This window comes from Paenibacillus sp. MER TA 81-3, from assembly GCF_023713585.1.
GTDB classification, from domain to species: Bacteria; Bacillota; Bacilli; order Paenibacillales; family Paenibacillaceae; genus Paenibacillus_B; species Paenibacillus_B profundus.
This window is the reverse complement of sequence record NZ_JAMAWB010000014.1, coordinates 1-57,671: the sequence shown is the minus strand read 5'-3', so window position 1 is coordinate 57,671 and position 57,671 is coordinate 1. Positions and strand designations below refer to the sequence as shown.

Below are 57,671 nucleotides of genomic sequence, written 5' to 3'. Positions count from 1 at the left end.
ACGGTCCACCTGCCCGAGATAACGGAACGGGAATTGCAGATACAGCTGCATGAAGATCGCCGCTGCCACATTATCGGCATCAACCCGAATAGTCTCATTACGACGCATCTCATTGAGGAAGTCGATACGGTGGACGGATGTTTCCACCCATCCGTGGATAGAGACCAACTGAAGATCGCCGTGTTAGAACGGCATCACCATACCGGATGCATAGGGCTCGGCATCGTCAAAGGCTTCGGCATCCAATCTGGTGCAATCGCTTCTACCGTGGCCCATGATTCCCATAATCTTGTCGTGGCCGGAAGCAATGATCAGGATATGCTTACCGCCGTTCAGGCGCTGCGCCATATGGAGGGCGGATTGGCCGTTGCGAGCGGGGGCATCGTGCTCGCGGCCATCGAGCTGCCCTTGGCCGGATTAATGTCCACCGGCGATTATGTCGAGGCGCTTCATCATATGGAACAACTAAATCAAGCACTATCCCAGATCGGCGCTTCAAGCGAGTTCAATCCGTTTGTCACGTTGTCCTTCCTGTGTCTGCCCGTTATACCCGAGCTGAAGCTGACGGATATGGGATTATTCGATTTCTCTACCTTTGCGCATATTCCGGTGTCGGCAGAGAGCACGCGCACCCCTGATTACGTGTCGGGCTGAGTCTGTTCCTCCGAAGCTGAAGCTGCAGCCGCCTTCGCCGCGCCTTTGCCTCGAATGGCGGCCACAGCCAGCAGCAGTGCCGGCAGCACCAGTCCTAACGTAATGGCATGCAGCGCCCAGGTCGGGTACATCTCGAACCAAAAGGACGTATTCGGGGAAATCAAGATCGAGTAAACGATGAGAATAATCCCCAATGGCATGGTGAGAAACCGGTACTCTTTCAGGTTCAAGCTCTGGGCGAAACCGATAACCGAAATATAGAACAACAGCGTCAGTTTGAAATAAATCGTGAAAAACCAAATGATGGCCATCAGCCCTTCAATACGTTCCAAGAAATTGCCGATGCTTATCTTTTTTGCAAGCATATAGCTCGGGTATATTAAGCGGGCTGTCGTCTCTGGGCCCATAACCAGCACTGACATCATTGTAATGATGAACAATACCGCGCCCCCAATCACAATTCCCCAGAACAAGGCGCGTCCCACCCTATCTGGGCGATTGGCATGCGGAAAAAGCATCAAAAATACGACAGTCTCCATAAACGGGAAGGCGGTGAACGGGATTCCCGCTCCGATGACCGGCTTAATGCCGCCTTCAAGCACCGGCAAAATGTTCTCCCACTTAATTTGCGGAAAAATGAAGATGACAAGGCCTGCAAATAGCAGAATGAACCAGGGAAAGATAATTTCCGCTGCCCGCATAATCGGTTCCAATCCCAGTCTCACTCCGATGATGACCACGATCAGGAATAAGATGTGAATGGCTTGAATCGGGGTATCGGGCATTATTTGCGTCGTCATGAAATCTCCGATATTTCTCAAGGAAAACGCAGCCATGGTAAATGGAAAGGCAGCCAAAAAGAAAAGAGACACCGCCTTTCCGAGCCACGTGCCGAGGATGTCTTCCATAAATTGAGCCAGCGTCTTGCAGGGATACTTATTGCCCAGTGCAATATATAAGGGCAATACCGCCAATCCCGTTGCTATCGAGAAAAGTGCCGAAATCCAAGCATCCTGGCTCGCATATGCCGCAAGATAAGACGGAATGATTAAGATGGAGCTTCCCACCATAAATAAGGCGACGATGATTGTCAATTGACGCGTGCTGATTTTTCCTTTGTCCAGCATAGATTCTCCCTCCTCCCTTCCCCAAGCGCTGCAGGCCGCTATTTTAGCACACTGGTATACCAATCGCTCAAAGGCTTATAGACTGCGTGCACCAAGCGCATCGGGTTCGGAAGTTCCACATGCATCAGCATGGCGATGCTCAAGATCGTTCCCGTCAAAAGAAGCAGGTAAAATACCCGCAGCTCTTTAGCCAGCCGTTTCCTCTTCAAGGAGGGGGCCTCCATCTTCATGATCGCCGCAGCAATCGCTATTATTGCCAAGCTTGACCACATATCCAGTTACTCCTTCAGCTGATTGAAAAACGGGCTTCCGACCGTCCCCATATGTCTGATTTTCACATCCACCTTGATGTGCACGGGCAAATCGACGAACTGGCGTCTCCAATCATTCTTGATCGTGTTCCAATAACGTGGATTGTTTCGGTGAATCGCTTCCCCGAACCCGAATATATCCGTTTCTAAAGACTTCGCTTTTTTAATTGCTTGCTCCGCATTTTGTTGAATGATCTTCTCGAATTCCTGTTCCAGTCTGTTGATCGTTTTTTCTTTCGTCAGGTCCAGCTTGCATTCAACTTCACCGATATTGGCCTCAGTGCGGATCTCAACCTCTGCTTCCGGTTTGCCGTTTCTGACCTTTCCTTTCATTTTCGATTTGGAGTGAATCACTTCAATTCCCACCCTTCCCCCATCGGGGCAAGGCGCATTAATAATCGTGCTTTTCAACGTGTCCGTAATGTTGCTGTATCCCTTGCTTTCTCTTTCATTTAACCAGCCAACCAGTTTATCCTCCTGAAATACGCCAATTCCTGAATATTTTAAAAATGCAGGCGAATCGATCATTTGCACATTCTTTCTCTCGGTGCCCTCTTCCGGATCCCCTAGAATGGTAATCCCCGTCAATACCGCCTCTTTCCCGTCGCTTACAAGATCCGTAATCAGCTCATCCAGCTTCATGGCTGCGGTCGGTCCCCAAGATTTATCCGACACGTCGAGTGAATTATGCATCTTGCTGGCCGGTATTTTCTCTAATGGGGTGTAGAACGACAATATTTTTTTCGCAGTCAAATCTCTGGCTACGGCAATGTAGAAGTCAGTGCGCAGCTCGTGATCCCGCGACAAGAAATCCAACCCTTCCCTGATTCCTTCTCTAGCTAGTTCGTCCCCGATAATGAACATCCGAAGCTGTGAAAAATAAACCTTTCTCGGAGTGACCGTCGTCATTCTCCGAATGGCCTCGAACACCGTCTTTCCTTTTGCATGATACAAGGTGACCGGAGAACGCTGACTGCCCGGCCTCTTAGTGGCCACTTCGCCCGGATCCACCACCTGGACCGACACCTCATATTGCTCCCCCGACCGATCGATGCCGAATCCCACCGCAATCGCAAGATCGTTCAATTCACGGCGGCTCCAGCATCCGGCGATGAATATCAACAGAACACACATTAACAAGGCTGCCTTGCGCTTCACGGCCCCAACTCCTTTTCTGCCGATGACTCTGAAGTGCTTCATTCTCTTGATTTGGGCTTCTGATTTTCGGGAATCTGCTTGCGAATCAAGTTCTTCTTGCTGATAAGACGTGGACGGGAGAACAGGGCCCACTGCGGCAGCCGGAATATCGCATCCTTCTGATCCGTCGGAATTAACGGCGCAAATGGACTCATATAGGGAACACCAAACGAACGCAAGCTGCTCAAATGAAGCACAATCGCGATAAGCCCGATGATGATGCCGAACAGCCCAAAGGAAGCGGCCAGCATCATGAGCGGAAATCGCAGCATTCGAATCGAGTTAGACATGCTGTAAGAAGGGAACACAAAGCTGCATATGGCCGTCGTCGAGACGACGATGACCATCGCTGCCGAAATAATTCCCGCCTCTACAGCCGCTTGTCCGATAACGAGCGTACCGACGATAGAGACCGCCGGTCCAATCATCCGCGGCATGCGAAGACCGGCTTCCCGCAAGATCTCGAAGGTTACCTCCATCATGACCGCCTCGATAAAGGCGGGAAACGGAACACCTTCCCGCTGCGCCGCCAGACTAATCAACAGCTGCGTCGGCAGCATTTCCTGGTGGAACGTCGTGATCGCGACGTACAAGGACGGACCGAGCAAAGCGATAAAGATGCCGATGTAGCGCAAAATACGGACAAGGCTGCTGATATCAGCGCGAAAATAATAATCCTCCGCTGAATGGAGGAAGCTGACGAACAAGGCTGGAACGACAAGAACGAATGGAGTGCCGTCTACCAGAATGGCTATCTTTCCCTCCAGCAGTTCCGCGGCAATCACGTCCGGACGTTCCGAGTTGTAAATGGTGGGGAATGGTGTGTACGTCTCATCTTGAATGAATTCTTCGATATATCCGCTCTCCAGAATGCCGTCCGTATCGATTCGGTCCAGACGCGCATGAACCTCCTTGACAACCTTGTCATTGACGATACCCTTGATGTACATGACGGCGACGTTCGTCTTCGTTACCTGCCCGATTTGCTTCGTTTCCAACCAGAGATTCGGACTCTTGATTTTGCGCCGCAGCAAGGCAGTGTTCGTACGCAGCGTTTCCGAGAAGGCTTCGCGCGGTCCGCGTACAACGGATTCACTCGACGGTTCACTCACTCCGCGGTCTTTCCATCCTTGAGTGCCGACAGCGAGCCCCGTCGCATAACCGTCCAGCAAAATAAAGGTGTCTCCCGACAATATCGAATTGAACAACGACTCAAAATCTGCGACTTCTTTGATTTCACCTACCGTGATCACATAATCTTTCAAAATTTGAACGATATTCGGTGCCGAAATTGCCGTTTCGCTCATATCCAGCTGCTTTACGTCCAGCATTAACGTCTCCATAATGAAGTCGATAACAACTTTACTGTCCGCCAAGCCATCTGTATAAATAACCGCAATTTTTTGTTCACCGGTCTTGCCGATGGGCACTTCCCTTATAATGATGTCGGTGCTATTCCCGACTGTCTCTTGAATATGCTGCAAATTTGCTTGCAGGCTGGTCTGTAGCGGATGTGTTGTGGCCTCAAGCGCCTGATCCGGGGCAAGCGCTGCCTCATCGAAGTTGATTTCCATTGCTTCTCCCTTATTTAAAAAGCATTTTTGGATACATTATTTCCTTGCGGCGTCATAGATAAACTAGGTGCCCTTCGTTCAGACAGAAGGTGCTTCGATCCATCCGCCCTTTTGCTTCATTCTCCCCTTCCATCAGGAGGCAGCAAATCTGATAACGACTCTGGACCCCGTTAGGCTAACTACCGTCATAATCGGCCGCTTCAAATCATGGTGAACAAAATCTTCCTTATCCTCGGTATTATCTTTTCCAACTGTATGGAAGAGTTGTAAACAACGTGAAACAACCAAGAGAGCGGCTTGCTGCTGTTCTGAATAGCGGGGAGAGTGAGGCAAAGAATCGAACGGACATACCTTCTTCAGGAAGATAGAAGACATCTTCCACCCCGAATTGTACAAAAAAAGAACCGATAGCATATTGCTACCGGTTCACAACTGTTATTTGAGTTGATCAATCAATTTCTCGGCCAGACGTTTATAGATGTTAGCATGATGAGTCAGGGCAAGAACCGTCAGCAGCATTCGTTCCTGCTCATTATCTACACGCTCCAGCGCCGCAATCTGTTCGTTCATCTGCATTTCAATTTGTCTGGACTGCTCTCCTTTATGTTCCAAGAAATCACGGTACACCTGCCACAAGTCGACACCGTCTTGATGAAGCGTGCTTTGGAAGAGGGTCTTAATATCTCCGATAGAGAGCGATTGCTTCAAATGATAAATAAGAACCATCTGAATGATGTGCTCGGGCGAATACTTTTTGTTTCGAGCCGGCTGCAAAATCTTATCCTTCGTATAATTGTTAATCATCGTCTTGGTCAACAGCTTGTCATCAGCGTTCCGTTTCGTCTGCTCCAACGTGTTCTCGAATAACGTAATGACCTGGTCCATATATAAATCAAGCTTCGGAATGTCGGATACTTCAATCTCCGGTGTATTCACGAGTTCCCGTAATAAGTCTTGAATAGGTTCGTTCATCATTATCTCCTCTTATTTGATCCCGTTTACGTGATCTCCGTCTCTGTTTCCCATCATCATACTACGAACTAATATATTCAAACAACATTGCGCGTGTATAATATTTGATATTTACACATCTATATTTCATGATATAATACAGTTATTGCTTTACATGGTTTTGAATACTACATACCGATATGTTCATATTAATAGATGATTCATTTAATTGGAGGGGAGATGGAAGCATGCAATTTAAGGAGCACTACAACGTTGTCTTATATGGAGACTCGATTGCCAAAGGGATTGTGTATGATGATGAGAAGGGAAAGTACTCGATGTCTGGCAACAGCTTTGCCCAAATCGTTCAGCATCGTCTCAAAGGAATGCTGCACAATGCCGGAAGGTTCGGCTGTCTGATTACAAAAGGGGCGGAGAAGCTGCAGCATGATGTGCTGAACAAGCGGCCAGACATCGTACTGCTGGAATTCGGAGGAAACGATTGTGACTTCGATTGGGGTCAAATCGCGCAGCATCCGTCCGAACAACACGAGCCTCGCACGAACTTGGATCGGTACACGAACACGTTGCGAAGCATGATTGCCACCTTGAAAGACAACGGCATTGTTCCTGTGCTCATGTCTCTCCCACCGCTTGATGCGGATAAATATTTCCGCTGGATAAGCAACAATAACGAATCTTCCGCGGCCAACATTCTTTCTTGGCTGGGCAGCGTCAGCCGCATCTATTGGTGGCATGAGCGCTATAACGCCGCCATCATTCAAGTGGCGGAGGAAATGAACACGAAGTGGATTGATGTAAGGGGAGCCTTTCTACAGGCATACGATTTCCGCAAATTCATTTGTTCCGACGGTATTCATCCGAACGAGCTGGGTCACCGTTTGATCGCCGACAAAATTACCGATTATATGAAAGCCCACTACCGCTGTCTGCTCAAATCCGTGTAACCTCCAGCCTGATGGACCAAGTGAAACAAAAATAAATAAAAAGCGGAGACGCCCTGGGCGCCTCCGTTTGTATTTTCACCGTATGCTATTGAACGATCGTGGCATTGCATGCTACAATAAAGAGTGGCAGCGAAGTTCACGAAATATATTATTTTATCCCAATATTATATTATCACAAAAGGGCTCGCTTGTCAAACCTTTCTCTAAAATCGTAAGCAAAGGAGCGGTACCATGAGTACGACGAAGCAAACTTGGCGTGAAGAACAACAGCGGGTCGATTGGATTGTCGGCAAGATTCACAAGCGAATGGCTGTCCTTGAGCAGCAGGTCGGCGACATCAACAAGGATATTGTGGACTTCCGTAAAACTTTCTGGGACGATGTGACCGTGAATCTAGACGAACCGGATGATGCGGTGGAGACCTATGCGAGCATGAAGCAGCAGGCGGAAGTACTGTCTGAGCGGGAACGCATTCATCGTCATGCCCGCAACCAGTTAACCACGCTGCAGCGGCTTCAGGACACGCCCTATTTCGGGCGCATCGACTTCACGGAGGATGGAGACAAGAATGCAGAATGCGTCTACCTCGGCATCGGCTCCTTCCTCAATGAGAGCGGCGACCAATTTCTCATCTACGATTGGCGCGCCCCGGTGTCGAGCCTGTATTACGATTACCCGCCTGGACCGGCTCACTACGAGACGCCAGGGGGCACCATTTCGGGCACGATGGATCTGAAGCGCCAGTTCATCATTCGGGAAGCCCATATCCGCAGCCTGTTCGATACAGGCGTAACTATCGGCGACGAGCTGTTGAAGGAAGCGCTCGGCAGACAGGCAGATGCACAAATGAAGAGCATCGTCGCCACCATTCAGAAGGAGCAGAACCGAATCATTCGCAATGAACGCAGCAGACTGCTCGTCGTTCAGGGAGCGGCAGGCAGCGGCAAGACGTCCGCCGCCTTGCAGCGGGTCGCCTACTTGCTCTATCGCTACCGGGACACGCTGCGGGCAGAGCATATCGTGCTATTCTCTCCCAACCCGATGTTCAACAGCTACGTCTCCACCGTACTGCCCGAACTCGGAGAAGAAAACATGCAGCAGACGACATTCCAGGAATATTTGGAGCATCGGCTTGGCCAGACCTATCAACTCGAAGATCCGTCCGCGCAGATCGAATATGTGCTTACTGCGAGGAATGATGCCGAATATGGAGCACGTATTGAAGGAATTCGCTATAAAGCTTCCAGTAACTTTATGGAGGTTGTTGACCAGTATCTCACGTATCTGCAGCAGGAAAGCATGCAGTTCACAGATATAAAGTTCCGCGATGAAGTGCTGATTACTGGGGAATGCATTAAGGCGCGCTTCTACGCCATCGATGGCTCCTTGCCGATTCCGAACCGAATCGGACTGCTGGCCGAGTGGCTGCTTGGGGAGTTGAAGAATCTGGCTCGTCGTGAACGCAGCAAACCGTGGGTAGAAGAGGAAATGGAGCTGCTTGATAAAGAAGATTACTTGCGTGCTTTCCAGAAGCTGCAGCGGAACAAGCGCTATACCGAGGAATCGTTCGACGATTTCAGCCGCGAGCAGGAGCTGCTGGCCGCCATGATCGTGAAGGAGCAATTCCATCCGTTGCTGAAGCAGGTGAAGCGGCTGAAGTTCATTGACATTCCCGCTATTTACAAGCAGCTGTTTGCGGATCCGGAATTCGCCATCTCATTCGCTCCCAACGGCGCGCTGCCGCAGCAGTGGACATCCATCTGTATGCAGACAGCCAGTAAGCTGGAACGTTCGGAGCTGACGCATGAAGATGCAACGCCTTATTTATACTTGCAAGAGCGGATTGAAGGCTTCCGGACCAATACATCCGTCCGGCACGTATTCATCGATGAAGCGCAGGACTACTCCCCGTTCCAGTTCGCCTTCCTGAAGCGGATGTTCCCGCGCAGCAAGATGACTGCGCTTGGCGACTTGAATCAGGCGATATATGCCCATAGCACCGCCGGATCCGGTCTCGCACCGCTCGCTAAGTTGTTCGGGGCCGATGAGACCGAGATGTTCGTGCTGACGCGGAGCTATCGCTCTACGAGGCCGATCGTCGAATTTACACGCCGGTTGCTCGATACGGGAGAAGCGATAGAGCCATTCAACCGTGATGGCAGCATACCATCAGTAACAAAAGTCGCCGATATGTCGGAGCTAATCGACAGGATTGCACAGCGTATCCACGCGCTGCAGGAGGGCGGACATCGCACGATTGCGGTCATTTGCAAGACAGCCGAGGAGAGCCGCCAAGCGTATGAGACGCTGCAAGAGTTTACGCCGCTGCGCCTGATCGGGAAAGAAACGACCTCCTTCGCATCCGGGACGCTCGTCATTCCTTCCTATCTCGCCAAGGGTGTCGAGTTCGATGCAGTCATCATTTACAACGGTTCCCATGCACAGTACGGAGAAGAGGATGAACGCAAGCTGTTCTACACCGCCTGTACCCGGGCCATGCATGAGCTGCACATCTATTCCATCGGAGAGTTGAGTCCCTTTATTACCGATCCTGACACGTATGCTCTTGAGTCCTGAAGCCTTCTCTAATGAAAGACAACCTTGGTCCGGAGATGCGCCGGCTGAGGTTGTCTTTTTCCTTCATGAAATCGAACAAGACATACTCCCATTCTGTTGAGGATGGCTATGATAATCAACATAGCGCGATATATATTCTGGAAATGTCAGCATCTCGCTGCCAAGTGTATATTTTCGGTCTCCCAGCCTCACAAAGCGCAAATCGAGGTGCTTGATGACACTTGGGTATATCGGGTGTATCAAATCAATAAAATCAACATCATGAAGAACGTGAGCGACCTCTTGGCCTGAGATGCCCAGCCGCTCCAAAATGTTCATCGCCAAGTATCGGATGATGTGGTATCTGGGGTGACATACCGTGCAGAACAAATGGCTTTCCCGGTAATTGCGCTCGATGAAATCGGCAAGCGGGATGTCGATGCCGACTTCTCTGGTTCGCAGATCCGCCATGAAGTTCGCATACATCTGCTTTAAATCCTGAGAAGAGTAGAATTGTTCGTCTGACAATAGAGTAACGATTCGTTCTTTGCTCACTCCGCCCTGCAGTAATTGAATCACATTCTGATCTCCGTATCCGAACAACGGTTCTTTGTTGTCCGGGGTGAACTGAGGATAATAAGGCATGAAGTAAGCATTGCCAATGCTGATGCGCTTGCATCGTTCGGGAAGCCTGCTTAAAAGGTACTCGGTGGACAAGTAGGGGCCGAATGTACTGCTCGTTCTCTGATAGATGAACACATCGCACTGATTCAACAAGTGATCGCCTACACCGATTGCCTGATTGCATGCTTGGATTGGAGGAACATCAACCAACTGGTACGATTGCTGAAATGTTCTGGAGGACGCCAAATATCTGCGAATAGGAAATCCATGGCAGTTCCCAAATACAATACAGTTTTTCATTTTGCTACCTCTCCCATGACATGCCTGCAAGGGCAGAATGATAAATGAGCTCTCATTGCGGTTCAGTCCTTTCGGCAAACATGCCGAGATAGTCTTGCACCGGATTGAGAGGATAGTGACCGAAGGGTAGAAGATAGGTCTCCTGTCCCAAGACGCCTCCCCACTTCATTTCGTAGTAACGAAAATACAAAGGGAACGTAACTTGATGAATATGAGTGAGAAGCGGATCTGATTTTACCGTCGACGCCCCGTCGTTATGGTGTGTGACGCCAAGGCCGGTATACATGGTTTCATATCCTGCCAATCCCACTCTCCGGTACCAGTCTTGGTCGGAGAAGTACATCGGCAAATACATATCCCATGGGCCGGCTGCTCTAACGGCCTCCATATGATACGCCGCGAGCGTATCCAAATTTGTAAACGCAATGCCCCATCTTCTTCCTTCCCGCTGCCAAGCTGCCAAGGCGGCTAACAAGGCTTCCGGCGTCCCTTCATGCGCTTCCGCATCGTTATGCATATAGAGAACGGCGTCGCAATGGCGTTCCGCTCCCCATTTCTGCAACATATTTTGCGATTGGCTATGTGAAAGGGGAACAGGAGGTTCATACACCGATACAGTAGAAGATAAAGTATGATCCCGGCGCAAGTCCCGACCTTCTGAATTGTCGATGACCACCGTATGTGGCCAACAATGGCGAATGCTGTACACTGCCTGGTACAGTAAGTCCAGCCGATTAACGTAAAAGATACCAAGGATGTATTTCATGCGTTCCATCCCCTCCTCTATTCCAGAACACGGCGCTCCCCCTCTGGTGAATTCTCTACATTTAATGCAGAGCAGATGCCGCTTGTTAGGGACAAAATGCACCTTCCGTCGAAAATACCATCGAACCCTTGCTTCCGCTAGATGAGGCATAGCAATGAATGCTTGATCAGGCGGCAAGCGCCTTTTTACGATTACACGGACAATCCCCGAGTCTCTTTCCTATTCCGGTACATAGAATAATTCAGATTGTCTCTTCATGCGGTAATTCTATTAATGGGGGAATGATGAATGGCTATTGAGGATGAACATGTCCTACAGCAGAGCCTGCCTAAATTCAATGCTGGGCAGGAGGAGGAAGTGGAGGGGCTCAGCGCCGTCGGCAATCAAACGGATCGTACGAACATAACGGTGCATCCGGACCCGAATGTCAATCAGAATGCACTGTACGGGATTGTTGCAGATACTTCAACCAACCTGCCTATCAATAATGCAACGGTCGAGCTGTTCCAGGTGCAAGGCTGCGAATCGCTCAGTGAAGGGCTTGTCGTGACCAATGCCGAAGGGCAGTATTTATTTGCTGATTTACCAATTGGACAATATTATATCGTAGCAACGAAATCCGACTTTTTGCCAAACCAGAGCGATCAGATCCATCTAGCTGCACAGGAGTACGCCTCTGTAAACATCCACCTGAACGTCGATGAGAACGTAAATACTGGAACCGTCAGCGGGATGATAAAGGATAAGGTAAGCGGTGCACCGATTGCCGATGCGATTGTCGCTTTATATGAACTGACTGGTTCTATCGAAACGCTAACGTTAATTACGAGAACGAATGCGGCCGGATTATATATGTTCGGAAATCTTCCGCAAGGGCAATATAAAGTAAAGGCAACCGTTCACGCGGTGTCGGAGTGATTCCTATGACAATACGAGACCTTTACACACTGACGGCAAGTGCGCCTTTTTCATTAGAGTCAAGAGAAACAGAGGATATAAGTCTCCTGCTGACGAAAGTGCCGCCCAGCTTAAACACCCTCCTGTCCGGAAAAGTAGTCAAAGCAGCTGGCGGGGAGCCTATCGAAGGAGCCACTATTAAAGTATTCAGTTCGGATCTGGAACCGCTCTATCACACACTGACCGATGCAGAGGGAAATTATTCATTCGTAAACGTCATTCCCCCCGGAACGTACAAGGTTGCGGCCGTTGCGGAAAACTATTTACTCTCTGAAGTCAGAAGTTTCTCGATTCGAAAAAGAGTGCCTCTCACAGATAACTTTAAACTTGCATTCAATCCTTTGGCCTTTTATGGAATTATATATGGGAAAATAGTCGCTCAAGAAACAGGGGTCCCATTGTCTTATTGTACGATTGTACTATCACATCCCGATGAGACAGCTTATGCCGAAACGATAACCAATGAGAACGGAGAATACTTGTTCTACCATATACCGCCCGGCCATTATGACATCATTGCGAAGGCAACAGAACACCTCGATTCTGACACGTTCTCTGTCGAGCTTCATCCGAATGATCGGATCCAAGTCAATATGGGTCTTCGAACGGCAGCGATGGTCGAAACCGGGGCTGTCAGCGGAGTTATTCAAATCAATAATTCGCCTGCATCCAGTATCCCCGTCTTCTTATACCGGAAACAAGGGGAAGGCGAGGAAATCGTTCAAGTGCAAATGACCCAAGAAGATGGCCTGTATCTGTTCGGCGCAGTAGAGCGCGGAGAATATGTAGTGCGGGCAAAGCTGCAGGAAGGCGGCGTATATATCGAGGTTCTGTCGGTTACCTAAACCAACAAGTAGAACGGCTGAAATTGAATTCGCGTCATCCGTTCTACTTGTTCTTACATACGAGAAATGAGCACTTCATTGACAGGTCGTCTTAGACTCGGCAGCGCCTCCATCTTCGGGTAACCCATCCGGAATTGTATAACACTGTCCCAGCCGGGCTCGCCTATCATATCACGCAGCTTATCTCCGAAATGAGGAATCAGGTTCAAGGACAACTCCCGGTTCAATCCATAGAGAGATTGAAGGACGTCTTGCGGAATCGGCCTATGTTGATCATAGGGCCCCCGGTTCATGTGGCGATGGGGAATGGCTTGATACTGCTCGAAATGAACAGGCTCCGCAGGTACGCGATGTGGGCGCTGCGAGCGGCGTCATGTCGTTGCACCATTTGTTTACTTTGTCAGTTTCGATTGCATTCTTTCCATTTCTCTTCTGTCTTACTTCCGCCCCCATCATAACTGATTCGAATAGTTCCATTTTCCAGATTACGAATATTCATATTAAAAATACCCGTATCAATCGTGTTTTAGTTATAATTTTGAAAATATTGATTTATTATTGCTCTAAAAAAGAAATATATAGACAAAAACACGAATATTAATTATTATGTTAATCGTGTAAATCACAACGACTTACTAGAATCCGCTCAAGGGGTGTGCTTATGAAAAAAGTAGTAATGCTATTATCCATGTTGATGATGATCTGTATCGGATTGCCAAGTTACGGAGCGGCAGCGGCCAGCAGCGATGACCGGCCAATCGCCGTTCAAGGCGCTATGGATGTAGAAGTATCGGCGCTGCTCAAGCAAATGGGAAGCTATCGAACGGAAACCTACGGCTCTTATACCTATTATATTGGCTTCATCGACAGTGTTCCTGTCGTCGTATCGAGAACCGAAGTCGGCATGGTCAATGCCGCCGCATCGACAACGCTGCTTATCGAGAAATATCATCCGAAAGCGATTGTTAATCAAGGCACGGCGGGCGGACACGATCCGAACCTGCACGTCTTCGATACCGTCGTAGGCACGAAAGTGATGAATATCGGAAACTATCGAACCGAACGCTTTGCCGACGGTCAAGGAATTAAGCCGGAAACGTGGATTTTTCAGGAGACCTCGATACGCGAGCATGACCAAGAAACGTCCTATGAGACCTTCTCTAGTGATCCCGAGCTCGTCAAGGCCGTTCTAAGCGCCGCTCCTTCGTACAAGCATGGCAAAGTGACAGAAGGTTTTATCGGCAGCGCCGATGTGTGGAACCGGGAAGTCGACCGGATTCAGTGGTTCCATGATAAGCTCGGCACGAGCGCAGAAGAGATGGAAGCAGCAGCGGTAGCTCAAGTGGCGCAGGCGTTCCACGTTCCATACTTATCGCTCCGAACGATCTCGAACTCAGAAGTGTCGGGAGATACGATTGAAGATTTGACAACAGCAGGTCAATACGGGGCGGAATTCGCCGTTGAAGTCGTCAAAGCTATCGACCAACAAGTTCAATTCACTTCGCTGCCGTCGATCTATGTGAAGCAAGTCAAGCTGCGGAACCAACAGGCCGTATGGAACAGCAACGGCGAATGGTTAGTGCCAGTACGCAGCGTAACGGAATTTATGGGTGGTCAAGTGAAGTGGGACGATGCGAAGCAGCAATTCGCCATTCAACTAAATGAAGCAGAAGCTATCGTATCCCTTGCAGATGGCACGGTTGCCGTAGACGGCAAGCCGTATTCCCATACAGTGCTGAAGCAAGACGGAAGCGTCTGGGTCGATGCAGAGCTGTTTCATACCGCGTTAGGTTTAAGCGTCGATGTATTAGGCTCAGAGGTATATATTCAATAGGTTATTAATTGTTAATTACGCCATCCCTCTTACCCGGTCGTGACGGAGTGCCGCGGTCGACATCGGCTGCGTTCCGGTGATAGTATAAATACGTGTTCGAGAAACATAGGCACACAGCGACATACCGCCCGGAACGATGATGATCCGGCTGTACGAGGAGGAAATCATAATGGCAAACCGTTCAAAAGGATTGACGCTCGTCTATACGGGTGATGGGAAAGGGAAGACGACAGCCGCAATCGGCCTGTGCGTCCGGGCCGTTGGCCGAGGCTTTAAAGTGCTCATTCTTCAATTCATTAAAAGTCCGCAGCGCACATATGGAGAGCAGATTGCCCTCGAGAAGCTCGGAGTGGAGGTCAGACAGCTCGGCATCGGATTTACTTGGACCAAGACCCCGGAGGAACACCGGGAAGCTTTCGCGAAAGCTTGGGCGGAGGCGAAACGGGAAATCACGTCAGGAAGCTACGATATGATCATCTTAGACGAATTGAACAATGCGCTGGCGATTACCAGCTTTCCGATCGATGATGTGCTGCCGTTGGCTGAGATCATCGATGTGATTCAGCAGCGTCCAGAGAAGCTGCATGTCGTCATCACCGGACGTTCGTCCTTGCCAGAAATTAATGATATCGCCGATCTGGTTACGGAAATGCAGCCAGTGAAGCATTATTATGAGGAAGGCATTCCAGCGGTGCTCGGTCTGGAGTTCTAATACAAACGCCCGGATTGCTCTCACAGCAGTCCGGGCGTCTGTATATTTTAATCTTTTAATCCAACACTTTGTCTTTCGTCTCTGGCACGAACAGCAGCATGGTGAGCAGTCCAATCGGATAGATGATGAATACAAGCGACATCGCGCCCATAATATTGCCGCCGACCGCCAACGCGCCGATAATGGTCGGTCCAAAGCCCGCCAAGCCGCGCCCTGTACCGAAAATGAAGTTCTCTGCCGTGGAACGAGCCTCCGACGGGTAATTCTCCGCCAGAATCGCGCCGAAGCCGCCCATCATTCCGTTAGCGAAAAATCCGAGCAGCGCACTTCCCCATAGCAAGGCGGATTCACTCTGAAGGACAAAGAAATAAATAAGGCATGATACCGTACCGCCTATATAATAGATGGTAAATGTTTTGCGGCGGCCGATCTTGTCCGCCAAAATGCCGAAGATGGCGATACCAACCAGCATCCCTACCGTAGAAATGAGCATCCACCCACTTGCTTTTGCCAGAGAATAACCGTATTTCTGCGATAAAATCGTTGGCATCCATGTAAATATCCCGTAATATCCGAAATTCTGAATGAAGGACATAATGATAAGACCGAGGGTCGTCATCGTAATCTTCTTGTTGGCAAACAATTTTTTCAACGGGAATTTCCGGACCTGATTCAGCTGCTGTTGTTCCTCAGCAGTTATCGTACCTGCCGCTTCCTTCTGCTGCAGTTTCCGCTTCATCTCCTGCTTCCGTTCCCACAGCTTCGGTTCAGAAATGCTCTTTCGTACGAACACAGCCAGCAGTGCTGGTATGAGACCGAACAGGAATACGGCTCTCCAGCCGAACTGCGGCACGACGAGCGCTGGGATGATGGAAGCGCCAAGCACCCCCAACTGCCACCCGAGGGCGACACAAGATGTTGCTTTTGCACGCATTTTTTTCGACCAGGTTTCGGTAACGATAGCCATCCCCACTCCGAACTCACCTCCGACACCCATGCCGACCAGAAAGCGCAGGCCGAGAAGCTGCCAGTAACTATCCGCAAAATAAATGAGCGCCGTGGCGACGGAAAACAGCAAAATAGTCACCGTCATCACGCGAATCCGGCCGAATAAATCGGCCAAAAAACCGAACAGATATGAACCGACCATCATTCCGATAGTCGTCGCCAATGTCAAATTGCCGGCTTGCACCGGGCTTAGTGAAAAATCGCGAATAATAAATACAAGCACGAAGGACAGGAGCAGCATGTCCAATCCTTCTGCGGCGTAACCTAGGACAGAGCCGATAAGCGCCTTATAGCGCTGCCCCTTGCTTTCTGTCGGCTCCGACGCTTGCCGCTGTTGCGTTACAGCATTCCCCATGATGTCCCCAACTCCTGATGTTCGTTTTTTGCACAAAACTACAAACATTTAATCATAAAGGGAATTCAATTACAATTTATAGTTTCATCCAATTTATATAATCATATGTATTTCATTACAGGCACTTCCAGTTCCTTGCTATATATATGCGTTTCACCAACACTTTTAAAGAAAATGATACTTGTATGGGTTGAAATGGATGATTCGCACCTTTATAATGATAATGATAATCCTTATCAACTATTTGTTATTATCTTGTATACCGTTATTGTGATTGCGGCTTACTGTAACCGCTATTTAATAGAGCATTATGAATATAGAGGGGGAATCCCGCGTGGAACGTTTATACACGGAGCAACTCGATATCGCATATGGAGAGCTGTCGATTGTCAAAAACCTGAATATTGGCATTCCTTCAGGGAAGATTACAGCGCTGGTCGGAGCTAACGGCTCAGGCAAATCAACCATTCTGAAGGCCATGGCGCGTATTATGAAGCCAAAGGGCGGAAATGTCTTTCTAGACGGAAAATCGATTCATCAACAATCGACGAAAGACGTCGCCAAGCAGTTGGCCATTTTGCCGCAGAATCCGGTGGCTCCTGATGGATTAACCGTGTCAGAGCTCATTACCTACGGACGGTTCCCGCATCAGAAGGGCTTCGGCTCTTTAACAAAAGAAGATAAAGAGATTGTGCAATGGGCCATTGAAATGACAGGCATGGCCGAGTTCTGTGACCGCCCCGTCGATCAACTGTCCGGCGGACAACGGCAGCGCGCCTGGATTGCGATGGCGCTTGCACAAGGAACCAACATCTTGTTCCTGGATGAACCAACGACATTTCTCGATATGGCTCACCAGCTGGAAGTACTGAAATTGCTGCAGAAGCTCAACTCGGAGCAGCAACGCACCATTGTCATGGTCGTCCACGACCTCAATCACGCTACCCGCTACGCCCAGCATATGGTCGCCATCAAACGCGGTCAAGTCGTCTGCAGCGGATCACCGGCAGAGGTTATGACCCATGATGTACTGCGGGAAGTATTCGGGATTGAAGCGGACATCATTCCTGACCCGCGCACAGGCGTTCCTCTGTGCCTGCCGTACGAATTGGGCCGGAGCACCGCAGCTTCGACCTCTGCTGCTTCCAGCAATGCGATGAAGAACATGCAACGCCCACAGCCGATCGCGGCTGGATAGATAGCTGCATCCGAAGTAAAGGTTAGGCCGCTAGGGCAGCAAAGTTAGTTAAATACTTGTTGCAACGCTATCCACATGTGGACAACTTTTTCAGACACAGTTATCCCCTTTTATCCACATATGAAATGTGAGTTATGAACAACAAAAGCCGTCTCTTTCCGGTAAGCACACTGGAGAGGGACGGCTCTGTCTATTTCCTGATGGCGTATCAACAGTGACACGTGCAGACAGCTCAGACCATTTGCGAGCGAATACACATCGATTGATTCCTTACTGGTGAAAACAGACCTTTGTCCAGTTGTACAACCCCACGCCGATTGTTTCTGCTGTCATATTTATAAATGGTGTTCATTACACTTAATATGAATAGCACGAAGATATGAGCCCTGCGACGGCTTATATGTTCTGATAGGGAGAGAGTGGGGTTGAAAAGAAGAACAATGATGGAGCTTGTGTCCGGGTATGAGGCGAAGCGGTTCACCCCGGTAGAGATTACGATACAATACTTGAAGACGATTAAAGCGAAAAATCCGAAGCTCAACGCGTATATTACCATTACGAAGGAGCTCGCTCTTCGGCAAGCCCAAATGCTCGAAATGAAGCTGATGGCTGGCGAGCAGACGGGACAGCTGTTCGGAGTTCCCTTGTCCTATAAAGATAATTTCGCAACGAAAGGCATCCTTACCTCAAGTGGTTCCTTCATCGACCGGAACTTCATTCCGGACAAGAATGCCGCCGTCGTGCAGCAGATGGCTACAGAAGATGCCATTACTTTGGGAAAGACGAACATGCATGAGTATGCGTTCGGCATTACGTCTAACAATCCGCATTACGGCCCCGTCCGCAACCCATGGAATCCCCAGTATACGCCCGGCGGATCAAGCGGCGGATCAGGAGCGGCGGTAGCAGCCAATATGTGCGTGGCTTCGCTCGGCTCGGATACGGGGGGCTCGGTGCGGATACCGGCAGCCTCCTGCGGCGTCATCGGTCTCAAGCCGACCTATGGAACGATATCTACGGAAGGAGTATTCCCTATCTCATGGACGCTCGATACGGTCGGACCGATTACAGCCAATATGAACGATCTCGCGGTCATGATGGAGGCTTTGACGAACCGTGCCTATACCTCGTTCCTCGTGGAAGACATACGTGGAATGCGCATCGGTGTGCCTGCGAATTATTTCAATGAGCGCATCGATCCAGAGACATACAAGTTGTATTTGCAAGCCGTTACAGCACTTTCAAGCCTTGGCGCAATACTCATCGATGTCGACCTCCCCTTTCTGGAAGGCAATCAGGAGGCCGTACTGACCATTGCGACGGCCGAAGGCGGGTATGTGCACCAGAGCAGAATGGAGTGCTGCCTCTCTCAGTACGGTGCCGACGTAAGGGAGATACTGGAATCCTCCGCGAACATTACGGCGGTACAGTATATTGCGGCTCTGAAGAAGAAAGAAGGCTATATCCGGGAATTTCAACGGGTATTTGAACGCATCGACGTGCTGGCCACACCTACCCTGCCGATTCCGCCGCGGAAGATTGGCGTGGAGGAAGTGCAATTCGGCTCAGTAACTGAGACGATATTCGATACGATGACTCGATATACGGGTATTTTCAGCTTGGCGGAGGTGCCGGCGATGTCCATCCCGTGCGGCATTACTAGCGAGGGGCTCCCCGTCGGCTTGCAGTTGGTGGCTGGCTTGTACCGGGAGGATCAACTTATCCGGACCGGGTATGCCTTCGAGCAGAGCCAACTCGCTGATTTCTATAAGAAGAGAGACAGTCTGGAGACCTAGGCTGTCCGGGTAACCCTAGCAAGGCTGAGAACGAAACAAATACGGGTGTGAGGACTGTATTGTCCCCAGATAATACTCTGATTGGAGAGCCCTTGATTGATGCGCGAAGGCTCTTTTTGTTTTGGGTTTCTGGACAAGCTCAAGAGCCTTCCTGACGGAAGGCTCTTGTTCGTTGTATCGCGCTATCGCTGCTTCGTTCACCCGGCTGTGTCTCTCGTTGCGACTGATGCAGAAGGAGCTTGGCTGCGGCGTATCATGAAGAAATAGCACGTGACGGCACCCATGCCGCAGCAAGCGATGACCACTCCCATCGGAACGGCAGTCTGACTGCCCGCGATGCCGACCAGAGGGGCCGCAGCAGAACCTGCGATGAACGGCAGCAGGCCGAGCATAGCCGAAGCGCTGCCTGCCGTCTTTCCTTGATTTTGCATAGCCAGCGAGAACCCCGCGGTATTGACCATCCCTGTGCTCGATAACATGACGAACAGGCAGATTAAGACTGCAATTAGCGGAGCCTGCAGTAAAATGACCACTAGCAAGGCCACACCGCTAGAGGCAGCTAGCAAAATTCCGGTCAGGAACAGTCTGGACTCGTGAAATCTTGCAGCCAGCCGACCCGTCACTTGGGTAGCGAGAATGAGGCCGAAGCCATTTATCGCAAAGAACATGCTGAACGCTTGCGGCGATGCGCCATAAATATCCTGCAAGACGAACGGGGAGCCTGATATATAGCCGAACATTGCGGCCGTTACGAGGCCCTGCGTGCAAGCATAACCCATAAACACGCGGTCACCGATCAGGCCGCGGAACGTCGATAAAGTTGACTTCATTCCTCCCTTTGAACGGCGCTCGTGAGTCAGCGTTTCTGGAAGACCAAGCGCAGCTGATATAATCATCACAATGCTTAGCAGTCCGAGCACGACGAACACACCGTGCCATGAAGTCACCTTAAGCAGCTGTCCGCCTGCGATCGGCGCAAGAATGGGCGCAAGCCCGTTAATGAGCATCAGCAAGGAAAAGAACTTCGTCAGCTCCGTCCCGGAATACATATCACGCACCATCGCGCGTGCGATGACGATCCCGCCGGATCCAGCCATTCCTTGAACAAAGCGCAGAACGATAAGTCCCCAGATAGAAGGCACGACAGCACAAAGGAACGACGCGATCGCATAAACGATTAGTGAAATAATGAGCGGAATTCGACGACCGCGTGCGTCACTGAGCGGACCGAGAAACAGCTGTCCCACTGCTAACCCGAGCAAGCATGCTGTCAGACTGAGCTGGACCAGCGATGTGCTCGTATTCAAATCATTCGCGAGCATTGGCAACGACGGCAAGTACATATCAATGGAGAGCGGGCCGATAGCCGTCATCGACCCGAGAATCATAGCCATGGACAACCGTTGCTTGCGCGTGGAACGCGTGGAAGAAGGCCCGGGAGTATCCAGACGATTCGTGCGTATGTTCATTTCCGGCTTTCCACCTTTCTTTCATACAGTCTAGCTGTTGATTTTCATTATAATATTAAATCTTTTCATCATATAAAAAGGGTGGCTTCAGCCATTGAAGTCACCCTGTTCATTACATAAATCTGGCTGCAGAGCGTTATATTGTGACTGTTAGAGGTTGTTCAATAAGCCCCAGTGACCAATTTTGAACATGCATTTTTAGTAGAACTTCACTACTTCATCATGAGGCAAGAAGGAACGTTCCCCCGGCTGCTCCGCAGGCCATCCGAACGGCATTTGCCCAATCAAGGTCCACTGCTGCGGAATGCTCCATTTCTCTTTCACCTGATTATCAATGAGCGGATTGTAATGCTGCAGCGAGACGCCGAAGCCTTCCGCAGAGAGCGCTAGCCATACTGCATATTGCAGCATGCCGCTGCCTTGCTGTGACCAATTGTTGAAGTGCTCCTTATAGAGAGGGGCTTTCTCTTTCATAGTATCTACCGTCGCTTGATCCTCGAAGAACAACACGGTCCCTAATCCATCCTTAAACCCTTGCAAGCGCGCTTCCGTAGCTGCAAAACTATCGGCAGGCACGATAGCCCGCAACGTTTCTTTCACGAGATCCCACAATTGTTCATGACTCTCATCCATGAGCACGACCAGCCGACCACTCTGCATATTGAATGCAGATGGCGCATGAAGAGCCAATGTAACAATCTCATCAATGCGCTCCTTCTCCACCTTCGGGCTATTCGTTACAGCGCGAATCGAGCGTCTGCCTTGAATGGCTTCGACTAAAGTGCGGCTTTCCATTTGATTAGCCATCATCCATCATTCCTCTCGTAAGTAAAAATCTGAATTATATTCCCCTGAAACACGAGCTAGCATGCAAATACGCACAAGTGATATGTCTATTTCATCCTAAACCCCAATGTAACTATTATAGTTACAACGAGAATGATAATCAAGCATTGATTATTCCAGCATCAACACAAGCCTTGAATCATGGTTTAGACGCAGGAGCCATTAAGGATACAATCAGAATCCAATGTGCTGGGATGGAAAATACTTTATAAACAGTATGTTGCGCGCAATAAAAAGAAGCGCCGCGGCGTTAATATCGTCGTGGCGCTCCTCCTGTATTCGTTCATTGCGACGCTCTGCTAGTCTACACGGAACCCCCGCCCGGACGATCGAGATGGTACAGCTTCCGGTAACGTGGAACACGCTCCATTAAATCAGCATGCGAGCCTCTCATTTCAATTTTTCCGTTCTCGATAAAAATCACTTCATCCATCTGCTCCACCCCGACCAAATGATGCGTAATCCATACGAGCGACTTCCCTTGGATCGCCTCAAACATGGTGGCCAGCAGCTCCCGTTCCGTCCGCGGATCGAGTCCTACGGTCGGTTCGTCCAGAATAACGACAGGCGTATCCTGCAGCAAAATACGCGCCAAGGCGATCCGCTGCCGTTCGCCTCCGGAGAAGCGCTGCCCAGTCTCCAGCATCGGCGTATCATATCCCGCAGGAAGCGAATCGATTAATGCATCCAAGCGGACTTGCTTCGCTACGCGGCGGATATCCTCATCCGATGCATCCCGTTGGCCGAGCCGGATATTATTCGCCACCGTAGTGTCGAACAAGTGTGGGCTCTGGTTCAGCACGGAGATGACGCGCGGGATGGCCTCGCCGTAAGCGGACGCGGGGACACCGTTAATGGCGACGCTGCCCTGGCCCGGTGCAACCGCCCCTTGAATCAACTTCAGCAAGGTTGATTTGCCTGCCCCGCTACGGCCGATAAGCGCAATCTTCTTCCCTTGCGGGATATCCATTGAGATGCCATCGATGGTCCATGCATCCGCAGCATCATAACGGTAGCGCACCTCATCCATCGTTATGTGGGCATTGGTCTCCGCCGTCCGCAGCACTTCAGCCGGCACCGCCTGTTCAGCGGATCCGGCAGCTAGGCTGGACGAATCTTGAATTTTGCCAAGCCGCTCAAGTGAATCCTGGTATTGTGGAATCTTCTCGACAGCCTCGGATACGGGCAGGAATGCATCCATCAACGGGAACACAACGAGTGTGAAGGCAGCGATTAACGTGATAGAAATATGACCGTCCGCAGCCTGCTGTCCCGCCCAATAGGCCATAGAGACGACTGCCAGGCCTACCACGCATTGACCGATGAAGGTTCTCCATCTTGCCCACCCGCGCAGCGTCCCGTCCACCCGGGCGACAGCGGCTTCGTCCGTCTCATACGAGGCAACGAATTGTAGCGACCGTCCGCTGATGACCCAGTCGCTCATGCCGAGCACTGCATCGGTCAGCTTCTGATAGAGCCGGTTGCGTTCCTGCTTAACCTGCTTCTGCTTCGTTCTTGTGACCAGCAGGGAGATCCAAGGCAAGACGAATACAATAATGAGCAGATACAGCGCCATCAGAAGGGCAAATGGCACGTCGAACCAGCCCAAAGCCGCAATGCACACCACATACATCACGACAGCGATGATGCTCGGAAAGACGGTACGCAGGTACACATTTTGCAAATATTCAATATCATCCGCCAGCACGCCAAGAATATCCCCTGTGCGGAATCGGGAACGGATGAACAAGGCTTGCGGCTCCAACATGCGGTAGAGGCGAACCCTCATGCTTGATAAAATGCGCAGTACCGCATCATGCCCCACTAGACGCTCGATATAGTGTACCGCCGCTCTCCCGATCCCGAACGTTCGAACCAAGACGATTGGAACGTACACCATTAATATATTTTCCGGGCGAAGCGCAGACTTCGAAATGAGATAACCGGATGTGAACATAAGTGAACCGGCGCATAACGCGGTTAACATGCCGAGGGCAATGATGGTTGCGAAGCGCCAAAAATAGGTTCGTAAATAGGGGCGAAACCATGCTTCCCGTTTCAATATACTCCCTCCCCCTGTGATGCCATCATTTCGTAGTACACGCCTCGCTGCGCGAGCAACTGTTCATGCGTGCCGGTCTCGGCCACGCGGCCATGATCGAACACGATAATCCAATCCATATCCGGCATCCAGTGCAGACGATGGGTTGCCAGAAAGACTAGCTTGTGCTCGAACAAGGAAAGCATCGTCTCTTTTAATTCATACTCCGTTTCAATATCCAAATGTGCAGTCGGCTCATCCAGCAGCACGATCGGACGATCGCACAGGAACGCGCGCGCAAGCGCGACACGCTGCTCTTGACCACCGCTTAAGGCTCGTCCGCCGTTGCCGATCATCTCATCGCAGCCCTGAGGCAAGCTGGCTGTCAGCCCGGAAAGTCCAGCCGCAGATAAAGCACGTTCCACCTCTTCACTCGACGCCTCTGGGGCATAGAACCGGACATTGTCCGCCAGAGAGCTGCTAAAGAGGTAGGGATGCTGCGGAATGTAAGTCGTTTCCTTGCGCCACGCTTCATCGGTCAACGCATGAATGCTCTTGCCGTTCAACTCGAACTGCCCTGCCGAAGGATGCAGGAAGCCCGCCAGCACATCGATGAGCGTCGATTTTCCGGCTCCGCTCTCTCCGATAATGCCGATTTTTCGCATTCCTGTAACCTTGATCGAGACGTCTTCTAAGGAGGATGGCCCCTCTTCTTCATGCCGTACGTGAATTCCAGATAGCGTCAGCGTGCTTTCCTCTGTCCACGTGAAGGATGACGGCAGATCGGATGACATAGCCGACGCCGCATCATGAGCGAGAATGGAATCAATTGCCTTCCCAGCCTCTTTTCCGTTCAAGGTGGCATGATAATCGGCCCCCACCATGCGAACGGGCAGAAAATATTCCGGCGCCAATATAAGGATCGTCAACCCCGTTACCAGCGTCATGTTCCCTTCCACAAGGCGCAGCCCCAAGCTGACCGCCACCGATGCTACAGACAGCATCGTGAAGAAGTCGAGCGAGAAGGAGGACAAGAAGGCAACGCGAAGCGTCCGCATCGTCGCCGTCTGGTACTGGTCACTCACCCGTCCGATCGTGCCGCTGTGCGCGCGGCTGCGCCCAAGGAACTTGAGCGTTTCCAGTCCGCGAAGCGCATCGACGAAGTGGTTCGATAATATCCGGTACGACTCCCATTGCCGATCCATTTGCTTACGCGCGGCCAATCCGACCAGGATGAGGAACCCGATTAGAATGGGCATCGTCACGACGAGGATAATCCCCGCGACCAAGTCCTGCATGAAAATATAAGCGACCACCATAATCGGTGTAATCGCCGTGCCGATCATACGCGGCAGAAACAGCTCCAGATACGTGCGGAACTGCGCTACGCCTTCCAACACAAGCGTTACCAAATTTCCGGTTCCTTCTGACTTGGCAAATCTCGGACCGAGCTGAAACAGTTTCTCCATCAGCCGTTGCCGCACATCCGCTCCTGTCATTTCGGCAAAGCGGTACGCCACCTTCTGTTGAAGGAGAGCGGTAGCTTGACGGACAACAAAAGCAAGCAGGAACAACATTGTCGTTCCGGCCTGCTCCTGCAGCGGCTCCCCGGCAAAGAGGGCGGAAATGACTTCCGCCAACCACTTCGCCAGAAATATTATGGAAATACTTTGCACGAGGGCAAGGGCGGTCAATAAGAACAAAACCGGCTTGATCCCTTTGTATCCGAGTAAGTTGTTACCCATTAGTATTCCAAATGCTCCTTCTCATGTACGCGTTTGTGAAATACGAAATAGCTCCATATTTGATAGCCTAGCACGAACGGCAGCAGGGTTAACGTTACTATCGTCATCACCTTGAGCGAATATGGGCCTGAGGCTGCATTATGAATCGTCAGGTCGAACGCTTTGTCAATGGAGCTGACCATGACGCGCGGGAACAACCCAATGAACAGCGATGCAATCGATAATACAATGACCGTCCCCGTCATGCCGAAGGCCCAGCCGTCCTTTTTCTTCGAAGTAAAGGCGCCTGCCAGAACAAAAGCCACCACACCGAGCACCGCTACCGCGAACAGGATGCCTCCGTGCGCTTCGAACACATCAGTCATAAAGTAAGTCATCGTTCCGAACGCAACCAGCAGTATCGCAAGCGGGATCAACAGCTTATGAGCCAGCTTGCGCGCCCGTGCCTGCAAATCGCCGATCGTGCGCAGCGTCGTGAAGAACAACCCATGCACGAGACAAAGCATTGTAACGGTGACTCCGCCAACGAGCGTATACACATTCACCATGTCGAACAAGCCGGCGTTCATCTCCATGTTCTGGTCGATAGGAACCCCTTTAATGAGCCCTGAAAAGGCTACACCCAGCAGGAACGGTGGCAGCAGGCTGCCAAGGAAGATGGCAAGATCCCACGTCTTTTTCCAACGTTCGGTCTCCACCTTGCCCCGGAACTCGAACGCGACACCGCGCCCGATTAAGGCAAGCAGAACAACGACGAGCGGCAAATAATATCCGCTGAACATGGTGGCATACCAGTTCGGGAAGGCAGCGAACATCGCTCCGCCTGCCGTCAGCAGCCACACTTCATTCGCATCCCAGAACGGTCCGATGGAGTTGATGAGCACGCGGCGTTCTCCATCCGTGCGGGCCAGAAATTTCGTGGACATCCCTACCCCAAAATCAAATCCTTCCAAGAAAAAGAAGCCAACGAACAAAACAGCGACAAGTAAAAACCAAAGTTCATTAAGAGAAATCATGGTGTCCCTCCCGATCAAATGGGTCATTTGAATGTGCTGCCTTTACGGTTTCATTCGGACCCTTTTTGATGACACGAACGAACAAATATACCATTACTATACCAAGTATCGTGTAAATAGTTGAGAATGTGATTAAGGAGAATAGAACCTCTCCCCCGCTCACGCTCGGAGAAATGCTGTCCTCCGTCCGCATCAATCCGAATACGGTCCAAGGCTGACGGCCAAACTCAGTCATAATCCAGCCTGTCGTATTGGCGATAAATGGAAGCAAAATGGCAAACAACATAAAGCGCATAAACCAAGTGTTCTTGTTATCCAGCTTCTTGCGATAAGACAAGTACAAGCCATACATGGCGAGCAGAATCATGAGCGTTCCCGCGGCAACCATGATGCGGAAGCTCCAGAACGTCGTGCGAACCGGCGGAATGTAGTTGCCAGGACCATAGGTCTGCTCATATTCCGCTTGAATTTCGTTCATGCCCTTTACTTCACCAGAGAACTTGCTATAGGACAGGAAGCTGAGCAAATATGGAACCTTGAACTCCATACTATTCTCTTTCTTCTCCGGATCAATCGCCGCAAACACGGTCCAAGGCGCCGGATCCCCGCTTTCTCCCCACAAGCCCTCTGCGGCCGCCATCTTCATCGGCTGCGTGTGAACCAGATACTGCGCTTGCTGGTGGCCGAAGACGGCAACCAGGATGGACGAAATGAGTGCTACGATAACGCCGAGATGGAACGACTTTTTGAAAAATTCCGTATCTTGCTTCTTCAGCAGCTTATAAGCGCTAATACCAGTGATAAGGAACGCGCCCGTCGCAAAAGCAGCAAATATCGTATGTGGAAATTCCACCAACAGCTGGCCGTTCGTGATGAGGGCGAAGAAATCATTCATTTCCGCGCGCCCGTTATTAATCGTAAAGCCAACCGGTCTTTGCATGAACGAGTTTGCCGCCAAAATCCAGAATGCAGACATCGTCGTTCCAAACGCGACTAGCCAAATGCAGAGCAAGTGCAGCTTCTTCGATAACCGCTCCCAACCGAAAATCCACAAGCCGATGAAGGTCGATTCCATGAAGAATGCCAACAACGCCTCAATAGCGAGCGGCGCACCGAAGACGTCACCTACGAATCGGGAGTAATCTGACCAGTTCATCCCGAATTGGAATTCCTGTATAATCCCTGTTACTACACCGACGGCAAAGTTAATGAGGAACAGCTTCCCCCAGAACTTAGCCATTTTCTTATATTCTTCTTTTCCTTTGACGACATACATCGTCTCCATGATTGCGATTAGCAGCGCTAATCCAATCGACACTGGCACGAAGAAGTAGTGAAAAATCGTCGTCGATGCGAATTGGATGCGTGACAATATAACCGTATCCATCAGTTTCCCCTTCCACCTTTCTCTTCATAATTACAAATCATTAAGTCTATTAGGTCCCGTTCAACCCTAAGCGGCTTCTAATTGTATGAGGCGCTATTAGGCAAATATCGACATTGGCTTACCCCTATACCGGAGTCGAACACGGGATCAATGATGTTGATTACACGATTCATGTGATATTTTGTCAGATTAAGGCCTCTGGTAATGTGATTTATGTCACATCTTTTGGGGGAGAGATTGAGCAAAATGCGAACTTTGTGCCATTCGTCACAAAATAGTAATAATTGAAATATAAAAAGAAGAAAAATGACATTGAATTCTGGCCATCTCACTTCGTTCGGAGCCTATCCCTATCTGGTTTCTTCATGCCTTTCATATATGAATTACCGTAAATTGGAATACACTAGACCCGTCGAAGGTCTAGGATACGAACCGAACCGCAGACCATTTTCATGCAACCCTTATTGCATTAGGATGAAGATAAGAGATAAACAAGTACGACATAATGCATCGTGGTGCTTAATATAGAGTTCTCAGGGGTAAAGGAGTGGCTAGAAACGATGATAGAACGAGGAAATAAGACGAAGACACAGCGGAAAGCACAGGTGCTTGTATTGACAGGTGCCATTGGGCACGGCCATGTGCAAACGGCCAATGCGATCCGGGAATCGGCCGCAGCGTGGTTCCAGGAAGATGTCGATGTGCACGTCGTTGACTACATGGAACAGGTGGCACCCCATTTGCACGGGGTCGGCTCCTATTGCTTCATTCAGTGGCTTAAGCTGTTCCCGAATATGTACGGCTATCTGTTCGAGATGACACGCAAAGATCGCGGACTCGCCCAGTTGTTGAAAAGCGTTCGGCTGACCAGTCTGCGCCCCTTGTCCAAGCTGGTGCAGCGTATGAGACCAGACGTCATCGTCAGCACGTTCCCGGCTGCAAGCGCGGCCGTCTCGAAGCTGAAGGAACGCGGCCTCGTCGATTGCCCAGCCGTTACCGTCATTACGGACCATACGGATCACAGCTTCTGGATCCACCCGTACACCGATCTGTATATGGTCGGGTCACAGGAAGCACAGAACGTGCTTGTCGCGCAAGGCATCTCCGCGGCACGTATCGAGGTGACGGGAATTCCCGTACGTCCAGCCTTCTACAATACCTATGACAAACAAGAGCTGCGTGAACGCCACGGGCTAGACGGTTCCGCAATGACGGTGCTGATGATGGGCGGCGGATGCGGCCTGCTCGACGCATCGCTGCTGCGGGAGTTGGAGAAGGCTCCTTGGGCGAGCAGCATGCAATTCATCGTCATCTGCGGGCGCAACGAGCGGCTGCAGCAGCAGTTGGAACGATGGGCGGAGCTGACGCCCTTGCGCGTGCACATCGAAGGCTATGTCGAGGCCGTACACGAGTACATGGCAATGTCCGACCTGATGATTACGAAGTCAGGCGGCGTAACGACAACTGAAGCAGTCGTGCAGAAGCTGCCGCTGCTCGTCTATAAGCCGCTGCCCGGACAAGAGCAGGATAACATCCGCTACTTGCTTCGGAACGGGCTAGCCCGCCGAGCCAAGAGCGCGGACGACCTGCTGTCGAAGCTCGCTTCCTTCGAAGCTCACCCGGAGCAGTTGGAGCGAATGCGCGAGCGCGCACAAGCCGAGCAGCAGCATACGCCTGTCAGCGCGTTGCAGGCTATTCTGAACGTGCTGAATCAGCCGGCGATGCAGCGCAAAGCGGCTGGGCAATGGTTCCGGCGACGCAGAATCGTATAAGGGACTAATCGTCTAACCATCTATTTAAGCAGCTATTCGACCACTCGATAACAATTAGTCTATTACTCTATTAGTCTAATCGTATGTGTGACTGGTTATATGTGTGCCTAATCGTCAATCGCCGTCCAACTTTGGTCTGGAGCTTATGCATGGACGAATATAATCTAGCATACATGTCTGGACCAATTGGGTCTGGCGCTCATGCCTAACCGGCTTATATTTTGCGGTCAACCTAGACAACCTCGTCTGTGCCTATACACAGACGACTTCGGTCTGATGCTCACGCCCAGCCAGCTTCACTCTAACACTTGTGCCAACCAGCTTAACTCTATCGTCACGCCTAGATGACTCATTCTAACCACTTCGGTTGTCATTCTGGCCTAACTGCCCTCACTCTGACGCTCTCGTCTGGCCCGGTTCTTCCTGTTTAGATGTTTGGTAACGCGAATATGGATGAATCGGGATGCTCCGAGCCCAATGGAGGCTTCGATGAGAACATCCATTGGAAAACATACACCAGAATGTCCCGTTGCATGCAGAAACTATCCTTTTCGTTGGAAAACATCCAATCAAAAACACCCTATATGTGATCCTCAGCCATTTCGGATAATTCCACTGCACATTTTCCAATGGATCGCCCCGTCTACTGCCTTGACTCTAAGAAGCATTGGATAGAATCCAGCGGAATCAAGAGCACCATACTATAACTCAAAAAACAAGCTATTCCTCCGGCTAGTTCCACCTAGCCAACTGGACGAGTAGCTTGTTTTCGTTGCATGACGCGATTATCCTACACATTATTTCCGCTCCTGCTTCGAGTGGGCATACAACCGCTCCACCTTGTCATCGGGAATTTCCTTCTCTCCGTACCGCGCTTCATTGTACGCTTCACCCAACTCGGTCAAGACGCTAGTATTCGCTGCACGGTCCTGCCGTCCGATCTCCTGAACTGTCTCCTTCGGCGTCAGATAGGAGCGGTGCTCGTATCCCTTCGCCTCAGAGCGCTGCAGCTGATCCCGATACAGATAACGCACGCGTTCGCGATTGGTCTTCAGTTCCGAATATTTAGCATGCGGCCTCCCCCATCTCCGCATGGCCTGGTTCCAAGGCTGCATCACATTGCGGCGCAGCTTCTCCCACTGAAACATGCTCGTTTGCTCATCGATATACCCAACTTCTGACGGTGTCTCACCCTTTTGGCTGAAGAACTGAAGCAACCATTGCCATAGCTTCGGGAACCATTTCTTCACGGCAAATCGGAACAAGTAAATGAAGCCAGCAATGATGACGACCGCGAGAGCGCACCAGCCGGCGACGATGGCGATCCGCTCCAGCAGCTGCGCGAACGCGCTCGGCTCCTTGGCCTCCCCCAATCCCAACAGAGGCGGCGGCTCCGGCATTGACGGCGGTATGTCGGGCACGGCATCCGTCGGCGGACTGCTGCGGAACAGCCACCCGAGCAGCGATCGGGTCCAGTTCATAAGCGTATCCATCGCCGAACCGAACGTGTGCGCGACTGCCATCATAATAAAGGCAAAAAACGAACCGGCATACCACGCATTAATATGGCTCACCTGGGCCGGAACCGAGCTGCGAACACCTCCGGCATCACCAGATCCGGCACTAAGGTTGGCCTTGCGCAATTGGCTCCAGTTCATTTGAAACAGCGTGACGACGATGGCGATTATGCCAGCCCCTACCAGATGATCTTGAAACGGCATCATTTCTGGACGATATATAGATACGATATAAACAATGAAATAGACAGCCAACGCAATTCCGTTCCAATGCACGGTATCCATCCATAAGTCTAATTCGGACACAATCTTTACACCCCGGCCAAAGAGAACGAAGCACATTACAAGAGACACGATGCGGGGGATATCTATCGGTCCGAACGCAGCATACAGCACGCCCCCGATAACCAGTACCAACATGAGCCATAGGTTATCCCGCTTCCAGCGGAAGATCTTTTTCGCCATGACGCCGAGCAATGCAAACAGAGGCAATATGCCATACCAGAACGAGGCGCCTGCCTGTTCGGGAAGCAAATATACAGTAAGCAGAAATACGATCGGAAACGCCAACACGTATTCCAACAGGCCGCGGCATCCGTCTGATATCCATTTGGATTTATCCGGCATTCGGATTCACCTCTTTCGCTTCAGTCACTCGCCGGCTCGGCTCGGGCAGGACGACCAGCTCGACACCGTTGCCCCTCAATCGAATTCGGGATAGAACCGCGTTGCCATCGCTCGGCCGAATCGGCGTTATGATGACGAAATCAGTATTCGCCGCATCCTCCCACTGCTTCATTAGTGATTCGAACGACAAGGTCAGCTCCAGCTCCAGCTTCGACATTAGATCGAACATGGCGGACAGGTGGTGCGAGCCCGCAGCCGGTGTTAGCGTTACCGCTTGCCCCTTGGGATGGTCGTGCAAGCTTCCGTTACAGCTGAACCCCGTCTCGATGCCTTTCATCACAGTCAGGTTCGCAATGGAAGCCGCGTATGAGATCGCCTGCTCGACGCCTTCCGGCCTCGTAACCTTGGACCACATCCGTTCGCTCGTTTCAAAATTAACGATAATCATCAGCTTGCGGTCCGCTGTATAGTCGAACTTATGCACTTGCAGCTGGTTCGTCCGGGCCGTCGCCTTCCAATGCACCGACTTCAGTGAATCGCCGGCACAATACGGTCGTACGCCTGATTTCCAAAACGGATCCTCCAGTATCCACCGGCGCACGGTAATGTCCCCAATCCAGCTTTTATTGGAAAAAGGGATGTGCTCGATCGGCACCAATTGAGGAAATACGACGATTTCCAAAGAAAGCGGGATCCTTCTGACCTTATCGATAATTCCGAACGGATCGCCCACAGTCATCGTCGCACTGTCCAGCTGGTACACCCCCCGCCTCGTGCAAGTAATGTGGTGCCTTCGCACGATTTGGGTATAAGGCATCAGCGCGAACAAGCTCTTATGGTTCTGCGAGATTTCCCCGACATCCACATCAAGGTTGCTCTGACTCTCGAACCGGAGCGAGCTGTGGATCATAGATTCCAGGCGCACCCAAGACAGCGGCAACAGCTTGTCATTTCCGATAGTCTCAATCATCTCTACGCTCTCACCGACGAACAGCTTCTGCTTCGTGAACGTGCGTGTGTAGTATACGTTCTTCAACGCCAACTTCTTATACACTATCCCAAGCAGCGCCAAGGCGATGCCCAGGAACAATATCAACCAATGGAGCGGCATCATGATGCCCCCTTACTCCGTCAATTGCGGTTCCGTCGGCACAGGAACTTGGCTTACGATGTGCTGCAATACCGACTCCGCATAGGATGTGTGGAGCTGGGATGTGTTGTGAAAGAGCAGCCGATGGGCCAGCACGGGAACGACCATGGCCTTCACGTCATCTGGTGACACATAATCGCGGCCGCCTGTAACGGCATACGCCTGAACCGCGCGCAGCAGCGCTTGGCCGGCCCGGGGGCTGGCACCGAGCGCTATCTCATGGTGCTTGCGTGTCTGTTCCACGATTTTGAGCAAATACTCCAGAATCGAGTCATCGACGTGCACGTTCGTGTAATGCTTTTGCGCAATCACGATATCTTCCTTGGAAGCGACGGGCTCGATGCTTTGCAGCGGGTTGCCGAAGCGGAATCGTGACAGGATCGCTTTGCTCTCATCGAAAGAGGGATAACCCATCTTCAGCTTCAGCATGAAGCGGTCTAGCTGTGCTTCCGGAAGTGGAAAAGTCCCGTAATTGTCTAGCGGGTTCTGTGTTGCTAACACGATAAACGGCTCCTCGAGCACGAGCGTGTCCCCGTCAATGCTAACTTGCCGCTCCTCCATGCACTCCAAAAGACTCGATTGCGTCCGCGGTGTAGCCCGATTTATTTCATCTGCAAGCAGCAGATTGGTGAATACAGGACCTGGGCGGAATTGGAACTCACTGACCTTCTGGTTGTACACATTCATTCCGCTCAAATCCGTTGGCAGCAGGTCGGGCGTAAATTGAATGCGCTTAAAGGTACTGTCAATCGATTTCGCGATTGATTTCGCGAGCAGCGTCTTTCCAGTACCGGGAACGTCTTCCAACAGCACATGGCCTCCCGTGATAAGAGCGACGAATATCATATCGATGGTCTCGTCTTTACCGACGATGACATGTTGCACATTTTCCTTTATCGATTGGGCCAAAGCATGAATGTGGGATAACTCCATGGAAGCAGGCACCTCGTTTCGTATGGATTTCACAGGAAACCGTTTTCTTGGATCCATCCTTCTTCCTTCTCCATTATCCTGCTGAATTCCTTTTCGATCTCGATTTCCCACACTTACGAATTGGACCATGCATGGAGATTAATAAATTACCACCTACATACTCACGCCTTTGTTTACATTACATATTTATGGAATTATTTCCAACATGTTACATACATCTATATTGAATCCATGATACTGTATGGGCGAATTGTTCCTAGAGGAGGAGGTTGTAGTAACTTAAAACCGATGAACACAAATAAAAAACAACATTTTAAAAAGCCATTGACATTTATCCAATTGATAACTTACCATAAATATAGAAAAATAAAACAAATTTAGAAATTGGAGGGTTTCATTATGGGTTTGTCTGTGAGCAAAATGAAGTTCGTAACTGGTATTTTGCTGTTTAGTGCAATGCTGCTGCTAGTTGTAACTGTTTTATCGCCTTTCGCCACTGCTCAAGCTCTTGCTGGAGACAAAAGTAACGAAGCTACTTCTCAATTTGAAGAAGAATTAGCGTTTATTTTTGAGGAAGCATCCACGCTAAAAGATGGACTATTTGTTCTTGACACTGAGAAAATTGAGCAACGATTCGGCAAAGATCAAGTAGAGGGTATTGCTCTATTAGTTGAATTTATCAACAGTACTGCCCCTGGTTCAATGTCTACATTTAGCTTTGGATCCTGTATGTTGGATGCTTTGAAGGATTATTTGGGAATATCGGTTGTTGAGGCAGCACTAAGTGGTGGGTTGTATGCTTATTTAGTAAAAAAGGCATGGAAAGATGCTGCCAAATTACTTGTTCGCTATGCAATTACTATGAACGTTGCGGGTTTAACAGCTACTCTTATTTTCTATAGCGGCAAGTGTGCCATTTGGGGTTACAAAGCAGACGGCGAGATAGCTTATGGATAAAAGCAAGTTACCGAGCAGATTTAGTTTCATTATTTTCCCTATAATATTCTTCCTATCCTTTGTTGCAATAAAGCTCTTATTTTCCTCCTTAGATTTCACAGAGATACTCACTGATATAGCCTTGATTTTAGTTATTTATTACATCATAGTAGCAATTTATTGGTTTTTTTTCAGAAAAAAATAGCGATGCTTTCTACATTACAAGACTTCTCCAATAAGGAGGAGTCTTGTTATCAATTAGAGACAAGGCCGGATCTGCGCCCGATTTAAATACGTTGTTGTAAATATTTGCCTAATGTTATTTTTACTTGTATCGATTCTATCATCAATCTGTATTCCAATCAATCAGCCCCTCGCTCGTGAGAACGCCCGATCCACGAAAGACACGTCTAACTGAAATCATGATTGGCCGGTAAATTGGTTATAGTAACATCGACACGATGTCCAAGGAGGAATATTCAATGGATAATACGCATGAATTTGTAGAAAAACTGCACGATGCGCAACAGAAGAATGAGAAGAACAGAAAGAGCGGCAAAGGCAATCCCGGCCACAGCTTGCCCGGCAAGAAGAAGAGCACAAACAAATAACGGCGGGAAAATAGATATGCTGTCTGCTTTGCGAATGGAAGCACCGTCCCTGCGATCTGAATCATCGCAGCCTATGGTTAAACACCTGCCTTTTTCTTCATGCAAAAAAGCCATGATCCCGAGGATCAGGGCTTTTTGTATACGAAACCTGTTCATGTATCCTCGGTATTTGAATAAACCATGCAATATTGCTCCAAATCGCTGTTCGGAAGCGGAATGACATCAACGATGCTAAAGCCATAATGCTCATATACCAGGATGTTGTCCGGATTTTGCGTTTCCAGCGTGCATGCGATGCTGCGTCTGTTGCATTCCTCTATTAGAGGCTTCATGATGCGAGAGACGAAGCCTTGCCCCCGATATTTGGATTGCACCACGAGCATGTCGAGGTGAATGTACTCCTGATTGCCTAGCATGGACAACCATGCCGAGCTCATGCTGTGCAAGATGGCTATCCCTCTTGCAAATTGCCTGATGCCGATGTAGCGGCATATCGGAATGGACTTAACGATAGCAAGCAGCATTGCAGATACGTCCTTGAATCGCGATACGATGGATAATCCAGTCCGATCTGATCGGAATACGAGCGCGACCGCCTCCATGTTGCCGGAAGTCGAGTAAACGTCGGAGTACGGATACAGCATCGTGACATAATTGCAGAAAAAGATTCGGAGCACATCGAGCCTTGTCGAGCGGTCGGGCAAGATATGCTGGTACAACGGATCTTCCACAAAGCCTTCGGCAAGTACGTCGGCTGCTCTGCGGATGTCTTTACGGTCTAGTGTTATCAATGGCGTGCTACAAATAGTTCCACCCCGGATCTGTAAAAGTGTCGTTCTTGGATGCGAAGCGCCCTTGTTCAGCGCCTGCGTTATCATCGTACCGCCGGAGGAACGACGAGTCAAACCCGCTGCGCGCATGTCCCGACCGGAGACGTGGCTAGTCCCCTATCTTTTGCAAAAGACCATATATTGCTATATCTCAACTAACTATGCTAAACTAAAAGCACAAAGCAGTTTGATTAAGGTAACCTTATTCAAAAGAGGTGGAAACCGGTGCCGAACAATAAAATAAAGCTTGGTGTACCCAGCGATGAAGGACAAGTCAGCATCATGTTCACCAGAGGAGGTCCCCGCGAAGGCGCAGGCCGCAAAGGATTCGGGGAAACTAAGAAAATATCTTTGACTTTAACCAAAGAGCTATGGGGAGAAATCGAACAGCATTGCAGTTCGCGGAACTGCTCCCGTTCGGAAATCATTCGAGACATCATTGAATCTTATTTCAATGCAGAGTCGGAGGGATAGGTGAATTCATTTGTTGATTGAAGTACCGCAGCCTATTCTAGCCGAAGCGCTGCAGCACGTAATTAAAGCAGTGTCAGCCAACTGTCCTATTCCCATACTGTCTGGAATTCTACTGCGAGCGAATCGGGATGGATTGACGCTCGTTTCCGGCAATTCGAGCATGATGGTTCAATATGAGATTCCTGCCACGGAAAATGTAAACGTTCAGCGCACAGGAAGCATTGTCATCCCTGCAAAATATTTTAGTGAAATCATTCGCAAATTCCCTGCAGGCGTTGTGACACTAGAAATGAAGGAGCTCCTTATCATTTCAATTCAAAGTGGAAATGCGGTTTACCGTTTGTGCGGCATGGATGCGGAGCATTTTCCTCAAATGCCAGAAATCAATGACGGCATTCAAGCTCACATTTCTAGCACCGCGTTGAGAAGCATGATTCGCCACGTCGTGTTTGCTGTCTCTCCCTCGGAGAAAAGACCTGTATTAACAGGCGTATCCTGTCAAATTGATCGCGATGGCAACCTCCGATTTCTGGCAACTGACAGCGTACGACTTGCCTCCCGGCTCACCCGCGTGAGCTTGGCACAAGACATGGTCATACCGCCCGCAATCATCATTCCAGGGAAAAATGTACATGAATTATCGAAAATGCTGAACGAGGAACAGGAAACGGTTGAAATTACGATTGGCAAAAGTCAGATTGGATTTAGAACAAAAAACCTAATGTTTCAATCCGCATTAATCGATGGATCATATCCATCCGTGGATAGGTCAATACCGCAAACCCATTCGACGGAATTGATCGTCGACTCGGTTGAATTGCTGCATGCGATGGAACGGGTCTCCCTCTTGGCCGGTGACGACAATATGATCCAATTGAGCATCAACGAGCATAACGACATCGAATTGATTTCCAATACTGCAGAAATAGGGGATGTATTAGAAGGAGTGCATGCCGAGGAAATGAGTGGGGAACGCCTATCCATTTGTTTCAACGGAAATTACATGAAGGACATCCTTCGTTCCGTCGATAGCGCCAAATTGAGACTTGCATGTTCTGGAAAATGGAAACCAATAGTCGTGCAGCCAGTTGATGACACCGAATCTACATACATGATTACCCCATTACGGTCACATATGTAGCTTCGAGCGCACAACAGGTTGTGTGGTATCTGCAGTTGCACAACAGCCCCCCATCACAGGGGGGCCAACATGCCGTGCGAAGCCCGTTCAGAGGTCAGTGTCTACCATCAGACCGAGACATCGTCACTTCAAGCCTGTCGCAACTTGAAGCAACTGCTCCTTCGTGACGTGCGGCGAATCGCTCGCTACTCGCAAGATGAACTGCTGTCCTGCCTGCCCGCTCATCCAGAACAATTCCTGATACCGATTGGACTCGCTGAACAGGAACTGGTCATTGACCGTATAGTGCGCCTTCGCGCCTTGAACGTCCAGTTCTTCGTATTGCGCCGATTCCGAAGCAAGGCCTTTGCTCGTGACGTTCATGTCAGGCATAACCTCAACAGTCACGTAGATTCGATCGTTGTCTGCATTTTTATAGGTTGTGGTATAGCTTTGAAATGGCAGCTGCGGCCCCGGCACGACACGCCAGGCTACGCCGTTCCCGTTCTGCTTGCTCTCTTGGCGCAGCTCATCGAGAAGGCTGTACCCTTTCTCATCTACCATGGACTCGTAAGGATTCCCTTCCTTCCCTTCAGAGAAGGTGAAGCTGCCAGGCAACACACGAGGCAAGGAAAGCGGAGCATGCAGCTTCTTAACAGTCTCATTCCACCCCTCTGCGTCCTGCACTTGCTCCTGCTTAGTTACACCGAGCAGTGGATGTCGCTTGTATAGAGGGTGCTCCTCTTTCTCCAATGACGCCACGTATACGACTGCGGCTTGCCCGACTGCCAACTGCTGTTGCACATCCGCCAACGCGCGGCGGATATCTTCGGCGGCCGTCCGGGTTAATACAAATTTGGCATCAGTCCGCATTTCTATGTTCATCGTTCCCAGCTCGGCGCTGAACAGCAGCTTCTGTGCCGAATAGGCGAACCCGGTCAGAAGAACGACAGCGAGTGCGACTGTTGCCATTTTGCGCGTGTTGAACTTGCGAACCGTGTAACCCTTTCTCCCCTCTGCCTGAATATGGATGTGATACAGTGCTCCTATTCGTTCATCAAGCGAAGAAGGGCAGCTGACCAGATTGGTTGCCAGTTCATATTCACGCTTCAGTCTTTTTTCCATTGACATAGGTAGACGACTCCTTTCCAGCATTCCGCACCTCGAAAAGATGGCGCAATCTTTTCAGTGCGAGATGATGTCTCGATTTCACCGTTCCCACAGGAATCTGAAGAATGACCGCGATGTCCTCTAAGGGGCAATCCTGATAATACCGGAGAACGATGACTTCCTTCAGCTTCTGGGACAGCTTCTCCACGGCCGGTGTCACTTCTAATTGATCGCTTAGAGCAAGCAAATGCTCCTCTATGTCGTTATGCTGCGGCGCATCAAGCCCCGTCGTTACCCGCTCTAGCAGGCGGAACCTTCTCCACGCGCTTCGTTTCCAGCTGCGCACCTGCCTTACGATCAAGCCGTTGAACCAAGCGTGGAATGGCTGTTCAATATCATATTTGGATAAGCTGCGAAACAGTTCCAAGTACACTTCACTCATGATGTCACCCGCGTCTTGCTTATACGGGGCAAGAAAGTAAATGAGTCGGTACGCATGATCGCGGGTCGACTGGTAGACGTATTGGAACGCTTCGTCATCCCCTTGGCTCATCCGGATAAGCCAAGGCTTCAAATCGGATTCCTTCATGTGGCCAGCCTCCATTCAGGTCTTACACGGTATATTGGTCGCATCCCTCATTTAGGTTCACTGCAATGTGCCGAGCCAGACCTCGCTTAACCGTCGAATTCCCTCCTCTATCCGCTCCAATGGAATACCGCCGAACCCGATGAAAAATTCCAAGTCGTCGTTCACAGGAGGATGCAGCCATGTAAACGAAGCAGAGGCAAGACGAATGCTGGCAGCACTCGCCAACCGGATCAACTCTTGCTCCGTGCGGGAACTATCGACTCTCATCAGAATGTGGAACCCGGCATCTTCCCCAATAATGGAAGCCCGCTCCCCGAAATAGCTGTGGATGGAGGCGATGAGCCGATCATGCTTTTGCCGATACAGGTTGCGCATTTTACGCACATGCTTCTCTAGGTGGCCCCGTTCCATAAATAACTGCAGCGCATGCTGGTTCCACCGCGATGCCGACTGCTCGAAGAGCGTCCGATGCTCCATCCGCTGATAATCGCCGAGCAGCGACTTCGGCAGCACCATATAGTGAACGCCGATCGCCGGGGACAGCACTTGGGCAAATCCGCCCAAATAAATGACGTCCGCGTCTGGATTCAATCCTTGCAAAGAGGGAATCGGGCGGCCGTAATAGCGCAGTTCACCGTCATAGTCATCCTCAATGATGAATCCGTTCGTCTTCCGGGCCCACTCCAACAGCTGCAATCGCTTCGCGATCGGCATAATCATCCCCCGCGGAAATTGATGCGACGGAGACACGCAGACGATGCGGGCGGAGCTGTCGTATAATTCACCGAGGTTGATTCCGTCTTCCTCCAATGACACGGGCGTCACTCGATACCCGTGCTGGCGAAAGGTGGACGGACATAGCAAATATCCGGGGTTTTCTACAGCTATATGGTCCGTATGCTCTATCAATATCCGGCTGAGAAAAGAGAGCAGGAAGTGCGGATCGGAACCGATCACGACTTGCTCTGGACTGCAGCGCACCCCTCTGAACTGGTGCAGATACGTCGCAATTTCCTGCCGTAGGCCGGGCTCCCCCTGTGGATCCCCGTACCAGAGTAATTCCTCCATGCCCGAGCGAAGAGCATCATGGAACAAGCTGCGCCACACCCGAAACGGGAAGTGGGAACCGTCTATGTTCGACATGTGAAAGTCATATTTATATACCTTCGTATCACGGGCTGGAGCCGCCCTATTCGAGGCTTCATGTGGCTGAATCGGGCGGTCCCCTGCCCCGCTTCCCAGCCGCAAATACGGCTCTGGCAGATGCTGCACGTAGTAGCCCTTCCTTGGCACACTGGCAATGAACCCTTCCGCAACAAGCTGACTGTACGCCAGCTCAACCGGCGTCGTGCTCAGCGCAAGGAAATCAGCCAAGGCGCGAATCGAAGGAAGCCAGGTATGTTCGGCCAGCCGGCCAGATACAATTTCATCCTTAATATATTCGAGCAGTTGCACATATTGGGGAATATGGCTGTTCTCATCAAGCTTGGGGATGAGCAGCATGTAAGTCCCCTCCTCTGTCCTTTTGTTTTTTACAAATCTGTCTATTTTCGAGTATACAAGATTTGACTATAGTTGGAATAGAACAAACAGGAGGGTTGCAAGATGAACACTATGGAACAAGCAGGAACACCCGTACGATTTTTGGAAGGCGCAGGCGTCTATTTACGGCCTATCGGCTTGGAGGATGCGGAGTCCTATTATTACAAGCTGTTCGATCCGGAAGTCAGAAGACTGACCGGCACGCAGAAGCATTTTTCGAAGGAACAAGTTGTCCGTTACATCGAGGGCAAAACACAGGACTCATCCGGCATGCTGTTGCTAATTGCGCTCTGTGAGACGAATGAGGTCATCGGGGACATCGAGCTGCAGGATATCGACGGCATTAACCGCAGCGCTTATATACGCATCGCCATTGGCGGCTCGGCCCATCAGGGGAAAGGGTACGGCAGCGAAGCGATTGGCCTGCTGCTCGAATACGCATTCGGTACATTGCAGCTGCATCGGATCGAGCTGAACGTATTTGCCTTTAACGAACGTGCCATCCATGTGTATGAAAAGGCAGGGTTCAAACGTGAGGGCGTGCAGCGCGATGCGCTCTACTACGACCACAAGTACCATGATTCCATCATCATGAGCATCCTGGAGGATGAATACCGGAGCACCAAGTGACGGCGCGACACTAGCGTCATATCGGCAAGCCAGGGAGCGTGATGCTCCATGGCTTTTCTTATCTGATGATGTAATCGCGCCCATCCGTTATGAGTAATCGTTGACTATTATCATAATGTATTATAATATCATTATTGAAATTAATAATGGTAAAAATAAGCATTCAATTACAACGGCTCATCCAAGCCGCTTGACGAACAGAAAGGGGCATCGTATGAACACAACAACCGGCAAGGCAAAGCGAACCAGTCGGAAGAACTGGGCTAAAATGCTGGTGACAGCCCTGGCTGTTCTCGTGTGCATCATCGGTCTCGGCTTTGTGTATGAATGGGTCGCATCCTTGCAGGCCAAGCAGAACTATCCCCCGCCGGGCAAGCTGGTCGATGTCGGTGGATTTCGCCTGCATGTGAAGAAGATCGGGATTGGCTCGCCGACGATTGTCTTCGAGGCTGGCAGCCGGGAGTCCAGCCACATCTGGAGAGATATCCCTGAGCGGTTGGCGAAGGACGCGACGGTCGTCACATACGACCGGGCCGGCTATAGCTGGAGTGAGCAGGCGGATACGGAACGGACCGGCAACCGTATCGTGCAAGAGCTGCATACCGCGTTGCAGCAGGAAGGCATTCGCGGACCGTATATTCTTGTCGGCCATTCCCAGGGTGGCATGTATTCCCGACTGTTCGCGCAGCAGTATAGGGATGAAGTCGCCGGATTGGTGCTGCTGGATGCGCGACCGGAACAATTCTCGCAGGCAACGGATGCTATCTTTGAGCGGGAAGGACTGGATCCGGATAAGGCGGGATTGCCGCCTACGGCCTTGGTGAAGTTATTAAAAGCGTCAGGGGCTATGCGACTGTTCCAGAATTCCCTATTAGCTCAATTGCCGGCTGAGGAGAGGCCGCTCTATGTCAATGTGGATGCAGCGTCAGCTTACTTGGAGACGGCGGAAGAAGAAGACAGGCACATGACCGAGGTGGAAGAGGCTATCCGCGATCAACAGCTCGGATCCCTTCCCGTCAGAATCGTCACTCACGCCATTCCGAACGACGCCACCGCATTCGGCATGTCCGCAGAAAGCAGCCGCCAGCTGGAAGATATATGGCAGGAGCAGCAAAAGGGCTTGCTGGACATATCCACCGACAGCGAACTAATTATAGCTCAGAACAGCGGCCATATGATTATGCATGACGAGCCCGATCTGGTAGTTGAGATCGTGCAGGGATTATTGACACAACACCGGAATTGAAACCCGTTGTTGTGTCATTTTGCATTTAATAAGCCTCGCTTAGCTTGGCTGCCGCAGCCATTTCACACGATTGACAAATGTTAGTTGATTGACAAGTCGTATACATGGGCATTATTATATCTATAAACACAATGTGTAACCGGTTACACATGGAAGGAATTGAACCGTATGGCCACAATCAAGGACGTGTCCAGACTGGCGGGCGTATCGGTGGCCACCGTCTCCCGGGTCTTGAATCAGAATGGTTATGTCCACGAAGACACTGAGAAGAAGGTGTTGAATGCCATTCGGGAGCTCAATTATATCCCGAACGATGTGGCGCGAAGCTTGACGAAGAAATCGGCGAAGATGCTGGCGCTTATCGTGCCTGACATTACGAACCCGTTTTTCAACGAACTGGCCCGCGCTGTGGAGAAGGTCACCCAGTTGTACGGATATGCGACGATTCTGTGCAATTCCGATGACACCCCAGCCAATGAGAAACAATACATTCATGCTTTGAAGCAGAAATATATCGACGGGTTTATTTTAGCCACCAACACCTTGTCGCCTGAAGAAATACAGCAATTGGATGTCCCCGTCGTCATGCTTGACCGGACGATCTCCAGCACTATCCCGACGGTAGCATCTGACAACCGCGAGGGCGCGCGCATGGCCGTACAGTTCCTTCTGAACCAAGGCTGCCGGACTATCGCTCACATTCGCGGACCGCTCGAATTATCGATTGCCGACGAGCGATGCCAAGGCTACCTCGATGAGGTGGGACAAGCGGATTGGTTCCAGCCGGACTTGATTGTCAATGGAGACTTCAACTTGCATCATGCAGCTGATGCTATCCACGAGCTGCTGGATCGCCATCCAGACATTGACGGCATATTCGCTGGCAATGACATTATGGCCATGGGTGCCCTCCGTGCCGTACAGGAGCGCGGTGTCGCTGTTCCCGATGCGATGCAAATCGTCGGTTATGACGGCATAACACTTGGCGGGATGGTCTATCCTGAGTTGACGACCGTCGCACAGCCAATCTATGAGATGGGCTTGCTTGCCGCACGCATGCTCATCAAGCTTATTGAAAAGAAGACATTGGACGTCATGCACTATAAGCTCGATGTGGAACTCGTCCAGCGGGGAACGACCCGCAGAAGTGCAAATCAGCCGTAATAGAAATACAACCGTTGGGAAATACTACATGCCATCAGCACCTTTCCCTCCGGTCACATGCATCATGTTGTCAAATCCTCTTCATACCCGTTCCAAGCAGAAACGGCTCGGCCGCCCTTATATTTACGGGATGTACCGCACCGTTTCTGCAGAGTGAATCAGCACTCGCTCGGTCGCATAGGTTCATATACAAGCAGCCGTTCTGATTCATATACAAACGTCTGGGATGAAGAATTTCTTTGTTCGATGTGTAACCGGTTACACATATAAAACTCTCGCTAATATTCGTTATTCATAGAGCTGTGCCCAACAATCCATTCACTACACTAAAAGGAGTGCATTTACATGGAAAACTTGAAAAAGACCCCTATCATCTTGGATACCGACCCTGGCATTGACGACGCTGTCGCCATCGCCGCAGCTCTCTTCCACGATCGCATCGACGTCAAGCTGATGACGACGGTAGCAGGCAACGTGGGCTTAGACAAGACGACGAACAATGCATTGAAGCTGCTTCAATTTTTCGGCAAAGATGTTCCCGTAGCTCAAGGCGCCTCCAAGCCGCTCGTACGGCCAGCAGAGGATTCGAGCCACATTCACGGAGAATCCGGCATGGATGGCTACGAGTTCGACGCACCTGTTCAGGCCCCGTTGGCTCAGCATGCCGTAGAGGCCATGCGCGACGTCATCCTGAACAGCCCCGAGCCGATTACGATCGTGCCGATTGGACCGCTCACGAACGTGGCTCTGCTGCTTACCTTGTACCCGAATTGCGCATCGAACATCGAGCGCATCGTGCTGATGGGCGGATCCGCATCGCGCGGCAACCATACGCCGAATGCGGAATATAACATTTTCGCCGATCCGGAGGCAGCTAAGATCGTCTTCAATGCAGGACTGCCGATGGTGATGGTCGGCCTCGATGTAACGAGCCAAGCCACATTAACGACGGAAAATGTGGAAACGATAAGAGACATGAACAAGACGGGCAGCATGCTGTACTCTTTGTTCCAGCATTACCGGGGCGGCAGCCTCAAGGCACGCGGACTGAAAATGCATGATCTGTGCGCCATTGCCTACTTGGTCAATCCCGCGCTGTTCGAATCGCAAGACTGCTTCGTCGATATCGAGACGGTGGGCCTCTATACGGCTGGCACGACAGTAGTTGATATTAGCGGCCGCTTGGCCAAGCCAAGCAACGTGACGGTATGCTTGGACATTGACGTTCCGGCTTTCCGTGAATGGGCGCTGGAAGTGCTTCACAACGCGATTTAACCTCAACTTAGAAAAGGAGCGTGTTCCACGTGTTGGAGATTATTATTAGCTTAGTTCTCCTTGTCGCAACAGGTTATTTAATCGCCAAAAACTATGACGCCAAATTCGTGCTCCTCGCAGCCGGCATCGGGCTTATGATTGCTGCCGCGCTGCTTGGTCACCCTGTGCTGAAGCCGGAAGATTCCACCGGTCTCGCCCTGTTAGATCCGTTCAAGCAGATCGGGCTCATCTTCGTCAAGCAGTTGGGCAGTGTCGGTTTAACCATCATGGTTCTGTTCGGCTTCTCCAGTTATATGACACATATCGGTGCCAATGATGTCGCCGTGCATATGATGACGAAGCCGCTCGGGAAGATTAAGTCGCAGTACATTCTCGTGCCTATCATCTTCCTGCTTGGCAACTTGCTGTCGCTGGTCGTGCCGAGCGCTTCCAGCTTGGCGATCTTGTTGATGGCGACGCTGTATCCCGTATTGAAAAATACGGGCATGTCCTCGCTGACGGCCGGCGCTGTCATTGCGACGACGGCTACGATTATGCCGACTCCGCTCGGGGCGGACAACGTCGTAGCAGCGGAGAAGCTTGGCTTGAACTTGGTCGAATATGTCTTCTCGTACCATGCCAAAATTTCGATTCCGGTGCTCCTGATTATGGCGGTGGCGCACTACTTCTGGCAAAAATATATGGATAAGCGCCAGCAAGGTACGCTCCAGCAGGACATTAATGACGAGAAATTGAATGTGAACAAGGATCTGCCGCCGGCTTATTACGGATTGCTGCCGATTCTGCCGCTCATTCTCGTATTGGTATTCGGCTTGTTTATTACGAGCGTCAAGCTCGGTCTTATCGAAATTACGTTTATTTGTATGGCGCTTGCCATTATAATCGAGATTATCCGCAAAGGCTCCTTCAAGGAAACGTCGAAGCAGCTCTCGATCTTCTTCACCGGCATGGGTGCCGGACTGGCACAGGTCGTCTCGCTTATCGTGGCAGCAAGCATGCTGGTTGAAGGTTTGAAGACGATTGGCCTCATCGATATGCTCATCGAATCCGTGCAGCACGTAGAGAGCGCTGGCGTCATCCTCATGTTCATCTTCGCGGGCGTTGCGGGCTTGATCGGATTCATTAGCGGTAGCGGCTTGGCTGTATTCTACTCGTTCATCAATATCATTCCGGAAATTACGGAAAAAATCGGCGTCAGCAGCATCATGGTCGCACTGCCGATGCAATTGACTTCGAACTTGGTTCGTTCCATATCGCCGGTGGCGGCGGTCATCATCGTCGTTGCTTCGATTATTAAGGTTAACCCGATACAAATCGTCAAACGCACATCCGTGCCGATTCTGGTCGGGATCGTCTCTTGCTTAATCTTATCGTTCATCTTTTTCGCATAAGGCAACAAGAGGCAGAGGCACTGCCATAAGGACGTGTCTTGGGTAGGAAGGAGAGATTTCATATGAACCATATATGCGTACTGGGGAGTTTAAATAGAGATACGAGTCATTTGTTAACCAGATTACCCATGGTCGGAGAGACCGTTCACGGCATCGGCACATCATCAAGCGCTGGAGGAAAAGGGTGCAACCAGGCGGTGTCTGCCGCACGTCTGGGCGCCCGCGTATCCTTCATCGGCAAGGTCGGTGAAGATAAGGGAGGCGAGCAGCTGCTTAAGGTGCTGCGGGAAGAGAACATAGACACCTCCCATATTCAAGTCGATCCGGACGTCCCAACGGGAGAAGCCACCATTCTGATTCAAGAGGATGGGAAAAATGCCATCATCGTAACGGCGGGCGCCAATATGAGCATCCAGGATGAAGATATCGAACAGGCGTATGCGGCGATCGATCAAGCCGACATCGTCATCGCCCAGTTCGAAATTCCGATCCCGGCGGTGACGAAGGCATTTGCCTATGCCAAGCAGCAAGGCAAGGTGACCATTCTGAATCCGGCACCGGCGAAAGAGATTCCGGATGCGCTGCTGCAGGCAACCGACATTCTCGTGCCGAACGAAACGGAGATGCAGGTCATTACAGGCGCCGATCTGAACGGCGATGACGCCATTCGCACAGCGGCCAGCCAATTGCTCGGCCACGGCATCCGTTACGTCATCGTGACGCTCGGCGAGCAAGGCGCGCTCATCTGCCATGCAGATGGTGCCGAGCACGTACCGGCGCAGCTCGTCTCGGCCGTCGACACGACTGCGGCAGGCGATTCGTTCATCGGCGCGTTGTCCAGCAGACTCGATCTATCCCGCTGGCACGATCCGCAGCATCTTCGGGAAGTCGTGTCCTTCGCCAATTCCTTCTCAGCGTTGGTCGTGCAGCGGAAAGGGGCTATCGCCTCCATTCCCCACTCGCATGAGCTGGAATCGTAATAACAGGTTACATCAAGGAAAAAGAGCAGGCGCAGCCGAACAGCAGGATTGTTCAGGCTGCGCCTTCGTGTATGTTCCATGCTCATACCATATTGCACTCTCGGCGGACATCCGATATGCTGAGAACAGCTTCACTACATGATGAATAAAGGATGACTCTACATGGAGAAATGGATTGAATACTGTCTTAGCAAACAAGGTTCTCTTCTTACCTTCCCGTTCGGCAGCGACATTCCCGTCGTCCGCGTGGGCGGCAAAATGTTCGCGTTATTCCGCAGGACGGACGGTTCGTCCAGCGTCAACTTGAAATGCGAGCCTTTCCGCGCCGAGGCTCTGCGGGAACAATTTGCCGAGATTACTCCAGGGTACCATATGAACAAGCGCCACTGGAACACCGTACAGCTCCAAGGCAGCCTGGGTGATTCCGAAATCAAAACGCTTATCGATCACTCCTATGAGTTGGTCTATAAAGGACTGACGAAAGAGGAGAAAAGGGCCATCAGCTAACAAGGAACATAGCCCTTTGCTTAAGTTGCCCTTAACTAGCTATTGAACCTACCGTCAGACTTCAGACCGCTAACTTGTTGCTTGTCGCCAAGAAGTGCTTTATTATTATTTTTGAAAATGATAATAGTAAGATGAGGGGGAGCCCATGAATAAGAAAGCCCAATTAATTCTGCACCCAGTCCGCATGCGCATCGTGCAAACCCTGTTGGGAAATCGCAAGCTGACCGTACACGAGATAGCCGAACGGCTGCCGAATGTTCCTCAGGCTACGTTATACCGTAACTTAAATAAACTCGTTGCAGGCAACATCCTTGAAGTCGTCGATTCGAGACAAGTACGTGGAGCCGTAGAGAAAATATATGCGCTTGGGGACAGTAAAGCGAATTTTACGACCGAAGAGTTTGATGGCAGCACCAAAGAAGAGCAAATGAATTGGTTCATTCAATTTGCCACCGGCTTGATTGACCAGTACGGCCGCTATCTGGAGCAAGACCAGATTGACTTGGCCAAAGACGGCCTCACGTTCCGCGAAGCCGATCTATACATGAGCGATGAAGAATTCGAAGCCTTCAAGCTAGACATTCTTGCCGCCTACGGGAAAGTAATGCCGAACGAACCTGCACCGCATCGCAGCAAGCGGACTGTGTCCTTCATCATAATCCCTGAGGGCGATAACACAGGAAACAGCGGCCGGCAATAACGACTGTTGCGACCGCCCGAATGCCGATCCGCTCGTTGGCATGCCGAAGATGCCATCCATCGGATGCTCTGTCTTCCACGCCACATTGGCGAGAACCGGAGAGTAAGTCGAAGCGGCTGCCAATTCGCCCAGACCGAAGTAGCCCTGCTCCAGCTTCTCCTTCACCATATCCAGACTTGCAGGGTCGTGGAGATCAATCCCTGAGAAGAAGGGAACGAACCGCTCCGGATATTGCTGATACGCTTCTCAAGCATTCTGGTCAGTCTGAATGGCACTCGGTTCGGACACATTGCCGAACAGAACGACTCGATCCACCCTATACTTATCCCACATGTGGTCGATTTTCCAATCATAAGAACGATTGCTTGCGCTATGATTATGCGCATCGATTAGCGGGATATCTCCATACCGCTTGACCAAGTTGTCGAAGCTGTCTTTCGAATCCTTAGAAGACGCATCTGCCACCTTCGACTCATTCGCGGTCGCGGCAGCTTCCCTGGAAGAGGGTGGGGCTGGATCTGACGGCGGTAGAACCCAATACTTTAAGATTAGTGCTGCTCCAATGATAACAATCGCGTACATGCAGGCGAGTAAAAGCTTTTTACCTTGAGACATTATTCCACCACTTCCCTTCGGAAACGTTTATATACCCATTTACTTTGTACTAACGCTCCTCGGTTACATCATTGCAGCTATCCCTATGGCAGCAATGCGGGCGATGTTCGTCAGCATGAAATTTTGCACCGCCAAGCCGAACGTCTCTGCTTTCGTCTGCTTCTCTGTGAACAGCTTGATGTTCTTGCGAACTGGAATAAAGGTGAGCAATACGAGCAGCGGAATGATCGGATTCACTTGCAACAGCAACAGGGCGATGAGGTCTAAATAGGATGCATAGTACAAACAACGGAACAAGATTAACGCGTTCGGTTTGCCAATATAGACGGGAAGCGTATATCGCTTGTTCTCAATGTCTTCTTCAATGTCGCATATATTGTTGGCCAACATAATATTCGCAATGCCCAATATGGCCGGGATAGAGATGAAGAATATTAATAATACTTCAATGATGTTGATATGTATGTCGAGATATCCATTTTCAATAAATAGTGTAACTAGCTGTTGATTGTCAATGTGGATATAGGTCGAGATAAATATAATGACAAAGCCCATGAACAACCCCGAGAACAGCTCACCAAGCGGCATTCGTGAAATCGCGATCGGGCCTAAGGAATATAAAAATCCAACCATGAATGACAGGCCGCCCAGCAGCAAAATTATGATGTCGGTCTGCAAAAACAGCACAAACCCCGACGTCATCGCCGCAAGGAGCAACGTGACAATGACACCGACGACCGTGCTCTCTTTTAATTTGTGCTGGACGATGGCATTATGAACTTCATATCCGTAGCCATGGGTCTTGACCGCCTTTTTATAATCGATATAATTGTTGATCGCCGTCGTGGCCATATCAAAGGACAACAACGAAATCAACATGAGCAGAAAATGAGTCAACCGAAATTCTTGGAACCGAAACACCGCATAGAGGGTGCCTATGCAAAACGGTATCATGCTTGCCGCTTTGGTCTTAATTTCAACCAGCTTTAAATATTGTCCGACTGTCACAACCATACTCCCTTTTGTTTGAAAATTGAAAAATCATTTTTGAAATCTTTCACCATTTTATCGCAAAAAGCGGCAAATTACAGCATATTCCGTTCAATTGTTCCCTGTTGTGTCGACAATTTGAGCGACATGAAGTAAGAAACGGTCGAAGTCTTGCCTGTTCGGGTAATGGGCCGAGTTCTCCAGCACGATAAATCGCTTGCCTTTGGGCGTTTTTATGTGTTCATAATATTTCTTAGCCATTTCAAAATTGGCCGCCATATCGTGTTTTCCTTGAATGAAATAAACCGGCACCTTGATCTCAGGTATCGTCACAAACAAATTGGTGCTGATAATCTCCTCCTGCAGTTCCGTACTCTCGAAAATGCTAAACTTACCTCCAGATACCAACGTCTTATATATGTCCGTAATGGTGTAATCGGGAGATATAAATGCGCCCGTAATCAACCCGAAAATACTCGCTTGATCGGTATGTTCATCCTTATAGTTGTACCCGGTAGATTGATTCAGCAATTTTCCAAATTGTTCCTCGCGTTTACCGAAATAAGGAGCTGCGCCCAGCTTATGCAGCTGCTGTATCGCCTTCTGATCCTGATCTTCTTCTGCCTGGTTCAAAAGCCACTGGTAGGCCAACTTTTGACCTTCTATTATATTGGTGATTTGTCCGAGAGCGATATAAGCATGGAACTTTTCCGGAAAGCGATAGGCTAATTCTGTTCCGATTATGGTGCCGAATGAATTCCCGATAATATATATTCGATTTTGATGAAATTTGGTCCTGACATAATCGACGACCTCATTGGCATCGGTAATAAACTGCTCTATATTCATCGTTGCGATATCGATGTCCTTCGAATAACTCTTCCCTGCTCCCCTCTGATCATAATATACGGCGACACAACTGCCGGTGATTTCAGGGTATAGAGAACGGGAGCTCACGCCAAAGGGGAAAGGAGACCCTGGTCCCCCATGCAAAAATAAGCAGACTGGCTTCGTTCTGTCTTCACCTTCCATGAGAATATATTGTTTGATTCCGCCGATTTGCAGCTCTTCAACGACGCTAATGCCTCCGTTTTTCGTAAGTGCCTCGCCATTCTGTACAATCTGCTGCTGCATCACTAATCTGTAACCCAAGGCGATAAGAACGACGGACAGGAGGACGGCAACAATAATGAGTATGAACCATAACATTCGCGATCCCATCCTTTTTCTCGCTATGCTCATCAATCGTTGTCTCCTTGAACCTGAAGCACGAACTTCAACATATCCCGCAGAACTTGCAGTTGCTTAGACACATGAATGTTCTCTGTCCCTAGATGAACGCTGTTGAACCTTATCCCTTCCAGAGCAGACAGCATCATTTCGGCAATATCCTCCACCTGATGCAACGGTGTAAACTCTCCCGTACGGACACCTTCGCGAATGACACCTGCGCTCCATTCCATGGCCTCGGAGAACCGCTCCTGCAGCTGCGCCGATCGTTCCTCGTTCCTCCAAGCGGTAATGAAATACTCATAACCAACCGCAAAAAGAGGATCACCCGCCTGTTCCAGCATCTTTTCCTGAGTATCCAGCATCCATATTATTCGATCCCAAGCCGTCATGGCCTCATCCGGGAACGCCTCTAACACTTGTTCATCTTTGCCTAATATCAGGTCTTGCAACATGTCCTCCGTATTCGAATAGTACATATACACACCGCCAAAGCTTTTCCCAGATTCCTCCACAATGTCTTTCATCGTTGTCGGCTCGAATCCTTTCCGGCTGAATACCCTTCCGGCTGCCTCCAGAATTTCACGGCGGCGTTGTTCTTTGTAATGCGCAGATACTTTAGGTGACATGTTAGAACGACCTCCCATTATTGAATAGACAAAAAAACGAGAACTGTCTCGTTTATTTCAATGTTTTTATTATAACGAGACAGTTCTCGCTTTTCAAGAATGTGAGGGCTTGACTCTGCACATTAACGAAATGATCCGTTCGTGCAATGGCGCGCTCAGATTGACGGTGATCCGCTTCATCCACCCCTTTGCTTCATTCTCCCCAACCTTCAGGAAGCGGCAGTCCGATGACAACTCAAGCTAACTGCCATCATGATTGGCGCTTTATGTTATGTCCTATACGAATCGGCATGTGCTTATCGCCATTGTTATCCTTCCTGACCTTATGGGAGAGTGAGGCAAGGGGGGAAAGGGACACACTTTGATAAGGAGGGAACGTGAAAGCGCCTGACTCCAAGGCAAAGACATCTTTTATTCATGACAATATCTCGCACTGGAATTGATTTGGAACTATTTCTATAGTTGGGGCGTCTATATATATAGAAATAGATAAGGGGGATTTATCCAATGGTACCTGATGCCAAATGTAGACGGCGGGATATCATCATCCTGCTGCTGTCGCTCGTCGGTGCCGTAGCACTGTTCATAGTCATATTCGTTACCTTTTCCTTCAAACACGTGGAAGCACAAGTGCAGAAGGAGCAGAAGGATAATACCGGTCCCGACATCAAAATCTTGCAGGACGGTGTGGAAATGAAATTAAGCAATCCACCCTTCCTCAAATCGGGCAGAATTTTCGTACCGCTGCGCGATCTGTCTCAACTGCTGGATTTCAGAACGGACTGGGATGCCACACATCAGATAATTACTGTAATTGGAATCAACCATGTTGTAAGGGTGGACCCATACAGTATACAGGCTCTCGTCGACGGGAAATCGGTCAGAATGGATGCTGATCCGGTTATTAGAGGCAATTCGACCTATGTTCCTCTGCAATTTTTCGCCTCTGCCTTCAGAACTCCGGTTACATGGGATACGTATACGAAGACGGTCAACATCAATAATCAATCGAAATATCTTCATGCCGTCCATCCAGACGGAACAATGTTCTGGGTCAGCAAGCAAAACGGCACGCTCTATATGAGAAGCGCTGACATGGGAGCCAAACTCGTAACCGTTGGTCAACTCCATTTGAACACGATCGAGATCGACAAAGGGAATATGAGGGTAGAAAGCTTAGACCCCCAAGGGTATGACATTGAAATTGCGGTTTCCATGAAAGATATGACGGATGTTGTGTATAACGTGCGTGTCCTTGGCGGTGCAATCACGAGGGAAACGATAACTGTTCCAAGCGACTGAGGCCGACTGCAGCGGCATTTTATTCTCTTGACTTTCGAATCTATCAGCTTTAATCTAAAGATAGGTAGATAACTAGATTCATTTTCCAATTACATATATTTATCTTTATTGATAAAGGCAAACCCATCGAAAGATGGCGACGCAAAGCTACAGGGGCTACGGCGAAGTTTTTCGCTAAGCCAGCCAGTTACCGATATAGAAGCTTAACGTTTCTTTGCGACGTTATGAAGCCCTTCTTATTTCGGTAAGAAGGGCTTTTTCATTTACAATTTTACAACTGCATATGTCAACTCCGTATTGACAAGGGCAAACCCACTGAAAGGTGGGGACGCAAAGCTACAGGGGCTTCAGCGATATTCGCAAAGCCAGCCAGTTACCAATAATGAAGTGTAACGTCTTGTTGCATGGATTATGCCCTTCTTATCTCGATAAGAAGGGTTTTCTGTTTTCAAGACGCGGCCTTCGATTAGGAGAGATTGTAATGAAGTGGGACAAGCGTTTACTAGTATTCCTTGCATTTATTACTCTAATATTTGCTTTACCTACATACACGGTTCATGCAGAAGATAGCACAATTGATAGATTGGTCGTTCTGCCAAGCGGCGACTATAACGTCAATGAGGCAACCGCTATGAAGCAACGGCTAGAGAAGATCCCGGCCAACATCTTGAGCGCGCTGTTCAACAAAGGCGTAAAAATTAAATTAACGAACGACATCATTACGAATGAGCCTGAATTGAATTATTTAAAAGGCGTGACGCCAAGAGGGTGGGAAGGCACAGGATTAACGTGGGATGATGTTCCAGGAGTAAGCGAGAGAGTCGTCGTTGCCAGAATTGGTTACAGCAACAAAGGCAAAGGCCATAACTCGTTCAATCTGGAAATTCACGAAACGATGCATGCGATAGACCGGTTCGTATTTAACGAAGTTAGCAGCACAGAAGAGTTCAAAAACATATTTAATGCAGAAGCTAGCGTGAATTATAGCGGAGACGGCTATGTCTCAGTTCAACCGACAGAATACTTTGCGGAAACCGCCAGCTTGTATGTATATAGCGAGAACACACGCAATGATCTGAAAAACAGCATGCCGCTCACGTATGAATTTTTGGACAAGCTGTTTACCAGCTAATATCGATAAATGAGAAAAGCTCCTCTCTGGTCACGCCAGAAAGGAGCTTTCTTATTGCTTAGCGGTGATATCCTACAGGTCTTAAGGGTACACCCGATCCGGATTCACTTGATCCCAGACTTCGGTTTCATCCGCATTTCTCTGATACTCATGATGATTCGTAGCTTCCAGCACATCCGTGTAGTACCACTTGGTCGGCGTGTTGTCCGGCCACTGCTTCGCATCCTTGTGAATGCCGTCTGCCTTCACCTTCCGGTTCAGAACGCTGTTGATGAAGGACATGGCTTCCGCACGGGAAATGTACTGGTTCGGCTTGAACGTTCCGTCTGGATAGCCTTTAATCCAGCCTTTGTTAGCAGCTGATACGATATATTTTCCTGCCCAATGTCCGCTAATGTCGGTAAACATATCGTTTTTCTGCTCATCCAGCTTGTCGAAGCGTGATGCGATCGCGGCAAATTCCGCTCTCGTAATCGAACGTTCCGGCTTAAAGGTTCCGTCTGGATAACCCGTGATAATGCTCGCATTTTCCATCGTGGAGATATGTTTGTTCGACCAGCGCTTGCTGTCGACATCTCCGTAGGAATTGCTGCCTTTCATGTAGTTGCTGCGGGTCTCATTCTCCATCAGTCGGTAGAAGATAACAGCAACTTCCTCGCGGCTGATAAGGTTCTCCGGCTTAATCGTTCCGTCCGGATAGCCGTTAATGTAATTGTAGTGATTATCCATTTCCAGCTTCGGTGGAACTGGCGGCAATGGCGGTACCGGAGGCAACGGGTTGACCGGGTTAGTCGGGTTGGTCGTTACTGTTGTCGTCGAGCCGCCTGGGCTACCCGTTCCAGGATTCCCCGGATCAGGATTGGTCGTATTTTTCGTGTAGTAGAAAACATACTCCTGCCCTTCGCTAGTCGTAAAGGTATACGTGTCACTTGCCTTGACAGGTGTGTACCCGGATACCGATACAGCCGAAAAAGCTACCTTCTCGCCAGCTTTGCCGCTCTTCGTCGTCGGTTCGGCCAGTTGCTTGCCTGTGCCTTGCTCCAAGTATTTCACGGTGACGTGTTGGTCTACATTAGATGCATCCTTGGTGTAGTGAATCTCCAGTAACTGATTCGGTTCACTCGTAAAGGTATAAGGGTAAATGGACTGTTCAGGCGTATATACCGCCCCAGTAACGGTAATCGGTGTCGGTCTTACATTGATGTGTTCTCCAGTTCTGCCCTTAACGCTTGTCGAGTCCTTTACAGGCTGGTTTGTTTCCTTATCCAAGTGCATGATGGTGAGCAGTTGCACATCATCAGCGCCACCCTTCGTATAGAAGAAGGTGTACTCTTGATCCGGATTAGCGATAATTACATATTCATGATTAAAGTTCAATGGCGAATACACCGCATCAGACACTGTAATCTGATCGGCAGTCAGCCAGAGAATATCTCCAACCTTGCCTGTATGGAGGGTCGGTTCTTGCAAGACTGCATTTGTATCCTGCTCCACATAATGAACAGTTACCGTATAATCTTCACCTTGATTTACTTTGTTGTAGAAGAAAGTGTACTCCTGTACGTCTGTATTTGTGATAGTGTAATCGACGCTATAGCTTTCAGGAGCGTATACGGCATCAGATACCGTAATATCTGTTGCTGTTAACTTGATGCTTTCTCCAACTTTTCCGGTATGTGACGTGGACTCTTGCAACACCGCATTTGTCGCACGCTCCACATAATTCACTGTCACGGTACGTTGTTCATCCGTTGGAGCATCCTTTTTGTAGTAGAACGTGTATACATTGTCTTCTGCTTTAAAGGTGTAGCTATCGCTGGACTTCACTGGCGTGTAACCCGCTACTTCCGCGGCTGTCAGCTCCACCGTTTTACCTGTTACTCCGTCTACGGTCGTGGCTTCCGCCAGAACTTTATCCGTGCCTTGCTCCAGATAGTTCACCGTCAGCTTCTGCGCGCTTCCCTTGTAGTAGAAGGTGTACACATTACCTTCTGCTTTAAAGGTGTAGTTATCGCTGGACTTCACTGGCGTGTAACCCGCTACTTCCGCGGCTGTCAGCTCCACTGTTTCACCTGTTACTCCGTCTACGGTCGTGGCTTCCGCCAGGACTTTATCCGTGCCTTGCTCCAGATAATTCACCGTCAGCTTCTGCGCGCTTCCCTTGTAGTAGAAGGTGTACACATTACCTTCTGCTTTAAAGGTGTAGCTATCGATGGACTTCACTGGCGTGTAACCCGCTACTTCCGCGGCTGTCAGCTCCACTGTTTCACCTGTGAATCCGTCTACGGTCGTGGCTTCCGCCAGAACTTTATCCGTGCCTTGCTCCAGATAGTTCACGCTCAGCTTTTGTGCTGTTCCTTTGTAGTAGAACGTGTACACATTGCCTTCTGCTTTAAAGGTGTAGCTATCACTTTCCTTCAACGGCGTGTAAC

51 protein-coding genes and 2 riboswitches (1 of these 53 running past the window's edge) are annotated in these 57,671 nt (G+C 50.0%); of the genes, 24 read left to right on the top strand and 27 right to left on the bottom strand.

Translation table 11 applies throughout. The features are described 5' to 3' along the window. On the top strand, positions 1-654 hold the end of the coding sequence (gene ade, locus M3650_RS19930; protein WP_251577141.1) for an adenine deaminase. It extends 1,122 nt beyond the left edge of the window; the window shows 654 of its 1,776 coding nt (coding positions 1,123-1,776); the start codon falls outside the window, past its left edge; the stop codon is at positions 652-654. On the opposite strand, the gene M3650_RS19925 is transcribed toward ade, so the two are convergent. The 5 genes from M3650_RS19925 to M3650_RS19905 all read right to left on the bottom strand — a co-directional run bounded on the left by M3650_RS19925 (position 639) and on the right by M3650_RS19905 (position 5,835). After that, a complete protein-coding gene (locus M3650_RS19925; protein ID WP_251577139.1) occupies positions 639-1,781 on the bottom strand; it encodes a GerAB/ArcD/ProY family transporter in 1,143 nt (380 codons plus the stop codon). The two genes, ade and M3650_RS19925, sit on opposite strands and share 16 nt — an antisense overlap. Positions 1,782-1,819: 38 nt before the next feature. Next, positions 1,820-2,053, bottom strand: a complete 234-nt coding sequence (locus M3650_RS19920) for a hypothetical protein (protein WP_206095198.1) — start codon at positions 2,051-2,053, stop codon at positions 1,820-1,822. A 6-nt stretch (positions 2,054-2,059) separates the two neighbouring features. After that, positions 2,060-3,250, bottom strand: coding sequence for a Ger(x)C family spore germination protein (locus M3650_RS19915; RefSeq protein ID WP_483311768.1), 1,191 nt, complete (start codon positions 3,248-3,250; stop codon positions 2,060-2,062). Between the two features lie 38 nt (positions 3,251-3,288). Continuing rightward, positions 3,289-4,863 (bottom strand): spore germination protein, encoded by a 1,575-nt coding sequence (locus tag M3650_RS19910; RefSeq protein ID WP_251577135.1) that lies wholly within the window; start codon positions 4,861-4,863, stop codon positions 3,289-3,291. A gap of 435 nt (positions 4,864-5,298) precedes the next feature. Then, positions 5,299-5,835: a DUF1836 domain-containing protein gene (locus M3650_RS19905; RefSeq protein ID WP_251577133.1), complete on the bottom strand. Its 537-nt coding sequence runs from the start codon at positions 5,833-5,835 to the stop codon at positions 5,299-5,301. A 227-nt stretch (positions 5,836-6,062) separates the two neighbouring features. On the opposite strand from M3650_RS19905, the gene M3650_RS19900 reads away from it, so the two are divergent. Then, entirely contained in the window at positions 6,063-6,782 is a 720-nt protein-coding gene (locus M3650_RS19900; protein ID WP_019421258.1) for an SGNH/GDSL hydrolase family protein, read from the top strand. A 231-nt stretch (positions 6,783-7,013) separates the two neighbouring features. Continuing rightward, a complete protein-coding gene (gene helD / locus M3650_RS19895) occupies positions 7,014-9,359 on the top strand; it encodes an RNA polymerase recycling motor HelD (RefSeq protein ID WP_251577131.1) in 2,346 nt (781 codons plus the stop codon). A 63-nt stretch (positions 9,360-9,422) separates the two neighbouring features. Here the strand turns inward: helD and M3650_RS19890 are convergent, their stop codons facing one another. Next, positions 9,423-10,262, bottom strand: a complete 840-nt coding sequence (locus M3650_RS19890; RefSeq protein ID WP_251577129.1) for a WcbI family polysaccharide biosynthesis putative acetyltransferase — start codon at positions 10,260-10,262, stop codon at positions 9,423-9,425. A gap of 52 nt (positions 10,263-10,314) precedes the next feature. Continuing rightward, positions 10,315-11,028, bottom strand: coding sequence for a glycosyltransferase family 2 protein (locus tag M3650_RS19885; protein ID WP_251577127.1), 714 nt, complete (start codon positions 11,026-11,028; stop codon positions 10,315-10,317). Positions 11,029-11,316: 288 nt separating this feature from the next. Here M3650_RS19885 and M3650_RS19880 point away from each other — a divergent pair, with 288 nt between their 5' ends. Beyond that, positions 11,317-11,946 carry an MSCRAMM family protein gene (locus M3650_RS19880; RefSeq protein ID WP_251577125.1) on the top strand — a complete coding sequence of 210 codons (630 nt, stop codon included), beginning with the start codon at positions 11,317-11,319 and terminating at the stop codon, positions 11,944-11,946. A gap of 5 nt (positions 11,947-11,951) precedes the next feature. Then, positions 11,952-12,830 (top strand): MSCRAMM family protein, encoded by an 879-nt coding sequence (locus M3650_RS19875; protein WP_251577123.1) that lies wholly within the window; start codon positions 11,952-11,954, stop codon positions 12,828-12,830. A gap of 53 nt (positions 12,831-12,883) precedes the next feature. On the opposite strand, the gene M3650_RS19870 is transcribed toward M3650_RS19875, so the two are convergent. Next, a complete protein-coding gene (locus tag M3650_RS19870; protein WP_251577121.1) occupies positions 12,884-13,123 on the bottom strand; it encodes a hypothetical protein in 240 nt (79 codons plus the stop codon). 368 nt (positions 13,124-13,491) lie between these two features. Here M3650_RS19870 and M3650_RS19865 point away from each other — a divergent pair, with 368 nt between their 5' ends. Further along, positions 13,492-14,664 (top strand): phosphorylase family protein, encoded by a 1,173-nt coding sequence (locus M3650_RS19865; RefSeq protein WP_251577119.1) that lies wholly within the window; start codon positions 13,492-13,494, stop codon positions 14,662-14,664. A gap of 169 nt (positions 14,665-14,833) precedes the next feature. After that, positions 14,834-15,376, top strand: a complete 543-nt coding sequence (gene cobO, locus M3650_RS19860) for a cob(I)yrinic acid a,c-diamide adenosyltransferase (protein WP_251577117.1) — start codon at positions 14,834-14,836, stop codon at positions 15,374-15,376. Positions 15,377-15,431: 55 nt separating this feature from the next. Here cobO and M3650_RS19855 read toward each other — a convergent pair whose 3' ends face one another. Further along, complete coding sequence (locus M3650_RS19855; RefSeq protein WP_019421266.1) at positions 15,432-16,739, bottom strand: MFS transporter; 1,308 nt, start codon at positions 16,737-16,739, stop codon at positions 15,432-15,434. Positions 16,740-17,073: 334 nt separating this feature from the next. On the opposite strand from M3650_RS19855, the gene M3650_RS19850 reads away from it, so the two are divergent. Together M3650_RS19850 and M3650_RS19845 are read left to right on the top strand one after the other, a co-directional pair. Beyond that, positions 17,074-17,937, top strand: coding sequence for an ABC transporter ATP-binding protein (locus M3650_RS19850; protein ID WP_019421267.1), 864 nt, complete (start codon positions 17,074-17,076; stop codon positions 17,935-17,937). 425 nt (positions 17,938-18,362) lie between these two features. Next, a complete protein-coding gene (locus M3650_RS19845; protein WP_251577115.1) occupies positions 18,363-19,733 on the top strand; it encodes an amidase in 1,371 nt (456 codons plus the stop codon). Positions 19,734-19,930: 197 nt separating this feature from the next. On the opposite strand, the gene M3650_RS19840 is transcribed toward M3650_RS19845, so the two are convergent. The 6 genes from M3650_RS19840 to M3650_RS19815 form a co-directional block, all read right to left on the bottom strand. Further along, positions 19,931-21,202 carry a multidrug effflux MFS transporter gene (locus tag M3650_RS19840; RefSeq protein ID WP_251577113.1) on the bottom strand — a complete coding sequence of 424 codons (1,272 nt, stop codon included), beginning with the start codon at positions 21,200-21,202 and terminating at the stop codon, positions 19,931-19,933. A 198-nt stretch (positions 21,203-21,400) separates the two neighbouring features. Next, positions 21,401-22,012 carry a nitroreductase family protein gene (locus M3650_RS19835; protein WP_019421270.1) on the bottom strand — a complete coding sequence of 204 codons (612 nt, stop codon included), beginning with the start codon at positions 22,010-22,012 and terminating at the stop codon, positions 21,401-21,403. 340 nt (positions 22,013-22,352) lie between these two features. Then, on the bottom strand, positions 22,353-24,110 hold the full coding sequence (gene cydC / locus M3650_RS19830) for a thiol reductant ABC exporter subunit CydC (RefSeq protein WP_251577111.1): 1,758 nt from the start codon (positions 24,108-24,110) through the stop codon (positions 22,353-22,355). Next, on the bottom strand, positions 24,107-25,834 hold the full coding sequence (cydD, locus tag M3650_RS19825; RefSeq protein WP_251577109.1) for a thiol reductant ABC exporter subunit CydD: 1,728 nt from the start codon (positions 25,832-25,834) through the stop codon (positions 24,107-24,109). Before cydD ends, cydC begins: the two co-directional genes overlap by 4 nt. Then, entirely contained in the window at positions 25,834-26,850 is a 1,017-nt protein-coding gene (gene cydB, locus M3650_RS19820) for a cytochrome d ubiquinol oxidase subunit II (RefSeq protein ID WP_019421273.1), read from the bottom strand. Before cydB ends, cydD begins: the two co-directional genes overlap by 1 nt. Then, positions 26,837-28,237, bottom strand: coding sequence for a cytochrome ubiquinol oxidase subunit I (locus M3650_RS19815; protein WP_251577107.1), 1,401 nt, complete (start codon positions 28,235-28,237; stop codon positions 26,837-26,839). Before M3650_RS19815 ends, cydB begins: the two co-directional genes overlap by 14 nt. 560 nt (positions 28,238-28,797) lie before the next feature. Here M3650_RS19815 and M3650_RS19810 point away from each other — a divergent pair. After that, positions 28,798-30,009: an MGDG synthase family glycosyltransferase gene (locus M3650_RS19810; protein ID WP_251577104.1), complete on the top strand. Its 1,212-nt coding sequence runs from the start codon at positions 28,798-28,800 to the stop codon at positions 30,007-30,009. A gap of 797 nt (positions 30,010-30,806) precedes the next feature. On the opposite strand, the gene M3650_RS19805 is transcribed toward M3650_RS19810, so the two are convergent. Genes M3650_RS19805 through M3650_RS19795 form a run of 3 tightly spaced genes read right to left on the bottom strand, consistent with a single transcriptional unit; the run spans position 30,807 to position 34,236 of the window. Continuing rightward, entirely contained in the window at positions 30,807-32,153 is a 1,347-nt protein-coding gene (locus M3650_RS19805; protein ID WP_251577102.1) for a DUF4129 domain-containing protein, read from the bottom strand. Further along, positions 32,143-33,264, bottom strand: coding sequence for a DUF58 domain-containing protein (locus M3650_RS19800; RefSeq protein WP_251577100.1), 1,122 nt, complete (start codon positions 33,262-33,264; stop codon positions 32,143-32,145). Before M3650_RS19800 ends, M3650_RS19805 begins: the two co-directional genes overlap by 11 nt. A gap of 12 nt (positions 33,265-33,276) precedes the next feature. Next, positions 33,277-34,236, bottom strand: a complete 960-nt coding sequence (locus M3650_RS19795) for an AAA family ATPase (protein ID WP_251577300.1) — start codon at positions 34,234-34,236, stop codon at positions 33,277-33,279. Between the two features lie 399 nt (positions 34,237-34,635). Here M3650_RS19795 and M3650_RS19790 point away from each other — a divergent pair, with 399 nt between their 5' ends. Next, positions 34,636-35,193 carry a hypothetical protein gene (locus M3650_RS19790; RefSeq protein WP_251577098.1) on the top strand — a complete coding sequence of 186 codons (558 nt, stop codon included), beginning with the start codon at positions 34,636-34,638 and terminating at the stop codon, positions 35,191-35,193. Between the two features lie 440 nt (positions 35,194-35,633). Further along, the gene (locus M3650_RS19785; RefSeq protein ID WP_311295110.1) at positions 35,634-35,783 is read left to right on the top strand and encodes a DUF4023 family protein; all 150 of its coding nucleotides are present in this window, start codon (positions 35,634-35,636) and stop codon (positions 35,781-35,783) included. Between the two features lie 152 nt (positions 35,784-35,935). Here the strand turns inward: M3650_RS19785 and M3650_RS19780 are convergent, their stop codons facing one another. Beyond that, positions 35,936-36,703 (bottom strand): GNAT family N-acetyltransferase, encoded by a 768-nt coding sequence (locus tag M3650_RS19780; RefSeq protein ID WP_251577096.1) that lies wholly within the window; start codon positions 36,701-36,703, stop codon positions 35,936-35,938. 135 nt (positions 36,704-36,838) lie between these two features. Here M3650_RS19780 and M3650_RS19775 point away from each other — a divergent pair, with 135 nt between their 5' ends. Both M3650_RS19775 and dnaN read left to right on the top strand, forming a co-directional pair. Then, the gene (locus M3650_RS19775) at positions 36,839-37,087 is read left to right on the top strand and encodes a ribbon-helix-helix protein, CopG family (protein WP_251577094.1); all 249 of its coding nucleotides are present in this window, start codon (positions 36,839-36,841) and stop codon (positions 37,085-37,087) included. Positions 37,088-37,100: 13 nt separating this feature from the next. Continuing rightward, positions 37,101-38,228 (top strand): DNA polymerase III subunit beta, encoded by a 1,128-nt coding sequence (gene dnaN / locus M3650_RS19770; protein ID WP_251577092.1) that lies wholly within the window; start codon positions 37,101-37,103, stop codon positions 38,226-38,228. Between the two features lie 123 nt (positions 38,229-38,351). Here the strand turns inward: dnaN and M3650_RS19765 are convergent, their stop codons facing one another. The 3 genes from M3650_RS19765 to pdxR are packed head-to-tail and all read right to left on the bottom strand — an operon-like array spanning position 38,352 to position 41,409. Beyond that, complete coding sequence (locus M3650_RS19765; protein WP_251577090.1) at positions 38,352-39,338, bottom strand: hypothetical protein; 987 nt, start codon at positions 39,336-39,338, stop codon at positions 38,352-38,354. Further along, positions 39,310-39,906 carry a sigma-70 family RNA polymerase sigma factor gene (locus M3650_RS19760; RefSeq protein WP_251577087.1) on the bottom strand — a complete coding sequence of 199 codons (597 nt, stop codon included), beginning with the start codon at positions 39,904-39,906 and terminating at the stop codon, positions 39,310-39,312. The genes M3650_RS19765 and M3650_RS19760 overlap by 29 nt, the downstream gene beginning before the upstream one ends. Before the next feature lie 57 nt (positions 39,907-39,963). Next, complete coding sequence (pdxR, locus tag M3650_RS19755; RefSeq protein ID WP_251577085.1) at positions 39,964-41,409, bottom strand: MocR-like pyridoxine biosynthesis transcription factor PdxR; 1,446 nt, start codon at positions 41,407-41,409, stop codon at positions 39,964-39,966. A gap of 102 nt (positions 41,410-41,511) precedes the next feature. Between pdxR and M3650_RS19750 the strand changes: the two genes are divergently transcribed. The 8 genes from M3650_RS19750 (at position 41,512) to M3650_RS19715 (ending at position 49,341) form a co-directional block, all read left to right on the top strand. Then, positions 41,512-42,078: a GNAT family N-acetyltransferase gene (locus M3650_RS19750; protein WP_251577083.1), complete on the top strand. Its 567-nt coding sequence runs from the start codon at positions 41,512-41,514 to the stop codon at positions 42,076-42,078. A 214-nt stretch (positions 42,079-42,292) separates the two neighbouring features. Beyond that, on the top strand, positions 42,293-43,324 hold the full coding sequence (locus M3650_RS19745) for an alpha/beta fold hydrolase (protein WP_251577081.1): 1,032 nt from the start codon (positions 42,293-42,295) through the stop codon (positions 43,322-43,324). A 168-nt stretch (positions 43,325-43,492) separates the two neighbouring features. After that, positions 43,493-44,488, top strand: coding sequence for a LacI family DNA-binding transcriptional regulator (locus M3650_RS19740; protein ID WP_251577079.1), 996 nt, complete (start codon positions 43,493-43,495; stop codon positions 44,486-44,488). 345 nt (positions 44,489-44,833) lie between these two features. After that, positions 44,834-45,763: a ribonucleoside hydrolase RihC gene (rihC, locus tag M3650_RS19735; protein ID WP_019421291.1), complete on the top strand. Its 930-nt coding sequence runs from the start codon at positions 44,834-44,836 to the stop codon at positions 45,761-45,763. Between the two features lie 29 nt (positions 45,764-45,792). After that, positions 45,793-47,154 carry a C4-dicarboxylate transporter DcuC gene (gene dcuC, locus M3650_RS19730; RefSeq protein WP_019421292.1) on the top strand — a complete coding sequence of 454 codons (1,362 nt, stop codon included), beginning with the start codon at positions 45,793-45,795 and terminating at the stop codon, positions 47,152-47,154. A gap of 62 nt (positions 47,155-47,216) precedes the next feature. Beyond that, positions 47,217-48,134: a ribokinase gene (gene rbsK / locus M3650_RS19725; protein WP_251577077.1), complete on the top strand. Its 918-nt coding sequence runs from the start codon at positions 47,217-47,219 to the stop codon at positions 48,132-48,134. A 162-nt stretch (positions 48,135-48,296) separates the two neighbouring features. Further along, positions 48,297-48,641: an MmcQ/YjbR family DNA-binding protein gene (locus tag M3650_RS19720; protein ID WP_251577075.1), complete on the top strand. Its 345-nt coding sequence runs from the start codon at positions 48,297-48,299 to the stop codon at positions 48,639-48,641. Between the two features lie 145 nt (positions 48,642-48,786). Further along, on the top strand, positions 48,787-49,341 hold the full coding sequence (locus tag M3650_RS19715; protein ID WP_019421295.1) for a helix-turn-helix domain-containing protein: 555 nt from the start codon (positions 48,787-48,789) through the stop codon (positions 49,339-49,341). A 246-nt stretch (positions 49,342-49,587) separates the two neighbouring features. Here M3650_RS19715 and M3650_RS19710 read toward each other — a convergent pair whose 3' ends face one another. From M3650_RS19710 to M3650_RS19695, 4 genes are all read right to left on the bottom strand, one after another. Next, positions 49,588-49,956, bottom strand: a complete 369-nt coding sequence (locus M3650_RS19710; RefSeq protein WP_251577073.1) for a hypothetical protein — start codon at positions 49,954-49,956, stop codon at positions 49,588-49,590. Positions 49,957-50,019: 63 nt separating this feature from the next. Then, positions 50,020-50,964 carry a prenyltransferase gene (locus M3650_RS19705; RefSeq protein ID WP_019421299.1) on the bottom strand — a complete coding sequence of 315 codons (945 nt, stop codon included), beginning with the start codon at positions 50,962-50,964 and terminating at the stop codon, positions 50,020-50,022. Positions 50,965-51,057: 93 nt separating this feature from the next. After that, positions 51,058-52,155 carry an alpha/beta fold hydrolase gene (locus M3650_RS19700; RefSeq protein WP_251577071.1) on the bottom strand — a complete coding sequence of 366 codons (1,098 nt, stop codon included), beginning with the start codon at positions 52,153-52,155 and terminating at the stop codon, positions 51,058-51,060. 32 nt (positions 52,156-52,187) lie between these two features. Beyond that, positions 52,188-52,805: a TetR/AcrR family transcriptional regulator gene (locus M3650_RS19695; RefSeq protein ID WP_251577069.1), complete on the bottom strand. Its 618-nt coding sequence runs from the start codon at positions 52,803-52,805 to the stop codon at positions 52,188-52,190. A 507-nt stretch (positions 52,806-53,312) separates the two neighbouring features. On the opposite strand from M3650_RS19695, the gene M3650_RS19690 reads away from it, so the two are divergent. Further along, positions 53,313-54,107, top strand: a complete 795-nt coding sequence (locus tag M3650_RS19690) for a stalk domain-containing protein (RefSeq protein WP_251577068.1) — start codon at positions 53,313-53,315, stop codon at positions 54,105-54,107. Positions 54,108-54,213: 106 nt separating this feature from the next. Continuing rightward, a riboswitch (cyclic di-GMP riboswitch) is annotated at positions 54,214-54,302 on the top strand. A 100-nt stretch (positions 54,303-54,402) separates the two neighbouring features. Further along, positions 54,403-54,488, top strand: a riboswitch (cyclic di-GMP riboswitch). 100 nt (positions 54,489-54,588) lie between these two features. Continuing rightward, positions 54,589-55,239, top strand: a complete 651-nt coding sequence (locus M3650_RS19685) for an anthrax toxin lethal factor-related metalloendopeptidase (RefSeq protein WP_251577067.1) — start codon at positions 54,589-54,591, stop codon at positions 55,237-55,239. 81 nt (positions 55,240-55,320) lie between these two features. On the opposite strand, the gene M3650_RS19680 is transcribed toward M3650_RS19685, so the two are convergent. Then, the coding region (locus M3650_RS19680; protein ID WP_251577066.1) for an S-layer homology domain-containing protein at positions 55,321-57,671 on the bottom strand (2,351 nt) is incomplete at its 5' end.

What these genes read in the sequence shown, in the direction of transcription:
- M3650_RS19720 (WP_251577075.1), top strand. Translation starts at nt 48,297, where the DNA reads ATGGAGAAATGGATTGAATACTGTCTTAGCAAACAAGGTTCTCTTCTT.
- M3650_RS19695 (WP_251577069.1), bottom strand. Translation starts at nt 52,805, where the DNA reads ATGTCACCTAAAGTATCTGCGCATTACAAAGAACAACGCCGCCGTGAA.
- M3650_RS19715 (WP_019421295.1), top strand. Translation starts at nt 48,787, where the DNA reads ATGAATAAGAAAGCCCAATTAATTCTGCACCCAGTCCGCATGCGCATC.
- M3650_RS19740 (WP_251577079.1), top strand. Translation starts at nt 43,493, where the DNA reads ATGGCCACAATCAAGGACGTGTCCAGACTGGCGGGCGTATCGGTGGCC.
- helD (WP_251577131.1), top strand. Translation starts at nt 7,014, where the DNA reads ATGAGTACGACGAAGCAAACTTGGCGTGAAGAACAACAGCGGGTCGAT.
- M3650_RS19840 (WP_251577113.1), bottom strand. Translation starts at nt 21,202, where the DNA reads ATGAACATACGCACGAATCGTCTGGATACTCCCGGGCCTTCTTCCACG.
- M3650_RS19890 (WP_251577129.1), bottom strand. Translation starts at nt 10,262, where the DNA reads ATGAAAAACTGTATTGTATTTGGGAACTGCCATGGATTTCCTATTCGC.
- M3650_RS19865 (WP_251577119.1), top strand. Translation starts at nt 13,492, where the DNA reads ATGAAAAAAGTAGTAATGCTATTATCCATGTTGATGATGATCTGTATC.
- M3650_RS19885 (WP_251577127.1), bottom strand. Translation starts at nt 11,028, where the DNA reads ATGAAATACATCCTTGGTATCTTTTACGTTAATCGGCTGGACTTACTG.
- M3650_RS19750 (WP_251577083.1), top strand. Translation starts at nt 41,512, where the DNA reads ATGAACACTATGGAACAAGCAGGAACACCCGTACGATTTTTGGAAGGC.
- M3650_RS19700 (WP_251577071.1), bottom strand. Translation starts at nt 52,155, where the DNA reads ATGTTATGGTTCATACTCATTATTGTTGCCGTCCTCCTGTCCGTCGTT.
- M3650_RS19905 (WP_251577133.1), bottom strand. Translation starts at nt 5,835, where the DNA reads ATGAACGAACCTATTCAAGACTTATTACGGGAACTCGTGAATACACCG.
- M3650_RS19800 (WP_251577100.1), bottom strand. Translation starts at nt 33,264, where the DNA reads ATGCCGCTCCATTGGTTGATATTGTTCCTGGGCATCGCCTTGGCGCTG.
- M3650_RS19790 (WP_251577098.1), top strand. Translation starts at nt 34,636, where the DNA reads ATGGGTTTGTCTGTGAGCAAAATGAAGTTCGTAACTGGTATTTTGCTG.
- M3650_RS19780 (WP_251577096.1), bottom strand. Translation starts at nt 36,703, where the DNA reads ATGCGCGCAGCGGGTTTGACTCGTCGTTCCTCCGGCGGTACGATGATA.
- M3650_RS19685 (WP_251577067.1), top strand. Translation starts at nt 54,589, where the DNA reads ATGAAGTGGGACAAGCGTTTACTAGTATTCCTTGCATTTATTACTCTA.
- M3650_RS19710 (WP_251577073.1), bottom strand. Translation starts at nt 49,956, where the DNA reads ATGTCTCAAGGTAAAAAGCTTTTACTCGCCTGCATGTACGCGATTGTT.
- rbsK (WP_251577077.1), top strand. Translation starts at nt 47,217, where the DNA reads ATGAACCATATATGCGTACTGGGGAGTTTAAATAGAGATACGAGTCAT.
- M3650_RS19920 (WP_206095198.1), bottom strand. Translation starts at nt 2,053, where the DNA reads ATGTGGTCAAGCTTGGCAATAATAGCGATTGCTGCGGCGATCATGAAG.
- M3650_RS19815 (WP_251577107.1), bottom strand. Translation starts at nt 28,237, where the DNA reads ATGGATACGGTTATATTGTCACGCATCCAATTCGCATCGACGACGATT.
- M3650_RS19805 (WP_251577102.1), bottom strand. Translation starts at nt 32,153, where the DNA reads ATGCCGGATAAATCCAAATGGATATCAGACGGATGCCGCGGCCTGTTG.
- M3650_RS19690 (WP_251577068.1), top strand. Translation starts at nt 53,313, where the DNA reads ATGGTACCTGATGCCAAATGTAGACGGCGGGATATCATCATCCTGCTG.
- M3650_RS19925 (WP_251577139.1), bottom strand. Translation starts at nt 1,781, where the DNA reads ATGCTGGACAAAGGAAAAATCAGCACGCGTCAATTGACAATCATCGTC.
- M3650_RS19910 (WP_251577135.1), bottom strand. Translation starts at nt 4,863, where the DNA reads ATGGAAATCAACTTCGATGAGGCAGCGCTTGCCCCGGATCAGGCGCTT.
- M3650_RS19880 (WP_251577125.1), top strand. Translation starts at nt 11,317, where the DNA reads ATGGCTATTGAGGATGAACATGTCCTACAGCAGAGCCTGCCTAAATTC.
- M3650_RS19795 (WP_251577300.1), bottom strand. Translation starts at nt 34,236, where the DNA reads ATGGAGTTATCCCACATTCATGCTTTGGCCCAATCGATAAAGGAAAAT.
- M3650_RS19900 (WP_019421258.1), top strand. Translation starts at nt 6,063, where the DNA reads ATGCAATTTAAGGAGCACTACAACGTTGTCTTATATGGAGACTCGATT.
- M3650_RS19875 (WP_251577123.1), top strand. Translation starts at nt 11,952, where the DNA reads ATGACAATACGAGACCTTTACACACTGACGGCAAGTGCGCCTTTTTCA.
- cydB (WP_019421273.1), bottom strand. Translation starts at nt 26,850, where the DNA reads ATGATTTCTCTTAATGAACTTTGGTTTTTACTTGTCGCTGTTTTGTTC.
- rihC (WP_019421291.1), top strand. Translation starts at nt 44,834, where the DNA reads ATGGAAAACTTGAAAAAGACCCCTATCATCTTGGATACCGACCCTGGC.
- M3650_RS19745 (WP_251577081.1), top strand. Translation starts at nt 42,293, where the DNA reads ATGAACACAACAACCGGCAAGGCAAAGCGAACCAGTCGGAAGAACTGG.
- M3650_RS19785 (WP_311295110.1), top strand. Translation starts at nt 35,634, where the DNA reads ATGTCCAAGGAGGAATATTCAATGGATAATACGCATGAATTTGTAGAA.
- M3650_RS19835 (WP_019421270.1), bottom strand. Translation starts at nt 22,012, where the DNA reads ATGATGGCTAATCAAATGGAAAGCCGCACTTTAGTCGAAGCCATTCAA.
- M3650_RS19810 (WP_251577104.1), top strand. Translation starts at nt 28,798, where the DNA reads ATGATAGAACGAGGAAATAAGACGAAGACACAGCGGAAAGCACAGGTG.
- pdxR (WP_251577085.1), bottom strand. Translation starts at nt 41,409, where the DNA reads ATGCTGCTCATCCCCAAGCTTGATGAGAACAGCCATATTCCCCAATAT.
- M3650_RS19760 (WP_251577087.1), bottom strand. Translation starts at nt 39,906, where the DNA reads ATGAAGGAATCCGATTTGAAGCCTTGGCTTATCCGGATGAGCCAAGGG.
- M3650_RS19855 (WP_019421266.1), bottom strand. Translation starts at nt 16,739, where the DNA reads ATGGGGAATGCTGTAACGCAACAGCGGCAAGCGTCGGAGCCGACAGAA.
- M3650_RS19870 (WP_251577121.1), bottom strand. Translation starts at nt 13,123, where the DNA reads ATGAACCGGGGGCCCTATGATCAACATAGGCCGATTCCGCAAGACGTC.
- cobO (WP_251577117.1), top strand. Translation starts at nt 14,834, where the DNA reads ATGGCAAACCGTTCAAAAGGATTGACGCTCGTCTATACGGGTGATGGG.
- cydD (WP_251577109.1), bottom strand. Translation starts at nt 25,834, where the DNA reads ATGGGTAACAACTTACTCGGATACAAAGGGATCAAGCCGGTTTTGTTC.
- M3650_RS19765 (WP_251577090.1), bottom strand. Translation starts at nt 39,338, where the DNA reads ATGTCAATGGAAAAAAGACTGAAGCGTGAATATGAACTGGCAACCAAT.